Annotated in this window: 56 protein-coding genes (1 of these 56 running past the window's edge); 38 read left to right on the top strand and 18 right to left on the bottom strand. The window is 53.7% G+C overall.

The genetic code is table 11. The features are described from left to right. On the top strand, positions 1-544 hold the 3' portion of the coding sequence (locus ACTG3Z_RS14190; protein ID WP_439143715.1) for a LysR family transcriptional regulator. 353 nt of this gene lie to the left of the window's left edge; the window shows 544 of its 897 coding nt (coding positions 354-897); its start codon lies beyond the left edge, outside the window; the stop codon is at positions 542-544. A 60-nt stretch (positions 545-604) separates the two neighbouring features. Here ACTG3Z_RS14190 and ACTG3Z_RS14185 read toward each other — a convergent pair whose 3' ends face one another. Further along, positions 605-1,573 (bottom strand): NADPH:quinone oxidoreductase family protein, encoded by a 969-nt coding sequence (locus ACTG3Z_RS14185; RefSeq protein ID WP_439143714.1) that lies wholly within the window; start codon positions 1,571-1,573, stop codon positions 605-607. Positions 1,574-1,870: 297 nt separating this feature from the next. Here ACTG3Z_RS14185 and ACTG3Z_RS14180 point away from each other — a divergent pair, with 297 nt between their 5' ends. From ACTG3Z_RS14180 to ACTG3Z_RS14165, 4 genes are all read left to right on the top strand, one after another. Further along, entirely contained in the window at positions 1,871-2,254 is a 384-nt protein-coding gene (locus tag ACTG3Z_RS14180) for a helix-turn-helix domain-containing protein (RefSeq protein ID WP_439143713.1), read from the top strand. Positions 2,255-2,324: 70 nt separating this feature from the next. Beyond that, positions 2,325-3,137, top strand: a complete 813-nt coding sequence (gene hisN, locus ACTG3Z_RS14175; RefSeq protein ID WP_439143712.1) for a histidinol-phosphatase — start codon at positions 2,325-2,327, stop codon at positions 3,135-3,137. Between the two features lie 129 nt (positions 3,138-3,266). Continuing rightward, positions 3,267-4,613 (top strand): 8-oxoguanine deaminase, encoded by a 1,347-nt coding sequence (locus ACTG3Z_RS14170; RefSeq protein WP_439143711.1) that lies wholly within the window; start codon positions 3,267-3,269, stop codon positions 4,611-4,613. Between the two features lie 20 nt (positions 4,614-4,633). Next, a complete protein-coding gene (locus ACTG3Z_RS14165) occupies positions 4,634-5,116 on the top strand; it encodes a CAP domain-containing protein (protein ID WP_439143710.1) in 483 nt (160 codons plus the stop codon). Here ACTG3Z_RS14165 and guaD read toward each other — a convergent pair. Continuing rightward, a complete protein-coding gene (gene guaD, locus ACTG3Z_RS14160; RefSeq protein ID WP_439143709.1) occupies positions 5,113-6,420 on the bottom strand; it encodes a guanine deaminase in 1,308 nt (435 codons plus the stop codon). The genes ACTG3Z_RS14165 and guaD overlap by 4 nt on opposite strands. Positions 6,421-6,543: 123 nt before the next feature. On the opposite strand from guaD, the gene mgtE reads away from it, so the two are divergent. Together mgtE and ACTG3Z_RS14150 are read left to right on the top strand one after the other, a co-directional pair. Further along, a complete protein-coding gene (gene mgtE, locus ACTG3Z_RS14155) occupies positions 6,544-7,935 on the top strand; it encodes a magnesium transporter (protein WP_439143708.1) in 1,392 nt (463 codons plus the stop codon). Beyond that, the gene (locus ACTG3Z_RS14150) at positions 7,932-8,492 is read left to right on the top strand and encodes a 5-formyltetrahydrofolate cyclo-ligase (protein WP_439143707.1); all 561 of its coding nucleotides are present in this window, start codon (positions 7,932-7,934) and stop codon (positions 8,490-8,492) included. Before mgtE ends, ACTG3Z_RS14150 begins: the two co-directional genes overlap by 4 nt. 151 nt (positions 8,493-8,643) lie before the next feature. Here ACTG3Z_RS14150 and ACTG3Z_RS14145 read toward each other — a convergent pair whose 3' ends face one another. The 4 genes from ACTG3Z_RS14145 to glyA are packed head-to-tail and all read right to left on the bottom strand — an operon-like array spanning position 8,644 to position 13,511. Beyond that, a complete protein-coding gene (locus ACTG3Z_RS14145) occupies positions 8,644-10,422 on the bottom strand; it encodes an SLC13 family permease (protein WP_439143706.1) in 1,779 nt (592 codons plus the stop codon). Beyond that, a complete protein-coding gene (locus tag ACTG3Z_RS14140; RefSeq protein ID WP_439143705.1) occupies positions 10,419-11,327 on the bottom strand; it encodes a DMT family transporter in 909 nt (302 codons plus the stop codon). Before ACTG3Z_RS14140 ends, ACTG3Z_RS14145 begins: the two co-directional genes overlap by 4 nt. Beyond that, on the bottom strand, positions 11,324-12,136 hold the full coding sequence (locus ACTG3Z_RS14135) for a TIGR00282 family metallophosphoesterase (RefSeq protein WP_439143704.1): 813 nt from the start codon (positions 12,134-12,136) through the stop codon (positions 11,324-11,326). The genes ACTG3Z_RS14140 and ACTG3Z_RS14135 overlap by 4 nt, the downstream gene beginning before the upstream one ends. Positions 12,137-12,194: 58 nt before the next feature. Next, positions 12,195-13,511 (bottom strand): serine hydroxymethyltransferase, encoded by a 1,317-nt coding sequence (gene glyA, locus ACTG3Z_RS14130; protein WP_439143703.1) that lies wholly within the window; start codon positions 13,509-13,511, stop codon positions 12,195-12,197. Between the two features lie 100 nt (positions 13,512-13,611). On the opposite strand from glyA, the gene ACTG3Z_RS14125 reads away from it, so the two are divergent. Next, entirely contained in the window at positions 13,612-14,490 is an 879-nt protein-coding gene (locus ACTG3Z_RS14125; protein WP_439143702.1) for a LysR family transcriptional regulator, read from the top strand. Here ACTG3Z_RS14125 and ACTG3Z_RS14120 read toward each other — a convergent pair. Continuing rightward, positions 14,487-16,259: an SLC13 family permease gene (locus tag ACTG3Z_RS14120; protein ID WP_439143701.1), complete on the bottom strand. Its 1,773-nt coding sequence runs from the start codon at positions 16,257-16,259 to the stop codon at positions 14,487-14,489. The genes ACTG3Z_RS14125 and ACTG3Z_RS14120 overlap by 4 nt on opposite strands. A 135-nt stretch (positions 16,260-16,394) precedes the next feature. Here ACTG3Z_RS14120 and ACTG3Z_RS14115 point away from each other — a divergent pair, with 135 nt between their 5' ends. The 8 genes from ACTG3Z_RS14115 (at position 16,395) to ACTG3Z_RS14080 (ending at position 24,637) form a co-directional block, all read left to right on the top strand. Then, positions 16,395-17,135 carry a YebC/PmpR family DNA-binding transcriptional regulator gene (locus tag ACTG3Z_RS14115; protein ID WP_439143700.1) on the top strand — a complete coding sequence of 247 codons (741 nt, stop codon included), beginning with the start codon at positions 16,395-16,397 and terminating at the stop codon, positions 17,133-17,135. A gap of 192 nt (positions 17,136-17,327) precedes the next feature. Beyond that, on the top strand, positions 17,328-18,230 hold the full coding sequence (locus ACTG3Z_RS14110; protein ID WP_439143699.1) for a DMT family transporter: 903 nt from the start codon (positions 17,328-17,330) through the stop codon (positions 18,228-18,230). A 142-nt stretch (positions 18,231-18,372) separates the two neighbouring features. Continuing rightward, positions 18,373-18,957: a transcriptional regulator BetI gene (gene betI, locus ACTG3Z_RS14105; protein WP_439143698.1), complete on the top strand. Its 585-nt coding sequence runs from the start codon at positions 18,373-18,375 to the stop codon at positions 18,955-18,957. After that, complete coding sequence (gene betC, locus ACTG3Z_RS14100; protein ID WP_439143697.1) at positions 18,954-20,462, top strand: choline-sulfatase; 1,509 nt, start codon at positions 18,954-18,956, stop codon at positions 20,460-20,462. The genes betI and betC overlap by 4 nt, the downstream gene beginning before the upstream one ends. 48 nt (positions 20,463-20,510) lie before the next feature. Next, positions 20,511-21,968, top strand: coding sequence for a betaine-aldehyde dehydrogenase (gene betB / locus ACTG3Z_RS14095; RefSeq protein ID WP_439143696.1), 1,458 nt, complete (start codon positions 20,511-20,513; stop codon positions 21,966-21,968). Further along, on the top strand, positions 21,955-22,200 hold the full coding sequence (locus ACTG3Z_RS14090; RefSeq protein WP_439143695.1) for a DUF6552 family protein: 246 nt from the start codon (positions 21,955-21,957) through the stop codon (positions 22,198-22,200). The genes betB and ACTG3Z_RS14090 overlap by 14 nt, the downstream gene beginning before the upstream one ends. After that, positions 22,190-23,839, top strand: a complete 1,650-nt coding sequence (betA, locus tag ACTG3Z_RS14085; RefSeq protein WP_439143694.1) for a choline dehydrogenase — start codon at positions 22,190-22,192, stop codon at positions 23,837-23,839. The genes ACTG3Z_RS14090 and betA overlap by 11 nt, the downstream gene beginning before the upstream one ends. Before the next feature lie 147 nt (positions 23,840-23,986). Further along, positions 23,987-24,637, top strand: coding sequence for a thermonuclease family protein (locus ACTG3Z_RS14080; protein WP_439143693.1), 651 nt, complete (start codon positions 23,987-23,989; stop codon positions 24,635-24,637). A gap of 1 nt (position 24,638) precedes the next feature. Here ACTG3Z_RS14080 and ACTG3Z_RS14075 read toward each other — a convergent pair whose 3' ends face one another. The 3 genes from ACTG3Z_RS14075 to ACTG3Z_RS14065 all read right to left on the bottom strand — a co-directional run bounded on the left by ACTG3Z_RS14075 (position 24,639) and on the right by ACTG3Z_RS14065 (position 28,159). Further along, positions 24,639-25,361, bottom strand: a complete 723-nt coding sequence (locus tag ACTG3Z_RS14075; RefSeq protein WP_439143692.1) for an alpha/beta hydrolase — start codon at positions 25,359-25,361, stop codon at positions 24,639-24,641. 117 nt (positions 25,362-25,478) lie between these two features. Next, a complete protein-coding gene (locus ACTG3Z_RS14070) occupies positions 25,479-26,879 on the bottom strand; it encodes a helix-turn-helix domain-containing protein (RefSeq protein ID WP_439143691.1) in 1,401 nt (466 codons plus the stop codon). Between the two features lie 65 nt (positions 26,880-26,944). Continuing rightward, positions 26,945-28,159, bottom strand: coding sequence for a multidrug effflux MFS transporter (locus ACTG3Z_RS14065; protein WP_439143690.1), 1,215 nt, complete (start codon positions 28,157-28,159; stop codon positions 26,945-26,947). A gap of 253 nt (positions 28,160-28,412) precedes the next feature. Between ACTG3Z_RS14065 and ACTG3Z_RS14060 the strand changes: the two genes are divergently transcribed. The 8 genes from ACTG3Z_RS14060 (at position 28,413) to ACTG3Z_RS14025 (ending at position 35,144) form a co-directional block, all read left to right on the top strand. Then, entirely contained in the window at positions 28,413-29,945 is a 1,533-nt protein-coding gene (locus ACTG3Z_RS14060; RefSeq protein WP_439143689.1) for an acyl-CoA carboxylase subunit beta, read from the top strand. A gap of 35 nt (positions 29,946-29,980) precedes the next feature. Next, positions 29,981-30,328 (top strand): hypothetical protein, encoded by a 348-nt coding sequence (locus ACTG3Z_RS14055; RefSeq protein ID WP_439143688.1) that lies wholly within the window; start codon positions 29,981-29,983, stop codon positions 30,326-30,328. Next, a complete protein-coding gene (locus ACTG3Z_RS14050; protein WP_439143687.1) occupies positions 30,325-30,720 on the top strand; it encodes a DUF6497 family protein in 396 nt (131 codons plus the stop codon). Before ACTG3Z_RS14055 ends, ACTG3Z_RS14050 begins: the two co-directional genes overlap by 4 nt. A 214-nt stretch (positions 30,721-30,934) precedes the next feature. Further along, positions 30,935-31,081 carry a hypothetical protein gene (locus ACTG3Z_RS14045; RefSeq protein ID WP_375265268.1) on the top strand — a complete coding sequence of 49 codons (147 nt, stop codon included), beginning with the start codon at positions 30,935-30,937 and terminating at the stop codon, positions 31,079-31,081. 93 nt (positions 31,082-31,174) lie between these two features. Next, complete coding sequence (locus ACTG3Z_RS14040; RefSeq protein ID WP_439143720.1) at positions 31,175-31,528, top strand: hypothetical protein; 354 nt, start codon at positions 31,175-31,177, stop codon at positions 31,526-31,528. A gap of 253 nt (positions 31,529-31,781) precedes the next feature. Next, positions 31,782-31,985: a hypothetical protein gene (locus ACTG3Z_RS14035; RefSeq protein WP_439143686.1), complete on the top strand. Its 204-nt coding sequence runs from the start codon at positions 31,782-31,784 to the stop codon at positions 31,983-31,985. Between the two features lie 122 nt (positions 31,986-32,107). Continuing rightward, positions 32,108-34,141, top strand: a complete 2,034-nt coding sequence (locus ACTG3Z_RS14030) for an acetyl-CoA carboxylase biotin carboxylase subunit (RefSeq protein ID WP_439143685.1) — start codon at positions 32,108-32,110, stop codon at positions 34,139-34,141. Positions 34,142-34,244: 103 nt separating this feature from the next. Beyond that, positions 34,245-35,144, top strand: a complete 900-nt coding sequence (locus tag ACTG3Z_RS14025; RefSeq protein WP_439143684.1) for a DUF6492 family protein — start codon at positions 34,245-34,247, stop codon at positions 35,142-35,144. A gap of 17 nt (positions 35,145-35,161) precedes the next feature. On the opposite strand, the gene ACTG3Z_RS14020 is transcribed toward ACTG3Z_RS14025, so the two are convergent. Continuing rightward, positions 35,162-35,623: a DUF4174 domain-containing protein gene (locus tag ACTG3Z_RS14020; RefSeq protein ID WP_439143683.1), complete on the bottom strand. Its 462-nt coding sequence runs from the start codon at positions 35,621-35,623 to the stop codon at positions 35,162-35,164. A gap of 176 nt (positions 35,624-35,799) precedes the next feature. Between ACTG3Z_RS14020 and ACTG3Z_RS14015 the strand changes: the two genes are divergently transcribed. The 7 genes from ACTG3Z_RS14015 to ACTG3Z_RS13985 are packed head-to-tail and all read left to right on the top strand — an operon-like array spanning position 35,800 to position 42,099. Further along, the gene (locus ACTG3Z_RS14015) at positions 35,800-36,741 is read left to right on the top strand and encodes a hypothetical protein (RefSeq protein ID WP_439143682.1); all 942 of its coding nucleotides are present in this window, start codon (positions 35,800-35,802) and stop codon (positions 36,739-36,741) included. Then, positions 36,707-38,833 (top strand): methylmalonyl-CoA mutase, encoded by a 2,127-nt coding sequence (gene scpA / locus ACTG3Z_RS14010; RefSeq protein ID WP_439143681.1) that lies wholly within the window; start codon positions 36,707-36,709, stop codon positions 38,831-38,833. The genes ACTG3Z_RS14015 and scpA overlap by 35 nt, the downstream gene beginning before the upstream one ends. An 18-nt stretch (positions 38,834-38,851) precedes the next feature. After that, entirely contained in the window at positions 38,852-39,469 is a 618-nt protein-coding gene (locus tag ACTG3Z_RS14005) for a VOC family protein (RefSeq protein WP_439143680.1), read from the top strand. Then, positions 39,466-39,966, top strand: a complete 501-nt coding sequence (locus ACTG3Z_RS14000; RefSeq protein ID WP_439143679.1) for a GNAT family N-acetyltransferase — start codon at positions 39,466-39,468, stop codon at positions 39,964-39,966. The genes ACTG3Z_RS14005 and ACTG3Z_RS14000 overlap by 4 nt, the downstream gene beginning before the upstream one ends. Before the next feature lie 42 nt (positions 39,967-40,008). Beyond that, entirely contained in the window at positions 40,009-40,692 is a 684-nt protein-coding gene (locus ACTG3Z_RS13995; RefSeq protein ID WP_439143678.1) for a TerB family tellurite resistance protein, read from the top strand. After that, positions 40,692-41,702 carry an endonuclease/exonuclease/phosphatase family protein gene (locus tag ACTG3Z_RS13990; protein ID WP_439143677.1) on the top strand — a complete coding sequence of 337 codons (1,011 nt, stop codon included), beginning with the start codon at positions 40,692-40,694 and terminating at the stop codon, positions 41,700-41,702. Before ACTG3Z_RS13995 ends, ACTG3Z_RS13990 begins: the two co-directional genes overlap by 1 nt. Positions 41,703-41,739: 37 nt before the next feature. Then, positions 41,740-42,099, top strand: a complete 360-nt coding sequence (locus tag ACTG3Z_RS13985) for a hypothetical protein (protein ID WP_439143676.1) — start codon at positions 41,740-41,742, stop codon at positions 42,097-42,099. Here the strand turns inward: ACTG3Z_RS13985 and ACTG3Z_RS13980 are convergent. Genes ACTG3Z_RS13980 through ACTG3Z_RS13965 form a run of 4 tightly spaced genes read right to left on the bottom strand, consistent with a single transcriptional unit; the run spans position 42,096 to position 47,649 of the window. Continuing rightward, positions 42,096-43,661, bottom strand: coding sequence for a Ppx/GppA family phosphatase (locus tag ACTG3Z_RS13980; protein ID WP_439143675.1), 1,566 nt, complete (start codon positions 43,659-43,661; stop codon positions 42,096-42,098). The genes ACTG3Z_RS13985 and ACTG3Z_RS13980 overlap by 4 nt on opposite strands. A 16-nt stretch (positions 43,662-43,677) precedes the next feature. Then, positions 43,678-45,858 carry an RNA degradosome polyphosphate kinase gene (locus ACTG3Z_RS13975; protein ID WP_439143674.1) on the bottom strand — a complete coding sequence of 727 codons (2,181 nt, stop codon included), beginning with the start codon at positions 45,856-45,858 and terminating at the stop codon, positions 43,678-43,680. A gap of 9 nt (positions 45,859-45,867) precedes the next feature. Further along, positions 45,868-46,572 (bottom strand): AAA family ATPase, encoded by a 705-nt coding sequence (locus ACTG3Z_RS13970; protein WP_439143673.1) that lies wholly within the window; start codon positions 46,570-46,572, stop codon positions 45,868-45,870. Between the two features lie 3 nt (positions 46,573-46,575). Further along, positions 46,576-47,649 carry an AI-2E family transporter gene (locus ACTG3Z_RS13965; RefSeq protein ID WP_439143672.1) on the bottom strand — a complete coding sequence of 358 codons (1,074 nt, stop codon included), beginning with the start codon at positions 47,647-47,649 and terminating at the stop codon, positions 46,576-46,578. Positions 47,650-47,845: 196 nt separating this feature from the next. On the opposite strand from ACTG3Z_RS13965, the gene proS reads away from it, so the two are divergent. The 7 genes from proS to ACTG3Z_RS13930 all read left to right on the top strand — a co-directional run bounded on the left by proS (position 47,846) and on the right by ACTG3Z_RS13930 (position 54,380). Further along, entirely contained in the window at positions 47,846-49,183 is a 1,338-nt protein-coding gene (gene proS, locus ACTG3Z_RS13960; RefSeq protein WP_439143671.1) for a proline--tRNA ligase, read from the top strand. 3 nt (positions 49,184-49,186) lie between these two features. Beyond that, positions 49,187-49,693, top strand: a complete 507-nt coding sequence (locus ACTG3Z_RS13955) for a DUF2937 family protein (protein ID WP_439143670.1) — start codon at positions 49,187-49,189, stop codon at positions 49,691-49,693. Between the two features lie 58 nt (positions 49,694-49,751). Then, a complete protein-coding gene (locus ACTG3Z_RS13950) occupies positions 49,752-51,023 on the top strand; it encodes a lipoprotein-releasing ABC transporter permease subunit (protein ID WP_439143719.1) in 1,272 nt (423 codons plus the stop codon). Next, a complete protein-coding gene (locus tag ACTG3Z_RS13945) occupies positions 51,016-51,699 on the top strand; it encodes an ABC transporter ATP-binding protein (RefSeq protein ID WP_439143669.1) in 684 nt (227 codons plus the stop codon). The genes ACTG3Z_RS13950 and ACTG3Z_RS13945 overlap by 8 nt, the downstream gene beginning before the upstream one ends. Before the next feature lie 77 nt (positions 51,700-51,776). Then, a complete protein-coding gene (locus tag ACTG3Z_RS13940; protein ID WP_439143668.1) occupies positions 51,777-52,598 on the top strand; it encodes a calcium-binding protein in 822 nt (273 codons plus the stop codon). 88 nt (positions 52,599-52,686) lie between these two features. Continuing rightward, entirely contained in the window at positions 52,687-53,697 is a 1,011-nt protein-coding gene (locus ACTG3Z_RS13935; protein WP_439143667.1) for an Ldh family oxidoreductase, read from the top strand. 35 nt (positions 53,698-53,732) lie between these two features. Beyond that, positions 53,733-54,380 (top strand): DUF3047 domain-containing protein, encoded by a 648-nt coding sequence (locus ACTG3Z_RS13930; RefSeq protein ID WP_439143666.1) that lies wholly within the window; start codon positions 53,733-53,735, stop codon positions 54,378-54,380. Here the strand turns inward: ACTG3Z_RS13930 and ACTG3Z_RS13925 are convergent. The 3 genes from ACTG3Z_RS13925 to ACTG3Z_RS13915 form a co-directional block, all read right to left on the bottom strand. Next, positions 54,377-54,817, bottom strand: a complete 441-nt coding sequence (locus ACTG3Z_RS13925) for a DMT family transporter (protein ID WP_439143665.1) — start codon at positions 54,815-54,817, stop codon at positions 54,377-54,379. The two genes, ACTG3Z_RS13930 and ACTG3Z_RS13925, sit on opposite strands and share 4 nt — an antisense overlap. 6 nt (positions 54,818-54,823) lie before the next feature. Continuing rightward, complete coding sequence (locus ACTG3Z_RS13920; RefSeq protein ID WP_439143664.1) at positions 54,824-55,231, bottom strand: PaaI family thioesterase; 408 nt, start codon at positions 55,229-55,231, stop codon at positions 54,824-54,826. Positions 55,232-55,488: 257 nt separating this feature from the next. Next, positions 55,489-55,935 (bottom strand): hypothetical protein, encoded by a 447-nt coding sequence (locus tag ACTG3Z_RS13915; protein WP_439143663.1) that lies wholly within the window; start codon positions 55,933-55,935, stop codon positions 55,489-55,491. Positions 55,936-56,015: the final 80 nt, after the last annotated feature.

The following is a 56,015-nucleotide window of genomic DNA, read 5'->3' as shown; positions in this document are numbered from 1 at the left end:
TCCACGTGTTCATGTGAACCTGAACGCGTCTTTTTCGCGCCAGCTGCAAGAGGGGTTGGCACGCGGCGAATATGATCTGATCCTGACCACTGAGGAGGGTCTTTTGCCACAAGGCGAAACCCTTAGCAAAGCGCGCCTAAGCTGGACCGGAGCAGAGAACGGCAATGTCTGGCGTCAACGACCTTTGAAGCTGGGCTTTAGCCGTCATTGTATATTCCGACCCTTGGCGCAAAAGGCGCTGGATCGCGCTGGTATTGCTTGGGAAATGGCCACTGAAACCGATTCTGATCGCACGATCGAAGCTACAATTGGCGCAGACCTTGCTGTTTGCGTAGTGATTGAAGGAACCGAGCCGCCACATATGGTGCCGATCCAGCACGGTGCCACGCTTCCGGAGATGCCGGAATCGCTTATCAATATGTACGGTGCAGAGCAGGCGCAATCGCAAGTGGTCAGCGCCCTAGCAGAGCTTTTGCGTCAAGGGTATCGCGATTTGAAAAGCGGTGGGCGGGTCAATGCGAATGTGTTGCGCGAAGTCGGGTAGGGTCGTTGTACATCCGTGAAATGTCGGTTTGGCGCGAAGCGGTGTAAGGCTTTGTGTTTATTACTCTTTCGACACTTCAATCACCACTTTGCCCGTTGATTTGCGCGTGCGCAAAAGCTCCATGCCCTCAGCCACTTGTTCAAATGGAAGGACATGGCTGACATGGGGCTGTAATTTGCCTTGCTCATACCAATCAAAAAGCGTGCGCAGGCTGTCTGTGACGACCTCGGGTTTGAATTTCAGGTAACCGCCCCAGTAAAATCCCAAGACATCAATGTTCTTCACCAACAAATGGTTTGCAGGGATTTTGGGAACCTCACCGCTGGCAAACCCGATGGTTAAAATGCGGGCCTCTGGATTGCAGGCGCGAAAGGCGGCTTTGAAAAGATCACCGCCCACAGGGTCATAAACAACGTCGACGCCGCCAAGGGCTTTCAACTGATCGCGCAAATCCTCGGCATTTGCTTCGATGAGATGATCGGCACCGGCCTTGCGCGCAACTTCTAGCTTGTCCGCGCCGCGTGCGACGGCAATGACCGTTGCACCCATGAGTTTGCCAATCTCAACTGCAGTCAGGCCGACGCCACCCGCGGCTCCTAGAACCAACAGGGTTTCACCCGCTTTGAGATGCGCGCGATAGCCAAGCGCGAGATGGCTTGTGCCATATGCAATTTGAAACGCGGCTGCCTCCGCCATGCTCATCGCGTCCGGAATTGGCAATACGGTGCGCGCGTCATAGCAACCATACTCTGCAAGACCACCTTGGCCGCCAAAAACCGCGACTCGGGTTCCGATTTTAAGGCCTGAATCACCTGCGCCTTGCGCGTCAATTGTGCCTGCGATTTCCATGCCCAACGTGAATGGGGTCGCGGGCGTGTCCTGATACTGGCCCTTTTGCATCAACAGGTCGGCGAAGTTCAGCCCGCAACACGCAATTTTCACGCGGGTTTCCCCGACGTCCGGTTCGGGCTTGTCCCGCTCTGCAAACGCGGCTGGAATATCGAACTGTGTGACCTGATACGCGCGCATGAAAACTTCCCTTTTGTTCAAAGAATGCAAGTGTTTATCAACCTTGACGATAGTAGTTTATACAAAGAAGCCAATGCCTTTGATTGCGTTAAAGTGCTGATAGGTTGGCCAAAATTGATCCAGAATGTCAAAAATTCCCCTCACTTGGGCACGATTCCAGACTTGCCTATTAGAGGTATCATCGTAAGATTGCGCTACTTTACGTTGAATTATCACGCGTAAATGTTGAGTAAATTTGCACGGTTCAATTATTTTGCCACTCAGAATATGTCGTGCTGGAGTATGAAAGGAAGCACCATGCCACATCCAGTGGACGTGCACGTCGGTAAGCGCATTCGACATCGTCGATGGCTTGTAGGGGTCACTCAACAGCAATTAGCTGAAAAGGTTGGAATCAAATTCCAACAAATCCAGAAATATGAGACCGGTGCAAACCGCGTCAGCGCGTCTCGCCTGTGGGATATCGCGGAATCGCTAGATGTCGATGTCAGCTTTTTCTTTGCTGGCATGGAAGGCGCGGTCGCTACCGCAGACCCCAGCAGCGCAGAACAAAGCCCTGTGCCGTCTGATTTGTTGAATGACAAAGAAGCCCTTGATTTGGTGCGCTCTTATTATTCGATCCCCGAAGAACAGCGCCGTCGTCTGTTCGATCTCGCACGCGTTCTGAGCGACGTTGCTTGAAGGGTTGGCCGACCTGCTTTAAGTGAGAGTGGCGCGTGATCTGACGCGCTGCTAAGCAAAGCAGGGTCGTATGCAAGACATTGAAAGCGTGACGTTACAGGCCGAACTTTGGTCTGTGGCCGAGGAATTAGCCGATGCAGCGCGCGCTTCCATACTCCCCCATTTCCGTCAGGGACATCTAAAGGCGGACAATAAAGAACAAGATGGTTTCGACCCAGTCACTGTTGCTGACAAAGCGTCAGAGCAGGCGATGCGCGACATCTTGAGCAAACGTCGTCCGCAAGACGCCATATTGGGCGAAGAGTTTGGCAATAGCGCGGGGACGAGCGGTCTGACGTGGGTTCTTGATCCGATCGACGGCACCCGTGGGTTTATCAGTGGCACGCCGACTTGGGGGGTTTTAATTTCGCTCAATGATGCGGATGGGCCGCGGCTGGGCATAATAGATCAACCCTATATTGGTGAACGCTTTTGTGGCGGTTTTGGCCGTTCAGAGGTTATTGGCCCGCATGGCACCGCCAAAATGAAGGTGCGCGGCACAACTGATTTGCAAGATGCAGTGCTGTTCAGCACCTTCCCCGAAGTCGGTTCGCCGCAAGAGCGCGTTGCGTTCGAGGGTGTCTCAGAACGTGTGAAGCTTACGCGTTTTGGATGTGATTGCTATGCCTATGGGCTGCTTGCTGCAGGACATATTGATCTTGTGATCGAGGCAAGTTTGAACGCCTATGATATCGCGGCACCGATTGCAGTTATACAGGCGGCAGGTGGTATCGTCACGGATTGGAAGGGTGATCCCGCCCATGAAGGTGGCCGCGCTTTGGCGGCGGCAACGCCTGAGCTGCATTCTGAAGCGCTTAAAATTTTACTGCATCGCTTGAGTTGAGCACCAGACTTCGCTTTACTAGAACCCAATCGCTGTGAGTCCTTCGCTTTTTTCTGTCGCAGCACCTTGGGTTTTGACCCTTGGCTTAATCCCGAAAAAAGCGTGGTAACACGTGAAGGGCAAAGCCTTATGAACACTTCCAATGAAACGCTTATTCGCAACGCAGGCCTTGTTCTGACGATGGATGATGCCGGCTCTGAGATGTCTGATTGTGATATTCGAATACGCGATGGCGTGATTGCCGAGGTGGGGCAGGGACTTAGCACTGATGGCCAAGTGTTAGACGCAGCGGAGTGTCTGGTTACACCCGGTCTCGTGAATACGCACCACCATCTGTATCAATCCCTAACGCGCGCGGTGCCGGGCGGGCAGGACGCGTTGTTGTTTGGCTGGCTTCAAACGCTTTACCCGATTTGGTCGCGCTTTGGCCCGGAGGAGATGTATGTCTCCGCGCAGGTTGGTCTTGCTGAATTGATGCTGTCTGGCTGTACGCTGACCTCTGATCATCTCTATCTTTATCCCAATGGTGCGCGCCTTGATGATACGATTGCTGCGGCTGCTGATATCGGGATGCGCTTTCATCCGACCCGTGGATCCATGTCGATTGGTGAAAGCGATGGCGGCCTGCCACCGGATTCGCTGGTTGAGAAGGAAGCCGCAATTCTTGACGATTGTATTCGCGTGATTGATGCCCATCATGACGCATCAGAAGGCTCCATGTGTCGTGTTGGCGTGGCCCCTTGTTCGCCGTTCTCAGTAAGCCGTGAACTGATGCGTGATGCTGCAGTGTTGGCGCGCGATAAAGGGGTGATGTTGCACACGCATTTAGCAGAGAATGACGAAGATATTGCCTATTCCTTAGAGAAATTCGGCTGCCGGCCTGGCCAATACGCTGAAGATCTGGGTTGGACGGGCGATGATGTGTGGCATGCGCATTGTGTTAAGCTTGACGATCAAGAGATTGATCTTTTTGCGCGCTCGGGTACCGGTGTTGCGCATTGTCCGTGTTCAAACTGCCGTCTTGGATCAGGCATCGCCCCTGTGCGCCAGATGCGCGATGCAGGTGTGAAAGTTGGGCTTGGTGTGGATGGCTCGGCCTCCAATGACGCAGGTAATCTTGTGCTGGAAGCGCGTCAATCCATGCTGTTGCAAAGGGTGGCAAACGGTGCCGACGCGATGAGCGCACGCGAAGCGCTGCGCATTGCTACGCGCGGGGGCGCTGAGGTCTTGGGCCGTGATGATTGTGGGCAAATTGCGGTCGGGAAACGCGCTGATTTGGCGATTTGGGATATGAGCGGAATTGAAGCGGCTGGAAACTGGGACCGCGCGGCACTTTTGCTCGCGGGGCCAACACAAGTACGCGACTTGTTCATTGAAGGCCGTCGCGTTGTGGCATCCGGCCAGATCACGTCTATTGACCTGCCCAAGACAATCGCGCGACAAAATGCTATGGCGCTTACATTGGCGGAACACTGATTTTGAGAGGAGCGTTTCAGATGCGTTTGGTTTTATTAGGACTTTGCGTGCTGGCCGTGAGTGCCGCTTGCGTGCGCTCTGGCGCGACCGTGACGCCGCGTGGCAAAGCTGCGGTTGCGCAGCCCGTCGGGGGGCTGAGCGCGAGTATCGCACCTGAAGTCAACGCCTTTCGCCTTGCCAACGGTCAAACGGCTTTGGCGGCGGATGCACGCCTTGCACGCGCCGCGCAGGCCCACGCTGACGATATGAGTGCGAATGCTTTCTTCAGTCACACGGGGCAAAATGGCTCGAGCGTGGGAGACCGAGTGAAGCTTCAGGGCTACGGTTTCTGCTTCGTCGCAGAGAACATCGCGCAAGGGCAAAAGGGTGCGTTGGAAGCGCTTGAAGGCTGGCAAAAGTCCGCAGGTCACCGCAGGAATTTGTTAAGCGGGAATGCGACCCAATTTGCGATGGCACAATCCGCTGACTACTGGGTCATGGTTTTGGGCAAGCCCGGCTGCTAATTCAGGGTGGTGGGCGTCACACGCGCACCGCCAATCCAAACATCTGCGATGGCACGGTCATCGCCCATCATGATGGTGGGAAAAATACGATCCCAAACATGTGCGGCATTCTCATAGCGCTGCGAAATCCCAGGGGTGGAGGCAAGATCAAGCACCACGATATCCGCTTCCATACCGACGCCCAAGGCTCCGATTTTATCGCTCAGGTGTAGGGCTTTGGCTGACCCTTGTGTCGCCAACCACAAAAGCTGACCCGCGTGCAAAACCGATCCTGAAAGCTGGGCAATTTCGTAGGCGGCAGCCATCGTGCGCAACATTGAAAAACTTGATCCGCCGCCCGTATCGGTCGCCAACCCAACGCTGATGTTGCGCGCTTTCAAAGCGGCCATTTGAAACAGACCCGACCCGATAAAGGCGTTTGAGGTCGGGCAGTGCACCAGAGCTGCGCCATGTTCTTCGAGCTGATCAATTTCGCGCGGCTCAAGATGGATCGCATGGCCGTATACACCGCGCGCGCCTAGTAAACCAAAGCGCTCATAAGTGTCCAAATAATCCCGAGCATCGGGGAAAAGGTCCCGCATCCACACGATTTCATCCAGTTGTTCGCTCAGATGAGTTTGCATCAAACACTCTGGGTTTTCCGCCCATAGGGCACCCATTGCTTCTAACTGCCCAGGCGTAGATGTCGGGGAAAATCGCGGGGTAATCGCATAAGACAACCGCCCAACGCCGTGCCATGTTTCCAACAACGCTTTGCTGTCATCATAAGCGCTTTGTGCTGTATCTTGCAGCCCTTCTGGTGCGTTGCGATCCATGCAGGTTTTGCCAGCGACAACCCTTTGGCCGCGGCTATGCGCTTCTGAAAACAAAGCTTCAACCGATGCGGTGTGGATCGTACAAAAGCTCGCCATCGAGGTGGTGCCATGCGCCGTTGTCAGATCGAGATAGCTTGCAGAAATTTTGCGCGCATAGTCGGGATCTTCAAAGCGCATCTCTTCGGGAAACGTGTAGGTGTTAAGCCAATCAATCAGCCGTTTGCCCCATGACGCTATCATCGCCGTTTGGGGATAATGCACATGCGCATCAATAAAGCCGGGGCAGATCAGCTTGCCTATATGCGCATGGTGATCTGCGCTTGGATGTGCGGCGAGTAGGGCGTCGCGCGCACCAATCGCAGTTATCAAACCGTCCTCGATCACAAGGGCGCTGTCGCTCAGGATTTTCACACATTGTTCAGGCTCATCCAAGAATGGATCGCCCTCAAAGATCAAAAGATCACCGGAAAGTATTTGCTGTCTACTCATACTGCCTTGGTAGCAGAAGTTTGCCACCGCATGACAGGATTTTTAAGCGACTCACTGTTGCTTCCTGATGCATTTGCTTAAACTTGCGAACAACGACGCTGCGATGCTCAGAAAGGTCCCAACATGAACGATACCAATCTGACACAGGAACCACGAAGCGAAGCATCAGAGGGCAGTTATCAGCTCGAACGTTCAGATGTTGCCGCTGTTTTAAATGCGGTGGAGCGGGGCGATCAAGCATCGCTCAGCGTTTTGATGGATCCGATGCACCCTGCCGATATCGCGGATTTGCTTGAGCAAATTAGCATAGGCGAGCGGCGCAAGCTCATTCATCTCTATGATCGTGAGTTTGACGGTGAGATTCTGTCCGAACTGGACGAAAGCATTCGCGATGAAGTTATCGCATTCTTGCGCCCGGAGGTCCTTGCAGACGCTGTGCGAGATCTGGAAAGCGATGATGTCGTTGATCTGATCGAGGACATGAATGTCTCGCAGCAAGATATCATTCTTGATGTCTTGGAAGACAGCGACCGCGTCGCGGTAGAGCAGTCTTTAACCTATCCAGAGAACTCAGCGGGCCGTTTGATGCAGCGCGAAGTCGTCATGGCACCCGAGCATTGGACCGTTGGCCAAGCCATTGATTACTTGCGCGAACAAGAGACTTTACCGGAGCAATTCTACCACGTTACCCTCGTTGATCCGCGGTTTAAACCTGTCGGCAATGTCACGCTTGGCAAGCTCATGGGCTCCAAGCGCGATGTGCTTTTGTGGGAAATCACAGAGAGCGTTTTTCAGGTTATTCCGGCAATGCAGAATGAAGGCGACGTCGCCTATGCATTTAATCAATACCACCTGATTTCCGCGCCGGTTGTGGACGATGATGAACGTCTTGTTGGTGTGATCACGATTGATGATGCGATGATCGTTCTGGATGAAGAGCACGAAGAAGACATTTTGCGCCTCGCGGGTGTCGGCGAAGGTTCGCTCTCGGATCGTGTGATCAACACAACCAAGCAACGCCTGCCTTGGCTTGCGGTCAATCTTGTCACCGCGATTGCCGCCAGCCTCGTGATTGCGCAGTTCGAAGCAGCGATCACTCAAATCGTCGCGCTCGCGGTCTTAATGCCCATTGTTGCTTCGATGGGGGGCAACGCAGGCACCCAATCGCTCACAGTCGCTGTGCGCGCAATCGCCACCAAAGATTTGACAGGTTCGAATATGTGGCGCGTGATCCGCCGGGAAGTCCTTGTGGGGTTAATCAATGGTGTCGTCTTTGCGGTGATTATGGGCCTCGTCGGGCTTGTCTGGTTCGGTTCGCCCGCGCTTGGATATGTGATTGCGGCCGCGATGGTAATCAACATGGTCGTCGCGGGTCTTGCCGGAACAGCCATTCCTGTGCTGCTTGAAAAGTTCGGCGTTGACCCAGCGCTTGCCTCTGGCGCGTTCGTGACGACGGTCACAGATGTCGTCGGCTTTTTCGCTTTCCTTGGTCTCGCAGCAATGGTGCTATTATGACAGATCTCACAGCGATCAAAACCGCCGCGCGCAAAGCGGCCTTTCTTGCGCGCAAAGAAGCATTTGATGGTTCACGCGGCGCACAATCAAGCTATCTTAGCGAAGTCCTCGCAGGGTATCGTGGCGTACCACTTGCGGGCTACGCGCCGATGCGCACAGAGATCAATCCAATACCCGCATTGGCCGAAGCCGCTGCATACGGCCCTGTTGGAATGCCCGTAATCAAAGCTGCATCCACACCGCTTGATTTTCGTGAGTGGAGCCCTGAATGCGCGATGATCGAAGGGACGTTTGGCGCGCAAATCCCGCAAAGTGGTGACTGGGTCGAACCTGAAATTCTGATCGTACCGCTTGTCGCGTTTGATCGCAAAGGTGGTCGGCTTGGATATGGCGGGGGGTTTTACGACCGCACGCTAGAGCGTTTGCGCGCGCGCCGTGCGACACTTGCCATCGGCTTTGCTTTTGCCGCGCAAGAACAAGCCACACTTCCACTGGAATCCACCGATCAACCGCTCGACCTCATCGTGACCGAAGCAGGGATCATAACGCCAGGCTAGAGCGCCCCGCCATAAACATGAATCACTTGTTCGCTGCCTTCGCCTAACGCTCAACGCGAAAAGTGATATTTGATGCCTCAGGTTAAAGGCGGGACGCTTTAGCGCTTCATTTTTCCAAATAAACTCCCCCCGGAGGGCCGCTCTCAAATCACTACAACGGCCATATAAAGGGGATCAAAGCCGATGCCAAAAGCCCGATGCTCAGGTTCAATGGGATCCCGACTTTCATAAAATCGGTGAACTTATATCCGCCAGGACCATAGACCAACATATTGGTTTGATACCCGATTGGCGTGGCAAAACTCGCAGAGGCCGCGACCATCACCGCAACAATCAAAGGGCGCGCATCAATGCCAAGCGCGTCGGCCAATCCGATTGCGATTGGCGTTACGACGACCGCAACGGCGTTGTTGGACACCAGTTCTGTCAGCACAGACGTGAGCAAATAGATCGCCCAAACCAACAAGAACGGTGGCAGTGATCCAAGGTAGGGCGCGATGCTTTGAGCAATGAGCTTCACGGCGCCAGAGCTCTCTAACGCCGCACCGATCGCCAGCATCGCAAAAATAAGCGTCAGCAAGCGCCCGTCCACAAAGGAAAATGCCTCATCGGCATCAATGCAGCGGGCAATCAAAACAAGCGCAACAGCAATGATCGCAAGGTAAAAGATCGGCGCAATGCCAAAGCCTGCAAGTGCCACAAGACCGATGATCGCGAGCAGTGCGATGGGCGCGTGCGAGCGGCGATAAGCGCGCTCGGACGGTGTGGCAACATCTACCAAATCCATTTCAGTCGCGAGGCGTTGAATATCTGCGGGCGCACCTTCAAGCAGTAGCGTGTCACCAATGCGCACTTGCACCGCATCAAGCTGCCCGCTGATATTTTGGTTCCGCCGATGCACCGCCAGAGGGTAGACGCCGAAACGACGCCGCAAGCGCAATGCGCCCAGCGTGCGACCTACCATTTTACAGCCGGGTGTAATCAAAACTTCAACGGTATGCGTTTCCACTGCAGAAACCTGATCGATCCGTTTCAGCTCTTTCGTGGCTTGCAAGCTTAACAATTCAGAAATGCGGCTGCGCAGAACGATACGGTCGCCCACTTGCAACGTGACCTCTTTCAAATTGCGTCGCAAAGACAGATCACCACGTACAACGTCGATCAAGCGTACGCCTTCGCGCTTAAACAGTTGAACGCCCATAACTTCGCGACCAATAAGGTTGCTTTCGGGGGGAATGACCGCTTCTGCAAAGAACTTCATTTGGCTTTTGTCACTCAAAAGGCTGGCCATACTGTCGCGGTCTGGCAGCAGAAATGGCCCAATATAGCGCAGATAGAGCATCCCCCAAGCGACGAGCACAATGCCCAAGGGCGTGACTTCAAAAATCGAAAACGCCTCCATATCATTGGCGCGTGCAACACCATCCACTAACAGGTTTGTGGACGTCCCAATCAACGTTAATGTCCCGCCTAATATTGCGGCGTAACTTAATGGTATCAAAAGTTTTGACGCCTTAGTGTCGAGCGTTCGAGCAAGTTGAACGAAGACAGGGATCATCACGACGACGACTGGCGTGTTGGACACAAACGCTGACGCAATGATGACAAAGGCCAAAAGCATCGCAATCGCCACTTTCGGCCGCGTTTTGGCTTGCTTGTCCGCAAGCTTGGTAAAGGCTTCTAACGCGCCTGTACGGACCAAGGCACCCATCACGATGAACATGGCAGCGATGGTCCAAGGGGCGGGGTTAGACAGAACGCTCAGCGCGTTTTCGTATGGTAGAACGCCAAGGATCAATAAAAACGCAACGCCCGCGATTGCGACAACTTCAGTCGGATAGCTTTCGCGCACGAACAAGATGAACATACCCAGCACTGTTAGTAATGCTGCGATTGCAGATTGCGTCTCTGTCAGCTCGAAAAATGTCATGCCTCAACCTTTTCAGGCTCTTCATCGCTGTGTCGGGGTTGTACCAAGAATAAACCGCACATCATCAGAACAAGCGCAAGCCAGATGCCGCTTGCATAGCTTTCGCTCAGCAAAATGATCGCCCAGCCGATGCCAAAAATCGTGACCAAATAGCTGACTTGCGCGGCAAATACGGGTCCTGCTCGCGCGACCAACCAAACGTAGCCTGCATATACAATCGCATGGGCCACCGAAATAATCATGAAAGCATATTCCGGCGTGCTCCAATTTGTTGGCACGGGAATGAATTGTCCCGACCCATAAGCGAGTGCGAATGCCGGCAAGATGCCAACCGCAGATGACCAAAACAAGGTTTGAACCGGATCAAACCCATATGTGCCCCATTTGGCGACGACATTGCCCTCAATCGCATAAAAGCTTGGCGCAATAAGTGCGATTGCAATCCACCACAGCGAAATATCACCTGCAAAACTTGATCCATTGATTGTGATCAGCGCGACCGCCGCGAAACCAAGCGTGAGACCGATGAGTTTGCGCGTTGAAAAACCGTCATTGCCAAGAACCAGTGCGACCGGAAAGGCCAGCATAGGGATGAGTGACAAAAGGATCGATATGACGCCACTAGGGAGGTGCACCGCCGCTTGATAGCTGGCGGAATTAGGGAGCAGTGTGCCGATCAGCGCAATCATGCAGGCAAAGCGAAGCTGCGCGCCGTTTGGTCGCGAAAGCTTGCCGCGCAGCAAAAGAATACCACCCATCAAGACCGCGCCGACCACGAATTGCCAAAAGATCAGGCCAAAATGCTGATACCCCGCGCCAACCGTGATCTTAGTGAGCGGCATCGTCACGCCCCAGCCTGCGCCCAACAGCAACAAGATACCAAACAGAGGCGCGTTTTGTCTCACTGACCGCTTTGCTCTAAGCGTCCACCGTGGCGGATCATTTGCACAGATGTGGCTTTGCCCGTGCGATCATCGCTGACCACAAAAAGCCCTGACAACGTTGCTTCGCCATTGGCAGGGGTGAAGCGCGACTTGCTCATACCTGTCACAAAGCGGCGCATGGGTTCTTCTTTCTCCATGCCAATCACAGAGTTGTAATCGCCGCACATGCCCGCATCGCTTTGAAAGGCCGTACCACCGGGCAAAATTTGTGCATCTGCGGTTGGGACATGGGTGTGTGTTCCCACAACGATTGTCGCGCGACCATCGCAGTAGTGTCCCATGCCCATCTTTTCGGATGTCGCTTCACAGTGAACATCCACCAAGATCATTTGTGCCAATCCGCCCAAAGGATGCGCGCGCAGCACGGAATCAACCGCAGAAAACGGATCATCAAAGGCGCGTTTCATAAAGACTTGGCCAAGCACTTGAAGCACCAGTACCTTTTGACCACCACGCGCTGTGAACAGCTTATGACCGCGGCCTGGCGCAGTCTTGGCAAAGTTCAAGGGCCGCAAGATGCGTTGATCTTTTTCGATATGTTGCATCATGTCACGCTGATCAAAGGCGTGATCCCCAAGGGTGACGCAATCCGCTCCAGCGGTAAAAATATCATTCGCGTGTTCGCCGTTAAGCCCCATGCCGTTGGACGCATTTTCACCGTTCACAACAACGAAATCAGCGCGCAAGTCTTCGCGCAATTTGGGGAGCTGTTCCGTGATAGCGCGGCGCCCGGCGCGGCCCATCACATCGCCTAGAAAAAGTGTTCTCATAACGATGGAGTACCACGCCGCGCGAAGGGCGCAAGCGCTGCTTGAGTAAAGACGCGATTTACAGCGTCATATAGTGCAGCTTATCAAAACTTTCGCGTAGTTCCCGCAGCTCTTGTGCCATGTCTTGCGGGGCGTTCGCGCGCAAGGCTTTGGCGATCAAAGCTGCGAGTTGATCGGCATGTTCAGGTGTCACCCCCCAGCGCACCAATTCAGGTGTGCCGATACGCAACCCATTCATGTCACCTGCGACGTTTTCGATGGGCAGACCAATGCCGCATGCCAGAAATCCGGCTTGTCGCAGCGTTTTCGAAGCGGCTTGACCACCACCAAAATTTGCGGCCTCTATTGCGAATTGATGTGATTGGGTGTGGCCCTGCGTGGTCTTGAAAACTGGCAGTCCTTGCGTTGCGATAGCGCTTGCAAGGGCTTGTGCTGTGGCAATCATCTGCGTGCTGTAGGCGACGCCATGATCTAGCCAATCTAGCATTGTGACTGCCAATGCCGCTGACTTTGCCGCATCAAAATTTGCCGTCATACCAGGGAAAGCGATGGCATCTATGCGCTGCATCAATTCGGCATCGTTGCTGACGATCAAACCGGATGCGGGGCCACCAAGGCTTTTATAGGTGCTCATGGTCATCAGATGCGCGCCCTCATTTAGCGGGTTTTTCCAGGATTTGCCTGCAATGATTCCGCATTGATGTGCCGCATCAAAAAGCACTTTTGCGCCGACCTCATCCGCGATCGCGCGTACTTCTGCGACGGGGTGTTCTTGTAGATTAAGCGAACTTCCAACCGTGATGAGCTTTGGTTTCACCTCATGCGCCAAAGCGCGCAGCCCATCAACATCAAGTGTGTAGCCATCTGCGTTCACAGGGGCTGGGACGGTCTTCAGCCCGAATAGTCCCGCACACCCATCCAAGTGGTGCGTCACGTGTCCACCGATGGACGCGGGCGGTGCGATGATCGTATCACCTGCCTTGCAGGTCGCCATAAAGCCGTAAAGATTTGCGATCGCGCCTGACGGCACACGAATTTCAGCATATTTCGCGTCAAACACTTGTGCGCAAAGCTCTGCGGCGATGACTTCGATTTCCTCTATCGCCTCAAGTCCCATTTCGTATTTGTCACCTGGGTAGCCGAGCGAGGGTCGTGAGCCGAGACCAGAGGCCAACATCGCTTCCGCACGCGGGTTCATTACATTGGTGGCGGGATTAAGGTTGAAGCATTCGCGCTTGTGTATATCGCGATTCTTTTCGATCAATGTAGTAAGACGCGCCGCGTTCTGCGCTGTGCTTCGTGTGATAGTTTGCTGCGTGATCTCAGTGACGCGTGTCTCACAGGCCGCGGGGACCCAGTGGCGGTGTTCAAGCATATGTTGTCTCCAGAAAACGTTTCCTTGTTAAGGCCAGACTTGCGCGTGCGACGCAAATCAGTTTTTCTAAATATAGGCATAGAAAAACTAGGGCTTTTAAATGGCTGTCAAACCTCCTCGTCCACGTGGACCGCATTTGAATTCAATGCGATGTTTCGAAACGGCTGCACGTCTAGGTGGGTTTGCGGCTGCTGCGGAAGAGTTATCAGTCACATCCGGCGCGGTCTCTCAACAGGTACGCGCACTGGAAGATTGGATTGGTGCCCCCTTGTTTGAGCGGCGTTCGCAAGGTGTGGCATTGACTGCTTTGGGTGCGCAAGTTGCTGCTGAGTTCACCCACGCGTTCGATGCTCTGGGTGGCGCGTTGCACTCGCTGAGAGCCGCCGCGCCTGAGGCACCGGTCTATATTGCTGCTTTGCCTGCTGTTGCACAGCTTTGGCTTTCGCCGCGGATGCCCAAAGTACGCGCCGCAAATCCCGACCTATCCATTTCGATTATGGCCCAAGAAAATCCGCCCAATCTTGCGCGCGAAGTTTACGATTTAAGTCTGTTTTTTGGCCCACCGAGTCGTGCCCCGACACAGCAGGTTATTGAAGAAGATGTCATTTTCCCCGTGTGTGCACCTCATCTTGCCAGCGCGCTCACTGGGCCAGAAGCCCTTGCACAGATGCCAATCATTCTTGATGCAACCTGGGCAGACGATTGGAATATTTGGCGTGCGGGTGCACATTTGCCTGATCAACCGCTCAACAAAAGCGCTAGCTTTTCGCTCTATTCGCTCGCGCTTGCCGAAGCTCGCAGCGGTGCGGGCGTGCTTATGGGGCATTCAAGTCTTGTTGCAGATGATCTTGCCAAAGGGACTTTGGTTGCGCCTCTGGGGATAGAAATCGCGACTGGCGATGCGCTTGTTGCGGAGACGCCGGACCCTCTTGCTCAAGGAAGCAGCCTTAGCAACCTGATCAACGCTTTGATCCACTAAAGTGGCCAGAACACCAAGATCGCGGGGATAGAAACAGCAACGATAATGATCTCCAAGGGCAAGCCGATTTTCCAATAATCACCGAACTGATATCCGCCGGGTCCAAGGATCAACGTATTGTTCTTGTGCCCAATCGGCGTAAGGAAAGCAGAGGACGCCGCAATCGCTACGGCCATCAAGAAGGGATCAGGTGAGACATTTAGCGATTGCGCCATTTGAATGCCCACAGGGGCAGCCACAATGGTTGTCGCGGTGTTGTTTAACACGTCCGAGAGCGTCATGGTAACCACCATCAGCACCGTCAAGATTGCCCAAGCTGGCATGCCTTCGGTTAGCCCGACAAGCGCGCCTGCGATAAGTTCTGTGCCACCTGCGTCCTGCAAAGCGGCGCCTAGTGGGATCATAGAACCGAGCAAAACGACGACGGGCCACTCGATATGTGTGTAGAGTTCGGAGAGTGGGACAATTTTGGCCAAAACATAGGCAACCACCACACAGCCTAAAGCGACTGGCAGATAGACAAGGCCAAAACTTGCCGCAAAGACCGCACCCGCGAACATCGCAATCGCCAGCCAGACTTTGCTGTCTTGTGTGACGGCCAAGCCGCGCTCTGCCAACGGCAAACAGCCAAGCCATTCCGTCACATCAGGGCCGCGGTCCTTGGGAACCAGAAGCAAAAGAATATCACCTGCACGCACCTCGGTCTTGCGGACGTGATCGCGGATTGCTTTACCCTGGCGTGAAATACCCATCAGAACAGTGCGCTGACGCCAAGCGAGACCAATTGCTTGCGCGGTGCGACCTGCGAGACGCGAAGTTTCAGTGACCACAACTTCAATGACATCGACGCCTTCTCCTGCCGCGTTCAACTGTTCTTCGCGCTTTTTATCGGCGAAGGCCAAGGAAAGGGCCGCGCGAAACTCATCCAAAGCATCGGGGGAGGCTTCAAGAACGAGGGTGTCGCCAGCTTTCAATTCAGAGCTGCGCGCGCGTCCATAGCGGCGCTTGCCATCGCGAATAAGGCCGATCAGTGCGACGTCAGCTTTCTCCGCGTCGTCTTCGATTTCTGACAAGCGCTTGCCAATAATCTTGCTCTCTGCGGGGACGGTCAGCTCTGCGATATAGTCAGACATGTCATCACCGGATGCGCCGTTATCATCACGCGCGGGAATAAAGCGCCACCCGATCAGCGCCACAAAGGCAAGGCCCGCGATTGCCGCGACGCCACCGACAGGGGCGAAATCAAACATTTTGAACGGCGCTCCGAGCTGTTCTTCGCGGATCGCTGCGATGATGATGTTAGGAGGCGTGCCAATCAGCGTGACCATGCCACCAAGGATCGTGGCAAAGCTGAGTGGCATCAGCGACAAACCCGGTGCGCGCCCAGCCTTGCGAGCGGTTTGGATATCGACAGGCATGAGCAGTGCGAGGGCTGCGACGTTGTTCATAAAGGCTGACAAAACGCCACCAATACCCCCCATCAAAGCAATGTGACCGCCTAGGTTGCGCGAACTGTCCACCAAAGTGCGTGTGATCAAAAACACTGCGCCCGAACGCACCAAGCCGGCAGAGACCACCAAAACAAGTGCAACGACCAATGTTGCGGGGTGGCCAAATCCAGCAAAGGCGTCTTTCCCTTCAACGACCCCTAACAGGACGCCGATCATAAGCGCCGAAAAGGCGACGATGTCATAGCGAAATCGCCCCCAAAGCAGCAAAGCGAAAACAGAACCGAATAGGGCAAAAATAATGATTTGATCTTGGGTCATGGAAGGCCTTTCAAATTACGCTCAGCTTCACCTGAATTCACCAAGATGTGCAAGCGCACATGCAACTGACTTGCGGGCAAGCCCTTGGCTGACCTATACCACTCAAGATTTAAGAATTCTCACGTGGAGAGAGACATGGCCGGCCACTCAAAATGGGCAAATATTCAGCACCGTAAAGGGCGTCAGGATAAACTGCGCTCAAAACTGTTTTCCAAGTTCTCAAAAGAGATCACCGTCGCCGCGAAGATGGGTGACCCCGATCCCGAAAAGAACCCGCGCTTGCGGCTTGCTGTGAAAGAAGCCAAGTCGCAATCTATGCCCAAAGACAACATCGATCGCGCGATCAAAAAGGCGATTGGCGGCGAGGGCGATGATTATGAGGAAATTCGCTATGAAGGCTACGGCCCGAATGGTGTTGCTGTGATCGTTGAAACAATGACCGACAATCGCAATCGTACGGCCTCAACAGTGCGCTCTACCTTTACCAAAAATGGCGGTAATCTGGGCGAAACAGGGTCCGTCGGGTTCATGTTTGATCGCAAAGGTCAGATCACCTACGGCGCAGATGCGGGCGATGCAGACACTGTGATGGAAGCTGCAATTGAAGCGGGTGCCGAGGATTGTGAAAGCTCTGAAGAGGGCCACATCATTACGTGCGAGGACACGGATCTCAACGAAGTGTCCACCGCTTTGGAAGCGGCGCTGGGCGAAAGCGAGAGCGCGAAATTGATTTGGCAGCCGAACATTTCCACCGAAATGGATCTGGAGGGCATGACGAAGTTAATGAAGCTGATCGACGCCCTTGAGGATGACGATGACATCCAACGCGTGACCGCGAATTTTGAAGCTTCTGATGAGGTTATGGAGCAACTTTAAAGTTTTGCTTGAGAATTAACAAATGGCCTGTGCTTTATGCGCAGGCCATTTTATTTTATGTATATACGCGTAATTTCAAAGGCTTATAGATCACTTGTAATCCATTACATTAGCACCTTTTGTTATTTGGGTATGACCGGCATTCATACGATACCCCTTGCGCAATGTTATTGGCTTTGATCAGGTCAAAGCATGGAAAAGCAACAACAACGCCCTTTGGTTGGCGTCATATGGATGGTCCTCGCTGGATTGTGCTTTGTCGCAGTCACGGCGCTGGTGAAGCTGAACGGCCCACGTATTCCAGCCGCCGAAGCTGCGTTTCTGCGCTACGGTTTGGGGTTGGTGTTTTTACTCCCTTTGCTGAAGGTTCTCAGGGACACCACGTTCACACCCCGCCTGATACGCTTGATTGCGGTGCGCGGAGTTTTCCACACATTTGGTGTAACGCTTTGGTTCTTTGCGATGACCCAAATTTCAATCGCGGAAGTAACTGCGATGAATTATCTCACACCTGTATTCGTTACGATCGCTGCCGCGATTTTCCTCAAAGAACGCTTGGCGTTTCGCCGGATTCTTGCGGTTTGTTTCGCGCTTTTAGGAGCGATGATTATCCTGAGGCCGGGCTTTCGAGAGGTGAGTATCGGGCATCTTGCGATGCTTGCCGTCGCTTGCGTGTTTTGTGTGTCCTACCTGACCGCGAAGATGCTTGCTGACGCTTTGCCCGCATCTGTTGTTGTGTCGATGCTCTCGATTGCGGTGACGATTGGGCTTGCTCCGCTGGCTTATGTTGTTTGGATACCGCCAACGGCAGGCGAGGTTGGGCTGTTGTTTTTGGTGGCTTGTTTTGCCACTGCGGGACATTTCGCGATGACGGTTGCCTTTGCAAATGCGCCTTTGACCGTGACGCAGCCGGTTACTTTTGTGCAACTCATATGGGCGGTCTCACTTGGATATTTCGCTTTTGGCGAACCTGTAGATCTTTGGGTGGTTTTTGGTGGGTTCGTCATTTTGAGCTCGATCACCTTTATCACATGGCGTGAGGCTGTCTTGAAGCGCGGTGAGATCACACCGAGTGCGCACGCACCCAAGGTCTAAACTGTCCGAGGGGCACTGAGCGTCGCATGAGTTTATTGGAAAAATGAAGCAGGGCGTTGCGCAGATTTGCAAGGTTTTTATTGATTGACTGGTCAATAAAAAACAAGATATCTGTTCCTACAAACGTGTTTTGGAGTCAGTGATGCCAAAAGTTGGTATGGAACCTATTCGTCGCACAGCGCTGGTCGAGGCGACAATCCATGAGATCGGTGCGCACGGATCATTGGATGTCACGGTCGGTGCGATTGCAAAGCGGGCAGGAATGTCGAGCGCGTTGGCGCATCACTATTTCGGTGGCAAGGAACAGATTTTTCTGGCGGCAATGCGCCATACGCTAAAGCTATACGGTGCAGAGGTCAGCACGGCTTTAAAGGAAACGCATACCTGCGCGCAAAGAGCAGAGGCGATTGTGAACGCGTCCTTCGCAAGTTCAAACTTTCGACCTGAGGTTATCGCTGCTTGGCTCAATTTTTACGTGCTTGCGCAGACGGTGCCGGATGCGAAGCGGTTGCTTACGATTTATCAGGCGCGACTGCGTTCGAACCTCGTTCATGCATTGCGCCCACTTTTGCACGCGCGGGCGGTGGATGTGGCGTCACGTACTGCAGCTTTGATCGACGGTGTTTATTTGCACCAAAGTCTTGTGAAGTCGAAGGCACAGCATTCGCAAGCGGCAGAAGATGTCCTCGCCTATCTCGAGCTTGAATTGAAAGGAACACCCCAATGAGCAAACCAAATATTCTGATTTTCATGGTTGATCAGCTCAACGGTACTTTCTTTCCAGACGGTCCCGCTGAATGGCTTCATGCGCCCAACATCAAAAAGCTTGCTGCGCGCTCAACACGGTTCAAAAATGCCTACACAGCTAGTCCGCTGTGCGCGCCGGGGCGCGCGAGTTATATGTCGGGTCAGTTGCCAAGCGTGACAGGCGTTTACGACAATGCGGCTGAATTTCCGTCATCCATTCCGACTTATGCGCATCATCTGCGTCGTGCGGGATATCAAACTTGTCTAAGTGGGAAGATGCATTTTGTTGGTCCAGATCAGCTTCACGGTTTTGAAGAGCGCATGACGACGGATATATACCCGCCTGATTTTGGCTGGACACCGGATTACCGCAAGCCCGGTGAGCGGATCGAGTGGTGGTATCACAACATGGGCAGTGTAACGGGTGCAGGTGTTGCTGAAATCACCAATCAAATGGAATATGACGACGAGGTTGCCTATCACGCGACCCGCAAAATATACGATTATGCGCGTGGCAAGGATACGCGCCCTTGGTGCATGACAGTCAGCTTTACACACCCTCACGACCCATATGTCGCGCGTCGCAAGTACTGGGATTTGTATGAGGATTGTGAGCACCTTATGCCAGAGGTCGGGCCTATCCCTTATGAGGAGCAAGACGCCCATTCCCAGCGCATACTAGACGCCAACGACCGCGATAATTTCAACATCTCGGACGATCATATTCGCCGTGCGCGTCGAGCCTATTTCGCCAATATTTCCTACCTTGATGACAAGGTTGGCGAAGTCATGGAAGCGCTCGAAAGTACGCGCCAAGAGGCGATCATCCTGTTTGTTGCTGATCACGGCGATATGCTGGGGGAGCGGGGCTTGTGGTTCAAGATGTCGTTCTTTGAAGGCTCCGCGCGCGTGCCATTGATGATTTCATCGCCGGATATGACCCCAGGGTTGGTGACCGAAGCCGTTAGCAATATCGACGTCTGCCCAACCCTGTGTGATCTTGCGGGCGTGTCAATGGAAGAGGTCATGCCGTGGACTGCGGGCATGTCACTTGTTCCTATGGGGCAAGGGGTCGAGCGCACAGAGCCAGTCGCAATGGAATATGCCGCCGAGGCGAGCTATGCGCCGCTTGTGTGTCTGCGTTATGGCAAATGGAAATATGTGCGGTGCGCGCTTGATCCAGATCAGCTGTTTGATTTGGAGGCAGATCCGGCAGAGCTGATGAACCTAGCAGACGCACCAGAGCATCAAGGCACGCGTGAGAGCCTGCGCGCGAAATCAGAACAGCGCTGGGATCTTGAGCGCTTTGACGAAGAAGTGCGCCGGTCTCAAGCGCGCCGCTGGGTTGTTTATGAAGCTTTGCGCAATGGCGATTATTTCCCATGGGATTATCAGCCGCTTCAAAAAGCATCGGAGCGCTACATGCGCAATCACATGGATCTTAACATTCTGGAAGAAAGCCAGCGTTTCCCAAGGGGGGAATAAACGTCTGCTTTCTCTTTCCAAGTCACTCAAAACGAGCAGGAGCCACTTATGCCCTATCCAACTCAGCCAACAGCAAGCCATTTTATCAATGGCGCTTACGTCGAAGACACAGCTGGTGCAGAAATACCGGTGATTTACCCCGCAACCGGCGAACAGATCGCGCAGGTGCATGAGGCGACACCTGCCATCATCGAACAAGCATTGAACTCAGCGAAAGCAGCGCAAAAAGCTTGGGCGGCTTTGTCGGGAACCGAACGCGGCCGCATTTTGCGCCGCGCGGCGGACATGATCCGCGAACGCAATCATGATCTGTCGGTGCTTGAAACCTATGACACCGGCAAGCCTATGTCTGAAACGCTGTATGTGGATGCCACGTCTGGCGCGGATGCGCTGGAATATTTCGGTGGCCTTGCGGGGTCTCTTACGGGGGAGCACATTCAGCTGGGGGATGATTGGGTCTACACCCGTCGTGAGGCTTTAGGGGTTTGTGTTGGGATTGGTGCGTGGAACTATCCAACACAAATCGCCTGCTGGAAGGGTGCGCCAGCGCTCGCTTGTGGCAATGCGATGGTCTTTAAACCCTCTGAGACGACACCGCTGTGCGCCCTAAAGGTGGCTGAAATTCTGCACGAAGCAGGGCTGCCCGCGGGACTTTATAACGTCATCCAAGGAACAGGCGTTGTTGGCGCGCCGCTGGTAAGCGACCCGCGCGTGGATAAGGTGTCGCTGACAGGTTCTGTGCCAACGGGGCGCAAAGTCTATGCGGCTGCTGCGGCAGGGATCAAGAATGTCACGATGGAACTCGGGGGCAAGTCGCCTTTGATCATCTTTGATGATGCAAGTCTGGAAGATGCAGTTGGCGGGGCCATTTTGGCGAACTTCTATTCTTCTGGTCAGGTCTGCTCAAACGGGACGCGGGTCTTTGTCCAAAAGGGCATCAAGGAAGCATTTCTCGCGCGCTTGCACGAACGTTTGTCTGAAGCGGTCATCGGCGATCCAATGGATGAGGCGACTAATTTTGGACCGATGGTATCGGAAAACCAGATGAAGATCGTTCAAAGCTATATCGAGAAGGGCAAAGCAGAAGGGGCACGCCTTGTTTGTGGTGGTACGCGCTTGGAGCGAGAGGGCTACTATCTTGAGCCAACTGTTTTCGCAGACGTGCACGACGATATGATCATTGCACGTGAAGAGATTTTTGGCCCTGTCATGGCCGTCCTCGATTTTGAAGAAGAAGAAGATGCAATCGCGCGCGCCAACGCGACGGAGTTTGGTTTGTCTGCGGGTGTGTTTACCTCTGATTTGACGCGTGGGCACCGTGTGATTGCGCAGCTCGAAGCCGGATCGTGCTTTATCAATTCGTACAACGATGCACCGGTCGAAGCGCCCTTTGGCGGATCGAAACAATCGGGTGTAGGGCGTGAAAATTCCAAATCTGCGATAGAGCACTATAGCCAGATGAAATCCGTCTACGTGCGCATGGGGGCTGTCGATGCTCCCTTCTAGCGCCGTGCCACGTCTTGAAATGGTTGATATTGTTAAATGGGTTGCCACTGCCATTCAACTTGTTGGCTATGGGCTCACTGGTCTCAACATCGTACCTTGGAACATTTTCGCATTCTTCATTGGGATTTTTCTCTGGTTCGCGGTTGGTGTGATGTGGAAGGACCGTGCGATTATGGTCGTTCATGTTGGTGCATTTCTTTCGTTGTTGTTTGGGTATCTCAATGCAAGCTGACTATGTTATTATCGGCGCTGGCTCTGCCGGTTGCGCAATCGCTTTTCGTTTGAGCGAAGCGGGCCATTCTGTGATTGTCATTGAGTACGGCGGTACTGACATCGGGCCGCTCATTCAGATGCCTGCGGCGCTCAGTTATCCGATGAACATGAAGCTTTATGATTGGGGCTATCGCTCTGAACCGGAGCCACATCTCAACAATCGCAGGCTGGCGTGTCCGCGCGGTAAGGTGGTTGGTGGGTCATCTTCAATCAACGGAATGGTCTATGTACGTGGTCACGCAAAGGATTTTGACCATTGGGCCGAGAGCGGTGCAGCGGGATGGTCTTATGCGGATGTGCTCCCGTATTACAAACGCATGGAGAGCTGGAGCAGCGCAGGGCATGGGGGTGATCCTGAATGGCGCGGTAAAAAGGGACCGCTGCATGTGACGCGCGGCCCACGCAAGAACCCTTTGTTCAAAGCTTTCGTGAACGCAGGGCGCCAAGCCGGCTATGAAACGACGGATGACTATAATGGCGAGAAGCAAGAGGGCTTTGGCCCGATGGAGCAAACGGTGCACAACGGTCGGCGTTGGTCTGCGGCCAATGCGTATCTCAGACCTGCGCAAAAAAACGGGAATTGCACCGTTGTAAGTGGTCTTGCTGAACGGATCGTCATCGAGAATGGTCGCGCGATTGGTGTCGCGTTAGTGGGCGGCGATGTGATCAAGGCGCGCTGTGAAGTGATTGTCTCGGCGAGCTCGATCAACTCTCCGAAATTGCTTATGCTCTCTGGCATTGGTCCGGCTCAACATTTGGCTGAACATGGGATTGAGGTTGTCGCGGATCGCCGGGGTGTCGGGCAGAACCTGCAAGATCACCTAGAGCTTTATATTCAGATGGCCGCGTCTAAACCGATCACGTTGTTTAAACATTGGAACCTGCTTTCAAAAGCATGGATCGGGGCGCAGTGGCTGTTGACCAAGACCGGTCTTGGGGCGTCTAACCAGTTTGAAAGCGCGGCCTTCGTGCGCTCTAACGCGGGTGTGGACTATCCCGATATTCAGTATCATTTCCTGCCGATTGCAGTGCGATACGATGGGCAAGCCGCAGCTGAAGGCCATGGATTTCAAGCACATGTAGGCCCAATGCGCAGCCCATCTCGCGGTGCAGTGACGCTGCGCAGTGCGGACCCCAAGGATGATCCGGTCATCAGGTTCAACTACATGAGTACGCCGCAAGATTGGGAAGATTTTCGCACCTGTATTCGCCTCACCCGCGAGGTGTTTGCCCAAGAGGCGTTCAAGCCATTTGTAAAACATGAAATCCAACCGGGCGTTGATGTGCAAAGTGATGCAGAGCTAGATGCCTTCATCGCAGAGCACGCTGAGAGCGCCTATCATCCTTGCGGTACATGTAAGATGGGCGCGGCGCATGATCCCATGGCTGTTGTGGATCCAGAATGCCGTGTAATTGGTGTTGAGGGCTTGCGCGTTGCGGATAGTTCGATTTTTCCGCGCATCACAAATGGCAACCTTAATGGGCCATCGATCATGGTCGGTGAAAAAGCTGCGGATCATATCTTGGGTGTGGATATGTTGCCCAAGAGCAATGATCGCCCTTGGATGCATCCAGATTGGGACACGAAGCAACGTTAACTTTTTCTGAGATTGCGGGAACGAGGGGCCAGCCCCTCGCGCTCCCCGGGATATTTCTGGAAAGAGGAAGCGGTACGTTTACGCTTTGTTAACTCAGGTTAACGTTTTGGATTGATGTTCGCAGGGTGCTGCGGGCATATCTGAAGAATGTTAAGATTTTTTTATATTTTAGCGGTTCTCCTTGGGGCAGCACCGGTTGCTGCGGATGTAACGGGGACTGTACGTGTGATTGATGGCGACACGTTCGATGTTGCGGAAAACCGCGTGCGCATCTTTGGCATAGATGCGCCAGAGAGCAAACAAACATGCGAAACAGAGCAGGGCACGACATGGGCGTGTGGCGCTTGGGTGAGCGCAGAGGTGTTTGCCCTTTATGATGGCAAGCGCGCGATATGTCGTGAAGAAGATCGTGATCGCTATGACCGTATCGTTGCGCGTTGTGAGATTGCAGGGCGTGATGTTGGACAAGAGCTGGTGTCGCAGGGGCTCGCCTTTGCTTATCGTAAATATTCGATGCGCTATGATCTCGATGAAAAAGGGGCGGCGGTGAATGACCGTGGCCTGCACAGTTCACGTGTTCAAAGACCCGCGCAGTACCGTGCCACACAGGCAAAAGGGCGCATCCCGCCAGATCGAAACTGCGCGATAAAGGGCAACATCACAAAGAGTGGACACATTTATCACATGCCCGGCCAACGTGACTATGAGCGCACGGGTATCAATGAGGCCAAAGGCGAGCGTTGGTTTTGCTCACAGCTTCAAGCACGGCTCGCAGGTTGGCGAAAAGCGCGGCGCTGATTTAGGGTGCACCATATGTGGTTATAAAGCGCCATAGGTTCGGCATTGTGTCCCTGCGCCAAGTGCCGCTGTGGGACGCTCCCTTGACCGCGATGAAATTCTTATCGTTGTGCGGAGCCGCGCTAAAGATTGCGCGGCCCATGCGCAGCGGTGTAACTTCATCCGCAGTTCCGTGGACAACAAGTGTGGGGATTGTCAAAGCGTCGCTGCGAGAAAGGCTGTCCCAGCGATCGGAAATCCGCGAAATTAGGTTATCCGAAACATCTGTGACCGCACGCGCCATATCTGGAATAGAAGTGAACGGCGCTTCCAGGATTACGCCAGATGGGCGCTGGTCTTTGGGCAACTGCGCCAAGAGAGAAATTGCGACAGCGGTGCCAAGGCTTTCTCCGTATAGGATAAGATCTTGTGGGCTGTTCACCGTGACATAACTGGCAGCATTTTGATAAAGCTGTAGCGCGTCTTTCGTTATTGCAGGTTCTGATGGGACGCCATCGCTGCCAGACGAGCCGCGATATGACATTGCAAGAACGTTAAAGCCTTGAGTTTGCAACATTTGAAATCGCTGCGCGCGCATCGCTAAATTTCCGCCATTGCCATGAAAATAGAGCAGTGTTGCGCGTGCTTTGCCTTTTGCGGGAACGCTCCAGACAATTATTGAGGCGCGCGCGCTCCATTTTATACTCACGGGTGTTTGGCAGACCAACTTGCGCGGGCGTTTCATAATCCGTCGACAGCGGATAGATCATTTTACGCTCAATCATTTTGAGCGGAAGCAAATCAAGCAAACCGGCGTGTGCTGACATTGGCAAAAATAACAGAAGCGTTAGCAAAATTTTCATCAACCGACCTCATAAGGAAGGATATCGCGGCGATTGCTGTCAACGCGCAAGCGACGTTCCAGCGGGGGAACGGAGCGTTGATGACAGTTGACCCGTTCGCATATTCTACAGGAGATCCCTATGGGTTCATACGCACTGGCATTTGAAATATCGAGACTGTCTGCATAAACGAGTTGTCCGGCATGGGTCACTTCGCAACCAAGAGCGATGGCAAAACGACGAGAAGGCGCGCCGAAGGAGCCGCCTGGCTTTAGAACATCGTGCGCCAGCGAAATGTAGCGCACACCATCGGGGGTTTCAGCAAGCTGGCGTATGAAACGACCGGGTGTCTCAAAGGCGCGGTGCACGTTCCATAACGGGCAAGCCCCGCCAAAACGTGCGAACTGCAAACGCGTGGCGCTATGGCGCTTGGTGATTGTGCCTGCTTGATCGACGCGAACAAAGAAGAAGGGCACACCTTTTGCGCCAGGTCGTTGAAGTGTAGAAAGGCGATGGGCGACTTGTTCGATGGATGCCCCAAAAAGCATTGCAAGACGTTCAAGATCATGGCGTGTTTCGCGTGCGGCATCCAGAAAAGGACCGTAGGGCATCATTGCAGCGCCAGCGTAATAATTCGCAAGACCGATTTTTGCGATGGCGCGCGCTTCGACAGTTTGAAAGCGTGCAAGATCAAGCGTGGCTTCGAGCAATTTTTCTTGAGTAATGAGCGCAAGTTGAATGAGAATTTGAAAGCTTTGTGTCGCTGGCGCTGCGTGCTGGGAAATGGTTAAAACACGCGTTTCAGGATCAAAGTGGCGCACAGCATCTACGGGGGCAAAGTTCAGAGTTATGTTGTGCTGACGGAATGCGGCGGCGGCGCGTTCGCGGATGGTTGCCTCTTTCGGGCCTGTTGCGCTGAAATGTTCGGCCGCGCGGTCCATCGCATCAATGTAGTTGTCGCAATAATGAAAGAAGTCGCGCACATCTTCCCAAGGGCTGGGTTGCAATTGACCATCATCGCGCCCCAGTGCTTCATCAAGTGAGGCGAGACGTTCGTGGGTTTGCCGGTACGCGCGGTGAAGCTCCAAAAACGCACGCGCAAGGGCAGGGGCGTTGGAGGCTGTGAGCCGCAAATCAGCAAGCGGTGGTTCAACGGTGTCAAGCACCGGATCTGCCAGCGCCTCGCGCATGTCCGTGACAAGCCGCTCTGCATCGCCTGAACTCAACTCGGTAACGTCAAAGCCAAATTCTTGCGCAAGTGCGAGCACAACAGTCGTCGAAAGCGGACGTTTGTTGTTTTCCATTTGATTAAGATAGGGCAGCGACACCCCTAGCTTTGCCGCAAAGTCCTTTTGGGTCAGCGCAACTTGCCCGCGCAACTCGCGCAACTTCGAGCCAGCGTAAATTTTTTGAAGGGCCATAGCACGTCTCTTAGCAAATTTGCATTGCGCCATTGTAAGCTTTGCAAAGCCTTCACCGCAAGTCGTCAAGCACCGATTGCTTTGGCGCGGCGTATCACAAAGGCCGCCGCGAGCAATCCGCCTGTGGTGCTTGCGACCATGAGCCAAAGGACCGGCATTGCTGTGTCTTTGCCTGTTAAAATGATCCCAGCAACCGCTGATAAAATTGCGCCGAACCCGATCATGATGGCACCACCCAAACCTGAAGCCGTTCCCGCCAAGTGAGGGCGAACCGAAAGCATCCCAGATGTTGCATTCGGAATCGTCATACCATTTCCGAGTCCGACAATGGTCATAAATCCGAAGAACGTAGCAGGGGTTCCTAAGCCAGCCCTAAAGACCAGTAGTGACGCAACGGTTGCAAAGGTCGCTACTATTGTTCCGTAAAACACCATGTTGTTGATACCAACGCGTGTTGAGTAACGGCCGGAAGCGAAATTACCCAAGAAATAGCCAAGCGCCGGGGAGCCGAAATAAAATCCAAGCACAGAAGGTGAAAGCATGAAGATTTCAGTTCCCACATAAGGCGCGCCGCCGAGGTAGGCGAAAAAGGCGCCAGAGGTCAGGCCGGACGCGATTGAGTACCCCCAAAACCGCGGTGAGGATAACAGTTCAGGGTAGTGCCCAAACTGCTGGCGCAGGGTCTCACCGGTCGCACGTTTGGTTTCGCCTTGATCGAAGTAACACATTGCGAACATGCCCACACCAGAGACCGCCATCAGCCAGAAACTGGCCTGCCATCCGAAGGTTTCATCAAGCACACCGCCAAGCATGGGCCCCAACATGGGCACAACTGCCATGCCCATAGTGACGTATCCAATCAAAGATGCGGCTTTGTCAGCGGTAACGACGTCACGGATGATTGCACGGCTGAGCACCATTGCGGTGACGATAACGGCTTGGGCCATGCGAAATAACAAAAACACAGTCGCGTTTGGTGCATAAATGCAGCCGACAGATGCAATGGTGAATAGCGCCAAGCCCCATAAAATAACGGGTCTGCGTCCGAGATTGTCTGAAATCGGGCCAATAATTATTTGAAGCACCGCGTTCATCGCGAAATAGGCAGCAACCGACATTTGCAAAACCCAATATTCGGTTTTGAAATGCAGCGCCATGTTGGGCAATGAGGGCAAAAACACATTCATCGCGAGCGCCGAGGCGCCCGCAAGAAGGATAAGCGTAATGATATGGGGCGGTGTCGCGCGATCAAACAGGCGCGCTGAATAAGAGTCGTTCATTATCGCTTTCTAACGCGAAGCGCCTATCGGCAACAGGGACAAATGGTATATTTGAAAAAGACGTCGCGGCGCGTTGGGTTAGCAGTTTTGCTATTTGCAGTACATTGCTTAGCATGGATTTGCAAATTTGCGACAATTCGCTTTTTTTCTGCACCTGCAAAGGGTACCCACATTCGCTAACGACCTGTTGTACAAGAGCCGATCAGACAAGGCTCAGAATACGCGCCACAGCGGCGCACAGAAGGGACATGCGATGAAAGATATTCTGCAAGAACTCTCCGAGCGCCGTGGTGCCGCGCGACTTGGCGGCGGTCAAAAGCGTCTCGACAGCCAGCAAGCCAAAGGTAAGCTCAGTGCGCGCGAGCGGATCGAGCTGTTGCTTGATGAGGAGAGTTTTGAAGAATACGACATGTTCGTCACGCATCGTTGCACCGATTTTGGGATGGAAAACCAAAAGCCAGCAGGTGACGGCGTGGTGACCGGCTGGGGCACAATTAATGGCCGCATGGTTTATGTGTACTCGCAGGACTTCACCGTTCTTGGTGGGTCTGTTTCTGCAACGCATGCGAAAAAGATTTGCAAGATCATGGATATGGCGATGCAAAATGGCGCGCCAATCATCGGGATGAACGATTCCGGGGGCGCGCGCATCCAAGAAGGCGTTGATAGCCTTGGTGGGTATGGCGAGATTTTCCAGCGCAACATCATGGCGTCTGGCGTGGTGCCGCAAATTTCGATGATTATGGGGCCATGTGCAGGCGGCGCGGTCTATTCACCCGCGATGACCGACTTCATCTTTATGGTGAAGGATACGTCCTACATGTTCGTGACTGGGCCTGACGTTGTGAAAACAGTGACCAATGAGCAAGTCACTGCTGAAGAGCTTGGCGGTGCAAGCACGCATACCAAAAAGTCATCCGTCGCAGATGCCGCGTTTGAAAACGACGTTGAAGCGATTGCTGAAGTACGCCGTTTGATCGATCTATTGCCGCTCAACAATCGCGAAAAGCCACCTGTGCGCCCCTTCTTCGACGATGTTGCGCGTGTTGAACTGTCGCTTGATACGTTGGTGCCTGACAATCCAAACCAGCCCTATGACATGAAAGAGCTGATCACGAAGATCGCAGATGAAGGCGATTTTTATGAGATTCAGAAGGATTTTGCGGGCAATATTCTAACGGGGTTTATTCGGCTTGAGGGACAAACCGTTGGCGTTGTTGCGAACCAGCCTTTAGTGCTTGCTGGTGTTCTGGATATCGACAGTTCGCGCAAAGCTGCGCGTTTTGTGCGCTTTTGTGATGCGTTCGAAATTCCGATCCTTTCGTTGGTTGATGTCCCTGGCTTCTTGCCGGGCACAACGCAAGAGTATCGCGGGGTGATCAAACATGGTGCGAAGTTGCTCTTTGCTTATGGCGAGGCAACAGTGCCAAAGGTCACGCTTATCACGCGTAAGGCTTACGGTGGCGCGTATGTTGTTATGGCGTCCAAGCATTTGCAAGCGGATGTGAATTACGCTTGGCCGACAGCAGAAATCGCGGTAATGGGTGCAAAAGGTGCGACAGAAATTATTCACCGCTCTGATATGGGCGACGCAGATAAGATTGCGCAGCACGAGGCGGATTATAACGAACGGTTCGCGAATCCCTTTGTGGCCGCAGAGCGTGGTTTTGTGGATGAGGTGATCCAGCCGCGCAGCACGCGCAAGCGGATCAGTCGCGCATTTGCAGCATTGCGTAGCAAAAAGCAGACCATGCCGTGGAAAAAACACGACAACATTCCGCTTTGATCTGACCCTATCCCTTTGCAAGGACTGCAAAAAATATGACGCAAGGCATGTGGCATACTCAAAAAGATGGCGACGTCGTGACGTTGGCCCGTGCGCTTCCTGCACGCTTTGATGTGAGCGCAACTGCGTCGTTTCCAATGCTCGCACGCACACGTTTGGCACATCAAATCCGTCAGGATATGTGGCGCGCTTTGCGCAATATTCGCGGGTTTTCGCCGGTGGTTCGGGTGGAGCGGTGCGACACCGGTTTGCGTGTGACCGCAGGCGGGCGGGTGCCGCAGCCCATCAGCAGGCACATCGCTGAACGGGTAGAGGGCTTACTGTGCGATGAAGACTTGCGCGCGCGTTGGATCAAATGTGCAAGGGTACGGGTGAGCGGATGAAGTTGACATGTCTCAGAATCGCGGCACTCGTGTGCTTTTTTACCACTCCGCTTTTGGCAGAGCAGACCGTCGCTGTGCCCTCTGGTCAGAACGTGCGCTTTTTTGAACAACTGGATGAGCCTGAAAATGGCATCATCCGTTTACGGTTCATCGCGCCTGATCTGGCCAGCCCGCTCAAGCGGCCAAGCTTTGAGGATTTGACCCTTGATCTTGAGGCGCTGTGCACGGAATTCGGGTTGAACAACCTGCTTCAAAACGAGGAGCAACCGAAGCAGATCATTGTGTCACTTTCGGCGGAACCCGTCGAATTTGGTATTGCAAACTCAGACGTAGAGCAGGTTTTCGAGGCTTTCAGTGTCGAAAAAGAGACCTGCATGTTGGAGATGTTTTGATGGAACCACAATATGTTGCGCGCCGAAGCTCATCCACCCTTCGAAATGATGCGTTAGAGTCACAAAACCAGTCGATAGCTGCTTGTGGATATCTTTTTGTAACGGGCTGGCGTAGTTTAGCGAACAGGTCCACCCAAGTGACCTATACCTCGAAAGGGACAGGGCGACGGGATTCTCTCGTTGATCTGGTTCGTAAATTTGACAGGAGACTAAGATGTCCAAGAGCATCAAACTGCTGGCAGTACTCGGTGTTGCACTCGCAGCGTCCGCTTGCGCACGCCAAGCACCGGTTGAAGAGTTCGTTGTGGTTGATCCCGCGCCGATCTCCGTTGAGCCAACATACACAGGCAAGTACAAGTAATTTGCCTTTGGAGCAGGCGTTCGCGCCTGCTCCGAGCCTTCCGCCTATCATTGCCACGCACCAGATCGGGGGTGCGTCATGGCACTAGACTATATGCTCAAGCATCGCGGCTTTCCTGGCCGACTTCCCGGTACTGATTTCCAATTTACATTGCGACGCGCCAATCCCAAAGGGGCCACGCCAATTGAACGCCGTGAGCGCCGCTCTGATCGCAAACCAGCGGATCGACGCGCGGACGCTGGATTTGTGGCAGCGCTTTGGGAGCAGTTTGGCGATCAACCGTTTGAGCGGGGCAATCTAGATGCGGGCCGTCTAAGCTGGCTCTTTGGTCGTGAAGTACTGCCCTATGATGATCCGTTTGATCCTGCCAACTATGAGGCGATGTTGATCCTTGATCCACGTGCCGCCGCGATGGCCTTTCCTGATGCAGCGGATTGGGGGCAATAGGCATGTTTCAGCCGAAAGATGCCGCTCATCGGCAGTTTAAAGCCTGTTTGACCTTTGCAAACGTAAGCCGCTTTGCACGAGTGCGTGTTGCAATCATCAATGTTCACACGAAGTTGCGTCAGATCCTCGTTCGAATTGACGGCGCAACTCTCCGTAACCCTTCCCCTTGGCGGCGGTCTGGTGCTAGCTTGCACCCACTGCCGCCTTTTTTCTTGAGCGCGGTTGCGAAACCTAACTTCGAAAGAGTTTTATTATGTCAAAATCAACAAAGATCCTCGCAGCACTGGTCCTTTCCGGATCTCTCGCAGGATGCGTTTCTCCTGATCCACAAGTTCAAAACGTTGCCGGTGGCGCAGCACTTGGCGCAGCAGCAAGCGCGATTGCTGGCGGCAACCAAGGCCAAGTCATCGCAGGCGGCATCGTCGGTGCCACAGCAGGCGCACTTATCCCGAACTAAGCACAACTTTCGCTTTTTCCCTTTTCTTGCGGAAAAGCGACAAACCACATGCAAGCGTCGCTTTGCCCGGATCGGGCAGGGCGGCGTTTTTGCGTTTCAAATATCACGAAAAGGACTGCCACATGTTCAATAAGATCCTGATTGCCAACCGAGGTGAAATTGCCTGCCGCGTCATCAAGACGTCTAAGAAGATGGGTATCACCACGGTTGCTATCTATTCAGACGCTGACAAAAATGCGTTGCATGTGGAGATGGCGGATGAGGCGGTCCACATTGGCCCGCCCCCAGCGAACCAGTCTTATATTGTGATCGACAAGGTTATGGCCGCAATCAAGGAAAGTGGCGCGCAAGCGGTGCATCCAGGCTATGGCTTTCTGTCCGAAAACTCCAAATTCGCAGAAGCGCTCGAGGCCGCAGGTGTTGCCTTTGTCGGCCCTCCTGTCGGCGCGATTGAGAGCATGGGCGACAAGATCACGTCCAAGAAGATCGCTCAGGACGCCAATGTTTCTACTGTCCCGGGCTATATGGGCTTGATTGAGGACGCGGAAGAGGCGGTCAAGATTTCCAATGAAGTTGGCTATCCCGTGATGATCAAAGCTTCCGCGGGCGGCGGCGGCAAAGGCATGCGCATTGCATGGAACGACGATGAAGCACGCGAGGGTTTTCAAAGTTCCAAGAACGAAGCCGCGAACTCCTTTGGCGATGATCGTATCTTTATCGAGAAATTCATCACGCAGCCACGCCACATCGAAATTCAAGTGCTCTGCGACAGTCATGGCAACGGCATTTATCTAGGCGAACGCGAATGCTCCATTCAGCGCCGTCAGCAAAAGGTTGTTGAAGAAGCTCCAAGCCCTTTCTTGGATGAAGCCACACGTAAAGCCATGGGCGAACAGGCGGTGGCCTTGGCGCAAGCGGTTGGCTATGCCTCTGCTGGTACTGTTGAGTTTATTGTGGATGGGGACAAGAACTTCTACTTCCTTGAGATGAACACACGTCTACAGGTCGAACATCCTGTAACGGAGCTGATCACAGGTATTGATCTGGTCGAGCAGATGATCCGCGTGGCCAATGGTGAGAAATTAAGCATCACGCAAGACGATGTGACGCTCACGGGATGGGCCATAGAGAACCGGCTTTATGCGGAAGATCCCTATCGCGGGTTCTTGCCCTCCATCGGTCGTCTCACGCGCTATCGCCCCCCTGCGGAAACCGCGGCCTATACGCCCGGCGTCGCGGCGGGTGACGCTGGTGATGTGGTCGTGCGCAACGATACGGGCGTCTATGAGGGCGGCGAAATCTCCATGTATTACGACCCGATGATTGCAAAGCTTTGTACATGGGCCCCAACCCGCGAGGCCGCGATCGAGGCGATGCGCGTCGCACTTGATAGCTTTGAAGTTGAGGGCATCGGTCACAACCTACCGTTCCTGAGTGCGGTCATGGATCATCCGATCTTCATCAAGGGCGATATGACGACAGCCTTTATCGAAGAGCAATATCCAGACGGTTTTGTGGGCGTTGACTTGCCTGAAGGCGATTTGCGCCGGATTGCAGCGGCAAGTGCAGCGATGAACCGTGTCGCAGAAATTCGTCGCGCGCGCGTTTCTGGACGCCTTGATAATCACGAGCGCAAAGTCGGTGATGCCTGGAATGTCTCGCTACAAGACATCAGTTTTGATGTCACAATTGCCGCTGATAAAGTAGGGGCGACGGTCACGTTTGATGACGGCACGGCCATGCGCGTCAGCGGAAATTGGACGCCGGGTGACCAACTTGCGAACATGATGGTGGATGACACGCCACTTGTGATGAAAGTGGGTAAAGTTTCTGGTGGTTTCCGCATTCGCTCGCGCGGTGCGGACCTAACGGTGCATGTACGCACGCCGCGTCAGGCAGAACTTGCCCGCAAAATGCCGGTGAAGGTCGCCCCAGATACATCGAAATTGCTGCTTTGTCCGATGCCGGGTCTGATCGTAAAGGTCGATGTGGAAGAGGGGCAAGAAGTGCAAGAAGGCCAAGCGCTATGTACCGTTGAAGCCATGAAAATGGAAAACATCTTGCGCGCCGAGCGCAAAGGCGTCGTCAGCAAAATCAACGCTACTGCTGGTGATAGTCTCGCGGTAGATGATGTGATCATGGAGTTTGAAGGATAATTGCTCGATGCAAAGGAGTCCTAACCCAAAAGCGCCATCGATAAGTTGGGTCACAGTTGTATACCGCGCGGAGCTTGGCTTGCTCCAACTCCAAGCGCGGTCTATGGCGAAGTTTCTTCCTGCGGATGCTGCTCTGGAAATCATCGTTATTCTAAATGATCCCAACCCAAAGCGCTTGGCTACTGAAGTCCTTAAAATTGCGCAAGACTTTGGGCCGCACCAGCCAAAGCTGCGGCTTGTTGACCCTACAGAAATTTTTCTAGGACCTCAGGGCCTACGTGATGCGAAGAATGCAATTCTTGCACTTGCCCGTCGTGTACTGCGCCCTGTGCGCATTGGAAGAGGCTCCAGTTGGCGTGGCTATGCGGGTTGGCATATCCAACAAGCGATGAAGCTTGCCGTGTCGCGAAACGTAAAAGGCGATGCCATTGTCTTTTTGGACGCTAAAAATCATTTTATCGCGCCTGTTTCACTAAATGATTTTGTGACGCGAACAGGACAACCCCGCGCACGATTGGAGCGCGTCCAAGATAATTATTTCGACTGGCATCGAACAGCGCGTGCCTATTTGGGCTTAGATCAGGTCGAGCGTGATCATCCATTGCCCCCTTCGATAACGCCGTTTGTGAGCAAAACAGAAACCGTGCGCGACACGCTGGCTTGGATCGAAAAAGAAGACGGTCCGATGGAGTACTTCTTTGGCAATGGCACGCCACGCGGCACTGAGTTCACGCTCATAGCTGCAATGACGGAAAAGCGAGACGAAACGCTAACGTCGGATATTGTTCGATTTGGGAGCTTCTTTCGCGATGCCACCGATGAGGAAGTGAGCGAACTGATTGAAAAAGCCCGCAGTGGGTCATTGCAAATGCTGGGCACACACAGCGGGCGTTTGACGAAAATGACACCAGAACAGTGCACCCCACTTTTTGATCTATGGATTGATATCGGACTTACCGTCGACCGTGATGAAGCGGCTCTCTTGCTAAAAGGAGGGCGGTGAATGAGCCAACACGCGCCTTATTCTTCTGCGGTGCGCCGCTCGCGCACTTCGCGTTGCCGCATGGGCATTTTGTCGATCACGCGTGAGACTTCGCGGACGTCCCAAGGCGAGGCTTTGCGCAACTTGATGCCGCCGTCTTTGCCGATCAACACCATCATGAACCCCCTTGGGCGCAATTTCTTGCGCAGATCAGAGGTTACCGATGGATCTGTATCAGTCAGAATGACAACATCGCGCTCAGCCAAGGCATCCGCCTGTTCTTGCAACAACGCGAGTTGTTGCTCAAAACGAGGATCGTTTTCACTGTCAGCAAAAACGACAATCGGGCGAGACTGCCAAAGAAAATCACTCAAATTGTCACTATCTGGCATCGAAATAACCTCCCATACCGATGGCTCTTCGCTTGTTTCACTCTCTTGTGAAAAAGCAGGGCCAGCGATGAAAAGTGTTGCAATAACAAATGATAAGAGCGGTTTCATAGGGTCTCCTTCTAAGCCCAATATAGGGGACGCTGAAACGATTGCGATGCCTGATCGGCCTGCTTTCCATCGATTTGAGCATTTTAAGGGAAAAATCATCACTTTGACCCATTGCTATCGCTCGAATGCGCACGCCTTTGGGCACCTGCGCGGTGAGATAGCAAAAGGTAACGCGCGTGGACGTGATTTTTCAGATTGGCGCACATCGCACCGCGAGCACGAGTTTTCAGACTTATTTACGTCAGAACGGACCAGCGTTGGCTCAGATGGATATCGGGTCATGGGGGCCTTATCGACTGCGCAAAGGGCTATTTCACGGCATTGTGCCAAATCCCAAACTTGGGATCGGCCCGAAACATTTCGCGCGCGCGCGGGGCAAGATCGCTATGCATTTGGATCGTTCTGCGCAAAAGGGTGTGAAACATCTTTTGGTGTCGGAAGAGAATATGTTGGGCAAAATGCGCCACAATTTCTCCGAACACGCACTCTATCCGGCCGTGGGCGAGCGTTTGGCGCGCTATGTGGCGGCCTTCGAGGGGTCGGTAAAAGCGCTCCACATCAGTCTTCGGTGTCCCAGCACCTATTGGACGTCCGCTCTCAGTTTTTGCATTCCGCGCGGCGTGCGTGTTCCAGACGAGAAACGTATTTCGGCACTCGCGCGCTCACCAAGAACCTGGCGCGACGTGATCACGGATATCGCCGCTGCTGCGCCAAACACGTCGATTTTTGTCAGTACATACGAACAACACGCCTCTGCGCCGCAAACTCTGCTCACGTATCTGCTTGGACAGACCGCGCCGCGCCCAACAACGCCGATCTGGCGCAACAGGCGACCTTCTGTACAAGAGATGATCGCCTTGCCGCTCGGTCTGCGCGAGCGGATGCGGCTCGAAGCGCAGATACACGACAACCGTTGGGAACCATTCACACAAAGCCAACGCGCCGTATTTCAAGAAAGCTATGCGGACGATTTGTTTTGGCTGCGCGCAGGCGCGGACGGGTTGGCACATTTATTGGAAGATCCGAAACCACAAGAGACGGGATATCCCGCGAAGTTGGATTTCGCTCACAAAGGACACGAACATGACGCAAGATACCGATTGGCGAGCCCTCGCTGAAAAAGAACTTCGCGGACGCCCGCTGGACGATCTGACTTGGAAAACGCTTGAGGGTATCGATGTGAAGCCGCTGTATACCGAGGCGGATACAACTGATTTGCCGCATATAGGTGGCATCCCTGGCCAAGGGCCGTTTACGCGTGGTGTTAAAGCGACGATGTATGCGGGCCGTCCTTGGACCATTCGCCAATACGCTGGTTTTTCCACAGCTGAAGAAAGCAACGCGTTTTATCGCAAAGCTTTGGCAGCGGGTCAGCAGGGTGTTTCAGTGGCCTTCGATCTGGCAACCCACCGCGGATATGACAGTGATCATGAACGTGTCGAGGGCGATGTTGGCAAGGCGGGGGTCGCGATTGACAGCGTTGAGGATATGAAAATACTCTTTGATCAGATCCCGCTTGATAAAGTGTCCGTCTCCATGACGATGAATGGCGCTGTGATCCCGATCCTCGCGAATTTCATCGTTGCAGGTGAGGAACAAGGTCATGATCGATCTGTCTTATCTGGCACGATCCAGAACGACATTCTTAAAGAGTTCATGGTGCGCAACACCTACGTTTACCCGCCTGAACCGTCCATGCGGATCATCGCGGATATCATCGAATATACCTCAGCAGAAATGCCGAAGTTCAACTCCATCTCGATCTCTGGCTATCACATGCAGGAGGCGGGCGCGAACCTTGTTCAAGAGCTTGCCTATACCCTTGCCGATGGCCGTGAATATGTACGCGCTGCGATGGAACGTGGGATGGACGTTGATAAGTTTGCGCCGCGTCTCTCTTTCTTTTTCGCGATTGGTATGAATTTCTTCATGGAAGCGGCGAAACTGCGGGCCGCGCGTTTGCTCTGGCACAAGATCATGACAGACCTTGGCGCGCAGACCGAAAAGTCGAAAATGCTGCGCACACATTGCCAAACATCAGGCGTAAGTTTGCAAGCGCAAGACCCGTATAACAATGTTATTCGCACCGCTTATGAGGCGATGGCAGCAGCCCTTGGCGGCACGCAGTCGTTGCACACAAACGCGCTCGATGAAGCGATTGCACTGCCGACTGAATTCAGCGCACGCATCGCGCGCAACACGCAGTTGATCTTGCAAGAGGAAACGGGCGTTACAAATGTCGTCGATCCGCTCGCAGGCTCCTATTATGTGGAAAGCCTGACGGATCAGTTGGCGACAGAAGCTTGGAAGCTTATTGAAGAAGTCGAAGAGATGGGCGGGATGACCAAAGCAGTTGCCTCTGGCATGCCGAAACTGCGCATTGAAGAAGCTGCAGCCAAGCGCCAAGCGATGATTGATCGTGGTGATGAGGTCATCGTGGGTGTCAATAAATACCGCCTCAACGAAGAAGAGCCGATCGACATTCTCGACATCGACAATGACGCGGTACGCACTTCACAAATTGCGCGTTTGCAAAGCATCAAAGCAAGCAGAGATGAGGCTACGTGCAGTGCAGCACTTGCTGAAGTCTCGCGACGCGCCAGTGAGGGCGGCAACTTGTTGGAGGCGGCGGTCGAAGCGTCGCGGGCACGCGCGAGCGTAGGGGAAATCAGCATGGCAATGGAAAAAGTATTCGGGCGCCATCGCGCCGAAGTCAAAACGCTCGCAGGTGTCTATGGCGCCGCATATGAGGGTGATGAAGGCTTTGCGGCAATCCAGAAATCCGTTGAAGATTTTGCCGAAGAAGAGGGGCGCCGCCCGCGTATGCTGGTGGTTAAGATGGGCCAAGATGGTCATGACCGTGGCGCAAAGGTGATTGCGACAGCCTTCGCTGACATCGGTTTCGATGTGGACGTTGGCCCACTGTTCCAAACGCCTGAAGAAGCAGCGCAGGATGCGGTGGATAATGACGTGCATGTCATTGGTATTTCCAGCCAAGCCGCAGGTCACAAGACCCTTGCGCCAAAGTTGGTCCAAGCGTTGAAGGATGCCAGTGCAGACGACATCATTGTTATTTGTGGTGGTGTTATTCCTCAGCAAGACTACGATTTCTTGTATAACTCTGGGGTTAAAGCGATCTTTGGGCCGGGCACGAACATCCCTAAAGCTGCGCAGGATATTCTCGCGATCATTCGCGAGACGCGCAGCTGACATGAAAGGGTTTGATTTATGAGCGCTCTTATTCTTGATCACTTGGCAGTAAGCGGCGAAACCCGTGATGCTGCGCGCGCACACATAGAAGAAGCTTTGGGCGTTGAGATGCAGACGGGGGGCGAACATGAAAAATTCGCTACGCACAACCATCTGATGGGGCTTGAAGACGGGCTTTACCTTGAAGCGATATCGATTGATCCGAACGTACCAAATCCAGATCGCGCGCGCTGGTTCAACCTTGATAATTTTGCAGGCCCTCCGCGTTTGACGAACTGGATTTGCGCAGTGCCTGACATATCTGCAGCTTTAGCGCAGTGGGATGGTGTCGGTGACGCCGTATCGCTGGAGCGGGGAGAGCTGCGTTGGCAAATGGCGGTACCACAAAGCGGGTTGTTACCGTTTGGTGGATTTTTTCCGCCGCTTATTCAATGGCATGGCACTTTGCATCCCAAGACAATGCTCAACGCTACTGGTGTCTCTCTTAAGCAATTAACGGTTGCGCATCCACAAGCCGACGCTTTGGCTGATACACTTGGCAAAGTTGCGGGTGCGACTGTTCGTTTCGAGCAGGCTGAAACTGCGATGCTCAGCGCGGAATTTGAAACACCGCATGGTGTGCGCACATTGACATGATTGTTCGAGCGGCACGTCCCACAGACGCGCAGGCGATTTGCGATATATGGAACCCCATTATCCGCGATACGACAGTAACGTTCACGGATGAGGCCAAAACAGCACCAGAGATCAGCGAGCTTATCAAGCTTCGCGCGGGCGCATTTTTGGTTGCTGAACACGGTGGCAAGGTAGGCGGCTTTGCCACCTACTTCGCGTTTCGCGGCGGCTCTGGCTATCTACGCTCGAAAGAATTCTCGATCAATCTTGCGCCTGAAATGCGCGGCCAAGGCATGGGGCGTGCGTTGATCAACGCGCTTGAGGCGCATGCACGTGAACAAGGGGTTCACAGTTTGATTGGGGCTGTGAGCGGCGAAAATCCAGCGGGCCAAAAGTTTCATCATCAACTTGGCTATCGTCACATCGCGACTTTACCAGAGGTCGGTTTTAAATTCGGGCGTTATATCGACCTGATCTTGATGCAGAAAATACTCACTTCGACAGACGATATTTCCTAAACGTGCATGGGCTTTCGTGGCGCGAGGGCGTAGGTTGCACCCATGTCACTTTGGACTCGCATATCCGAAGCGCTGGCCGCGCTCTCTAATGGCGAAAGCCTTGCTCAGGTGTTCGAGCGTTTGCGGACGCCGCGTGAGCGTTCGGTTGGTTTTACGATTGCAGTTATTGCACTGGGCGCGAAAATGGCCAAAGCCGATGGCCAAGTGACGCGTGATGAGGTGACGGCATTTCGCGAAGTTTTCAACATTGCTGCTGCGGATGAAGAAAATGCCGCCAAAGTTTTCAATCTTGCGCGACTTGATGTGGCCGGATTTGAAGAATACGCGCGCCGCATCGCTGACATGTTTGCGGATGAACAAAGTACGCTGTGCGATTTGATGGAAGGCCTGTTTCACATTGCGATGGCCGATGGGTTTTATCACCCTAACGAGAATGAGTTTCTTAAACAGGTTGCCCATATTTTTGGCCTGCCAGAGACGGAGTTTCGTGCTTTGCGGGCACGCTTTGTGCCGGATGCGATCCCTGATCCGTATACCGTTTTAGGTGTTTCACCGGATGCTGCCCTAGAAGATATTCGCAAGGTTTGGCGCAAGATGGTGCGCGAAACGCATCCTGATCGCATGATCGCACGCGGCGTTCCTGAAGAGGCGATCAGAATGGCAGAAAAGCGCATGGTTGATATCAATCGCGCATGGGAAGAGATCACAAAAGTTAGGGCCGCGTAATGCGCATTGCGTGCTATAATGTTGAATGGTTCGATCGGTTGTTTGATGACGATGGACAGCTTCAACGCGACAATCGCTGGTCGGGACGACGGGATGTAAAGCGCGGCGAGCAGGCCGAAGCATTGGGGTATGTGTTCAATAAGATTGACGCAGATGCAATCATGGTTGTCGAAGCGCCGGATGATCATGCGCAGCGTTCGGGCACAAAAGCGCTTGAGAATTTTGCGCAAACCTACAATTTGCGCGCAAATCAGGCCTTGATTGGGTTCACAAACACCACACAGCAAGAAATTGCGCTGCTTTATGATCCAAGCAAGCTTAGCGCAGAGCACGACCCGATTGGCACACTTGGCGACGTGGTCCCACCCTTTGATGGCACGTATGAAATCGATTTGGACATCGACAATCGTGCCGACAGTGTCACGTTTTCAAAACCGCCTTTGGAGTTGGCGATTAAGACGGCGCGTGGCACAAAGTTGCGCATGATCGGCGCGCATTTGAAAAGCAAAGCGCCCCATGGTGCGCATAACGCAGCTGAAGTTCTGCGGTTTTCCATAGCGAATCGACGCAAGCAGCTCGCTCAGGCGGTTTGGCTGCGTGGGCGGATCGAAACACATCTGACCGCAGGCGAGCATCTTATGCTGCTGGGTGATCTTAATGACGGGCCGGGTCTAGATGAATATGAAAATTTGTTTGGGCGGTCTTCAGTTGAGATCATTTTGGGCGAAGCAGGCTGTCCCTGTCTCTATGATCCGCATGCGGCGCGCGCTTTAGCGCGAAAAATAGGGGGCGCGCCAACGACTGCGCGTTTCTTCCTGAAAAACGACAATCGCTTCTTACAGGCATTGCTCGACTACATCATGGTGAGCGAAGACTTACGCGATAAAGTAAAGGCTTGGCGCATTTGGCATCCGTTCGATGACCCTGAATGCTGGCGCGACGAGACGTTGCGAAATGCACTGCTTACCGGCTCTGATCACTTCCCTGTGACACTGGATATTGATATTTAGACTAAAAATCAGCACCAAGTATGCCTACATTTACTCTATGAAACAGATTGCACTCACCGCGACACTGGCCTTCGCATTGGCTTTGCCTGCGCAGGCGGACAGTTCTAAAGCCGAAGAAGGCTTTGGCCTGATGGAAAAGGGCGCACGCCTCCTGTTTGAAGGATTGTTGCAAGAAATGCAGCCCGCGCTACGCGATATGGAAGGACTTTCAGAGCAACTTGAACCAGCTTTGCGTGGCTTTGTAGAAAACATGGGCCCCGCTTTGGGCGGACTGTTGGAGCAGGTTGAAGACTTCTCAAAATACCATCCGCCAGAGGTTTTACCCAACGGTGATATAATTCTACGTCGTAAAAGCGAAGCAGAGATCGTTGTACCTGAAGGCGAAGTTGAGCTTTAATCCGCTAGAACGTCTGTAGAAGGTTTTGTAAATTTTACAGCGACTTCTGCACCCAACGTACTTGCGAGCGAGGAAAGCCGCGATTCAGCGACTTCTGAAAACAAGGGTTTGGCTGAACTATGTAAGCGCAGCTCCAACCGCTTTTTCTTGGGAAACCAACGGATTTCGCAAAGCTGCGCGTCTTTCTCCATCCAAAGCATTGCGCCGAAACGCATCGCCTTGCCCAAGATCTCTGCTTGGTGACGCTGCTCTGGTGTCAGGAGGCCCAGCAAATCATCAAAGCGGGTGCCATCAGGTTTGTTGCGGTAGCGATACATCAAGGCAAGACCAAGAAACACGCGTTCTGAATGACTTAGCCCTCCAAGATTGGCCCGTGTGGAGTTGTCAAAGCACACCTCCGCGCGAAAATCTGGATGGGCGCGCCAGCTCACATCGTGCAAAAGGCTCGCGGCCTTAACCAACCGTTTCGTTGCGGTGGGGGCCGATTTAAACAAAGGCATGATAAAATCGTAAAGTGTCTTGCCAAAACCGGGCATGCGCGCATCTTTGCTTTCTGAAAAGCGTGCAGATTCAATAAGTGGATCACGGTCGCGCAGCTTTTGCGGCATTTGCTCATAGAGCATTCCTTCGCGGATACCGTAGCTCGAAACCGCGATATCTTTGGGTTTGACGCGGCTGACCAAGGCTTTCAGAACTTCGGACGCAATCGGAACCAGCGCCATACGCGCCGCAGATATGCCACAGGCTGCGCGCAGCTCTTCAATGTCTGACTTGGCGATGAATTTTACAGTTTCGCGCACCGATTTGGGTGTCATGCGGTACTCATGCAAAACATGTAAAGGGTAGCCAAGGCGGTGCATATCAATGCGCGCAATCGCACGCCACGAGCCACCAACAAGGAACAAACGATCTTTTTGCTCGCCCATTTGCTGATGCAAGTCAGCGATCACCTCTTTGGCGTATTTTTTGCGTGCTTTTGCGCCGCCCTTCATGCTTTGCAGCTTTAATGGGCCTAGCGAGGAGGTCACGCATTTGCCCACATGACCATCACGAATTTCAGCCAGCTCCATCGAAGCACCGCCGATGTCACAGATCAAGCCATACGAGCCGGGCCAGCCAAGCAGCACCCCTTGCGCAGACAGACGTGCTTCTTCGGGACCATCAATCACATGAACGGTTAAGCCGGTTTCGCGCAGCACATCGGCGCAAAAATCAGGCCCATCAGTGGCATCGCGCACGGCGGCCGTGGCAACCGCGGTAAGCGGTGAAATGCCAAGACTTTGCGCAATCGCTTCAAACCGCGCGACAGCCGCCAAAGCCCGGACACGTCCTTCGGGGTTCAAACGCCCTGTATCAGATATGCCAGCCCCCAAAGCGCACATGACTTTTTCATTGTAAAAATAGGCAGGACTACGCGCAGCACCATCGAATATCACCATCCGCACGGAGTTAGATCCGATATCAACCACACCCACGCGTGCCAATTTGCGCACGGAGGGATCGTTGAACAAAGGACGTCCAAACGGATTGGTGGTGGCGAGAGGCGTGAAATCGACGGTCATGTCAGCACTCATTGTTTCAGGCACTTTCATCATCTGTATGGGTAAGTTTCGGCACATCTGCCGCCCCTGCAGAGCCGCGCCCAGACAGGGACGGGTTCTCCATAAAGAATCGGTGACAGTTGAATGCAAACTGACCTTCGGGCACGCTATCGCGCGCGAATGATCCGTCGGGCCGCATGATCCAACTTTGGGCCACGTCTGCAAGGTTTGCCGCCATAATCTGAGAGACGATTTGGGCTTTGACTGTGCCGTTGTTGATCTCGATCAGCGTTTCGACACGACGGTTCAAATTGCGCCCCATCCAATCAGCAGAGCTGATAAACACGCGCGCCTTTTTGTGAGGCAAGCCATAGCCATTGCCGAAACAAACGATGCGTGAATGTTCCAGAAAACGCCCGACGATTGATTTCACACGGATGGTTTCGCTCAACCCTTTTATACCGGGTCGCAACCCGCAAATTCCGCGAATGACCAGATCAATTTTCACCCCTGCTTGGGACGCCTGATAAAGCGCGTCAATCACTTCTGGATCAATAAGCGAATTCATCTTAGCCCAAATGACCGCAGGCTTTCCGGCCTTTGCATGTTCGGCTTCGCGCGCGATCAATTCGATTAAACGTGGTTTTAGAGTCAGGGGCGAAATCGAGAGATTATCAAGCTCGTCAGGAGGCGCATATCCCGAGAGATAATTGAACACTTTGGTTGCATCGCGCCCAAGCTTCTTGTCGCAGGTAAAGAAGGAAAGATCAGTATAAATGCGCGCGGTGATCGGGTGGTAATTGCCTGTACCATAGTGGGTGTAGGTGACCAACTGATCCCCCTCGCGCCGCACAACGATTGAAATCTTGGCGTGGGTTTTGAGATCAAGAAAGCCATACACCACATGCGCGCCCGCGCGTTCCAAGCGGCGCGACTGGCGAATGTTGGCGGCCTCATCAAAGCGCGCTTTCAACTCGACCAAGGCGGTGACGGATTTGCCGTCTTCTGCGGCCTCGCACAGTGCAGAGACAATGGGTGAGCGTTTTGAGGTGCGATAAAGCGTCTGTTTGATTGCAACCACGTCAGGGTCGCGCGCAGCTTGGGTCAAAAAGCGCACGACCATATCAAACGTTTCATAGGGATGGTGCAGCAACATGTCTTTCTGGCGGATCGCGGCGAACATATCACCCTCATGGTCCTGCACGCGTTCGGGTATGCGGGGCATAAAGGGCGGCCAGAGTAGGTCAGGGCGTGCGTCGGTCACCAATTCAGACAGATCCGACATGCCAATCATACCAGGCAGTTCAACGGTTTCAGCCTCTGTCACACCCAGCTCTCGCATGACCATTGTCTTAAGCTTATTGGGCGCGTCACCTGTGTAGGTCATCCGCACGACTTCACCGCGCTTACGGCGCTTTAGGGCTACCTCAAATTCGCGTACGAGATCTTCTGCTTCGTCTTCGACTTCAAGGTCGCTGTCGCGCAGCACGCGAAACTCGAAATGACCTTTGAGTTTGTAGCCGGGAAACAAGCGGCCCAAGTTTTCCAGCAAGACATCTTCAAGTGGTAGATAGCGCAGCTGACCTTCAGGGGCAGGGAGTGCGATAAAGCGGTCAATTTGCGCGGGAATCGGCAAAAGCGCGAACAGCTCGCGTTTGTCTGATTGGCGCTCAAACTGTAGCGCAAGCGAGTAGCCAGTGTTCGGAATGAACGGAAAAGGATGCGCCGGATCAATCGCAAGCGGTGACAAAACAGGAAAAACGTTGTGCAAGAATAGGTCTGCAACGACTTCTTTGTCTGCATCTTCTAAATCTGCGCGCGCAACAATCGCAATCCCTGCTTCAAGCATTTGAGCGCGCAGGTTCTCTAGAACACTTTGCTGCGTTTGCAGCAAGTTGCGTGCGTCTTCGTTGATCAACACAAGTTGCTCTGCAGGGCTCAAACCGTCTGCAGCGGCGGTGGAATTTCCGGCTTGTGCCAATTCACGCAGACCGGCAACGCGCACGGTGTAGAACTCATCAAGGTTGGTCGCGGAGATCGACAGAAACCGCAGCCGCTCAAGCAGGGGCACACGTGGGTTTTCGGCTTCTTCCAGCACGCGCCAATTAAAGTTCAACCAGCTGAGCTCGCGATTCACAAAGCGAGCAGGGCCGTCTAGATCCACATCCGGCAGATCGAGCGGTTCAGGACAACGCGCTTTGAGAAAGTCAGCTTGCATCGTGTTGTATCACTCCTTTTGCACATCAGAGTGTGCGCCAGCTTGGCTGATTTTGTCCAGCGCCGCTGATGCAAAAGCGCGGGTTATCGCGCGCCTTGCGTCAAGCGCGGCTTTATCAAGTGCCGCCACAACTTGCTGCGCGGCCGCAAAAGAACGATCAATGCGCAGTGCAAGAAACGGAATGACATCGGGTGCGGGGTTCAACTGTCGATCTGCGAAGAGCTTCATCAAAACAGCTGTGAGCAATGTGTCGTCGGGGGCCTCTAGCGTCGCGGTTTGGATCGCCTGTAAACGGCTGGCCAGGTCTGGCAAGGTCAGGTCCCAATGGTGGGGCTGTGAGTTTGCGGTGAACAACAGTGCGCGACCCTCTGCTTGAGCAAGGTTATGCAAGTGAAAAAGCGCGGTTTCCAACGCCTGATCCCCTGCGATCTGTTCAACATCTTCGATCACGAGGGGTGTTTGAAGAAGGGTTGGGACATCGTCCTCTTGCAATGTGGAGGCCGAAATTATTTGGGCACCGCTTTGCGCCGCCCAAACATGTGCGAGATGGGTTTTGCCGGACCCTTTCGGTCCGATGAGCATCAGTTTGTTATTGCTCCATGTGTCTGGCGTGTCGATCAGTGCCACAGCGAGCGCGTTAGAAGGAGAGATGAAAAAGTCATCGCGCCCCAGCGCCGCTCGGGCCGGGAGATCAAAGCTGAGTTGCGTGCTCATTTCTTATGGCTCGCTTTGCTTATCGGTTTCTAAACCAGCATATAGCCTGCTGCCCATATACTGACCGACCAAAAAGCGAATGATCACGCCAAGCGCCGCAGCGACGGGCACGCCAACAAGCAATCCAACAAAACCGAATACGGAGCCGAAGACTGACAGCGACAACAGTAACCAAACAGGATGCAAGCCCACGGAATTCCCAACAAGCTTGGGGGTTAACACATTGCCCTCCAGCACTTGGCCGATGACAAAAATACCCGCGACAAGCCCAAGGGAGACCCAATCACCCCAAAACTGGAACAATCCAAGCCCAATGGCCAAGGCACCACCGATAAGGGCTCCCACATAAGGGATAAAGGTGATCAATCCCGCAATAAAGCCAACGACGAGGCCGAATTGCAGGCCTACAAGCATCAGTGCAATGGCGTAGTAGGTGCCCAGCACCAGACAGACAGTGCCCATACCGCGAATGAAGGCGGCGAGCGTTTCATCGACTTGTTTGGCCAAATAACGAACTGTCGGTGCATGATCGCGTGGCAACAACGTATCAAGGCGCGCAGTCATGTTGTCCCAATCCAAAAGCAGGTAAAAGGCCACAACAGGGACGATTAAGAAAAGTACCACAATATTGATGATCGAGGAGGCCGAGGACAGCACCGTGCTGAGCAATTCACCGCCTTTGGATTGGATCGTCTCTCCAACCGCAGTGAGAGATTGGCGCAGCGTAGAGCCTTCATCCATAAGGTCGGGGAAGCGATCCGACAAGAAAGCTTGCAAGTCTCTGAAAAGTTGCGGGGCGATATCAAACAGCGCAATGGCTTGGTTGATCAGTGTTGGAACCACCAGCAGGACCATCAAGACGAATATGATCACACCGACGAGTGTGATAAGGGTGGTTGCCAGAACGCGACTGCATCCAAGTCGCTCAAGTCGATCTGCGACAGGGTCAAGGAAATAGGCGATTGCCCCACCCAGAATGAATGGCAAGACAACATCGCCCAGATACCAAAGCACGACCATGAAGATCGCAGTGCTGATGCCCCAGTATTTCATCTGATCTTTGACAGGAAGTGCCATCTGCGCCTCTGTTTGCTTGCTTTGCTTAGACATCGCCCATGTGTGGTTGGGTTTCAAGGGCGGAAGGGGGCCAGCCCCCATCTCAGTAAACTGAGAATCCCCCGGAGTTTATTTAGAAACGTGAAGGGATGGCTTGCTGGAGAGGGCATGAGCGCCTAAACGTGAGGAAATAAGAGCTAATCCCGAGAGATATCCCATGCGCCTGAGCCGTTACTTCTTGCCGATCCTGAAAGAAAACCCTGCGGATGCGCAGATTGTCAGCCACCGTTTGATGCTGCGCGCAGGGATGATCAAGCAATCCTCTGCGGGCATTTATTCATGGTTGCCAATGGGGTTCAAAGTGTTGCGCAAGATTGAAAATATCGTGCACGAAGAGCAACAGCGCGCAGGCCACATTCCGATGTTGATGCCGACGCTGCAATCCGCTGATCTTTGGCGCAAGTCTGGCCGCTACGATGCGTATGGCCCTGAAATGCTGCGCATTAAAGACCGCCACGATCGCGAGATGCTTTATGGTCCCACGAACGAAGAGTTGATCACAGATATGGTCGCGAATTTCGTGGGCAGCTATAAGTCGCTTCCGTTGACGCTGTATCATGTGCAGTGGAAATTCCGCGATGAAGTACGGCCACGCTTTGGCGTAATGCGCGGGCGCGAGTTTTTGATGAAAGACGGTTACAACTTCGATTTGACCAAAGAAGATGCGTTACACGCTTATAACCGTCATTTGGTAACTTATCTTCGCACGTATGAGCGCATGGGTTTGCGAGCGATCCCAATGCGTGCAGACAGCGGCCCGATTGGTGGCGATTATACGCATGAGTTCCTTGTGCTCGCCGAAACGGGTGAGAGCGAAGTGTTCTATGACAGTGAAATCACTGATCTGAGCTTTGGTGATCGCGCGATTGATTTCGACGACAAGGCAGCGTGCCAATCTGTGATGGAGGAGTTTACCTCTCGTTATGCGCGCACCGATGAAACCCATGACGAGGCTGCGTTTAACGAGGTGCCCGAGGAGCGCCGCCGCGTGGCGCGTGGTATTGAAGTGGGACAAATTTTCTACTTCGGCACGGAGTATTCCGAAAAGATGGGCGCGATGGTGCAGAACGAAGAGGGCCAGCGCGTGCCGCTTCATATGGGCAGCCATGGTATTGGTGTTTCGCGTCTGCTCGGCGCGATTATTGAAGCATCTCACGATGACAACGGGATTATCTGGCCCGAAGGTGTGACACCGTTCCACTGTGGAATTGTGAACCTTAAGCAGGGCGATGACGAGGCGGATGCCGCATGTGACGCGCTTTACGACAGCCTAACAGCGCTGGGCCTTGATCCGCTTTATGATGATCGCAAAGAGCGCGCGGGCGGTAAGTTCGCGACGATGGATCTTATCGGCCTGCCGTGGCGCATTACGGTTGGTCCGCGGGGGTTGAAGAACGGTGTTGTCGAAGTCACATCGCGCCGTACAGGCGAGAGCGAAGAGATGAGCCCCGAGCTTGCCATCGCCAAAATCGCAGCGATCTACGAAGGTCTGTAGAGCATGTTGACGCGCGCGCTTGCTTTAAGCGCTGGGTTGACCGGCGCGGCTGGCGTGTCGCAATTTCCAGAGTATTCGCAGCAATATATACAACGCCTTGGCGGTGCTGTGGATGAGTTGTCGCGTTTCATGGAGGAGTTCGACGCAGATGCTGCGCGCTTGGACATGAGCCGCTCTGCCGCGCTGGTCGATCTTGCGCAGGGCGGGCAGATGGGTGCTGCGCGCGCCGATACGATGGTGCGCACGATTGAGCGGCACGAACGCTTCTCGCGTGATCTGGAGCAGATGCAGGACTTAGGGCCGTTTAGTCGCGCACGTTATGCCACGCGCTTCACCGATGGAGAGTTGGCAGGGCGGGTTTGGGAGAATTACAAACCCGCTATGCCCGTTACTTTTGAGGGTGTGATCTTTGCTGTGATAGGCTTTCTGAGCGGTCTGGCGCTGTTTTCTGCGTTGATTTACCTGCTGCGCTTGCCTTTTACGCTGTTCCGGCGCACCTCTGACGCATAAACAATCCCACTAAAGGGAGGCTCGAGCCGTGAGTACACCAAGCAAGACCAAAACACCTATGCCATTCGCACGTTTTGAGTGGATGATCGCATGGCGCTATCTACGCGCAAAACGCGCAGAGGGCGGCGTGAGTGTGATGACTTGGATCAGTTTGATCGGGATCACTCTGGCTGTGTTTGCCTTGATCGCAACGCTGTCTGTTCGTTCGGGGTTTCGCACGGATTTTGTGCAAACGATCCTTGGGACCAATGCGCATGTTACGGTTTATAAATCCGCTGAGGTCGATGAATTTGGTCGTTTGGATCGCAAAATCTATGACTATAACGAGATGGCCGAACGCTTGCGCGGCGTTGAGGGGGTGACACGTGCCGCGCCTTTGGTGCGTGGTCAGGTGATGGGCAACAAAGGTGGGCGCAACGCGGGTGTTGAGATTTACGGCATCACAGGCGAGAACCTCAAAACCATCCCAAATGTCGCCAACCCTGAAGAAGCGTTTGGCGACATCAATCGTTTCGGAGAAGGGATCGCCATTGGCTCTGGCGTCGCGCGCGAACTTGGCGTGTCTAGTGGGGATCGGATCAAGCTTATTTCACCCAATGGTGTGAAAACAGCCTTTGGCACCAGCCCGCGGATCAAAGCATTTGAGGTGATGTACATCTTCAAAGCAGGACGTGCAGATATTGATCGCACTCGAGTCTATATGCCGCTTGCCGAAGCGCAGAGCTTTTTTAATCGCGAGGGGGCGGCGGACGAAATCGAAGTGATGGTTCAAGAACCCGAAGCGATTGATGAATTGCAACTCGCCATCCTACGGGCTGGTGGGGATCGCACACAGCTATGGACATGGACGGATGCTTCGGGAGGTTTCCTGCGCGCGCTCGAAATCGAGGATAATGTGATGTTCATCATCCTGTCGATCCTTGTTCTTGTGGCGGCAATGAACATTGTGTCTGGCCTGATTATGCTGGTGAAAAACAAAGGGCGCGATATTGGGATTTTGCGCACAATGGGGTTGAGCGAAGGCTCGATATTGCGCGTCTTCTTCATCTGCGGTGCCTTCACAGGACTAATTGGCACGGCGCTGGGCGTAATTTTGGGGTGTCTTTTCGCGCTTTATATTGACCCGATTTTCTCGTTTGTGAACGCTTTTGCAGGGGGGGGCGTCTGGGATCCGGAAATTCGCGGATTGTATCGCTTGCCTGCTGAACTCAGGTTTGAGGATGTGATGACAGCTGTGGTTCTCTCGCTCGGTTTGTCTTTCATAGTTACCATTTTTCCTGCCCGTCGTGCGGCGCGCATGAACCCTGTCGAGGCGCTGCGCTATGAGTGATCTGACCTTAGAGCTGAGCAAAATCGCCAAGAATTATAACGTTGGTCAGGAAAACGAAGTCAACGTTTTGCGCAGTGTTGATCTGAGCGTCAAAGCAGGCGAAATCGTTGCGCTTGTTGCGCCCTCTGGCGCGGGAAAGTCGACGCTTTTGCATATTGCTGGTTTGCTCGATACACCTGATTCAGGCCAAGTTAAGATCGCAGGGCAGGATGTGACGGGATTGAGTGATCGAAAGCGCACGGCCATTCGGCGCGAAGATGTTGGTTTCGTTTACCAGTTTCACCATCTGCTCCCTGAGTTTACAGCGCTTGAGAACATCGTGCTGCCCCAACTTGCCAACGGTGTTGCGGCTGCAAAGGCCGAAACGCATGCACGCGATTTGCTCACTCGTGTTGGCGTTGCGCATCGCGTAGATCATCGACCAGCTGCGCTCTCTGGTGGTGAACAGCAGCGTGTTGCCTTTTGCCGCGCCTTAGCCAACAGCCCGCGTTTATTGCTTGCTGATGAACCGACAGGAAACCTTGATCCGGCAACATCAGACCAAGTGTTTGCGGCTTTGATGGACTTGGTACGTGGAACCGGTCTTTCTGCCGTCATTGCGACCCATAACCTTGATCTTGCAGCGCGAATGGATCGCCAACTGCGTCTGGAAGATGGGGCACTTGTCACGCTTTAGGGCGTGAAACGGTCCAAATTTTGCCAAATTAAGCGCGTATCCGGTTTCAACGCATTTATGCAAAAGAGAGATCTGCCATGTCCGCGATGATGATTATCTTATTGAGTTCGTTGACTTTGTTTGGTGCGATTCTGATTGATCCGGTCGGTGAGGAACCCGAAGAAGAGCCCGAGGTTCCCGAAACAGATCCTGTTGAACCCGGAGTAGATGCAAACAACCCGCTAGATGAAGCTATCCCGGACGCAACAAGCGACGACACCGATACTGATACTGATACTGACACGGATACGACAACACCGGATACAGATACTGTGGACGACAGTTCTTCAGATTCGGAAGATGCCGCCGAGGGTGATGATGGGGGCATAGAAGTGGTTGAAGATGCTGATACCGGCAACCAAAGCATTTTTAGGTCACTCCAAGCAGACACGATTGATGGCGAAGCGGGTGATGATACGATTGATGGGCGCTTGGGGGATGATACCCTTGAGGGCGGATTAGGCGCAGATCAAGTTTCCGGTAGTGAAGGGGCCGACGTGCTCTTTGGCGGCAATATTGGTGCGCTAGACGATGGTGCAACAGATACGCTTCTTGGCGGAGACGGCGATGATCGTTTGAATCTCGGCAACACGGATGTTGCGACGGGCGGCAGCGGCGCGGATACATTCGTGCGCGAAGCGTCCATGAATGATCGTGCTTTGGTCACTGATTTTGACGCGAGTGAAGATGTGGTGGTGGTCGAACATGAAAGCGCTGAACCGCCGACACTAGACCTTCAGCGAATTGCTTCTGATGGTGTCATACTCGAGTTTTCTGATGGTAGCAGAATTGAACTTGCTGGTTTGACAGAAGCAATCGATACGTCGCTCATTAGTTTTGTGGCGACACGCACGCCTTAATGCGTTCTTAATGCTGCAGGAAAGCGCTTGACGCGCATCAAAGCTTTGCGCACCGTCCGGCCAAACCAGCCGAAGGATGCGCGCGCTTATGCCAGAAATTTTTGTAAACGAGATTGAAGAAATCACACGCCAAGCGCTCAGCGCGCATGGGGCGGATGACTGGATCGCCGCAGAAATGGCGCAGGCGGTGGCTTGGGCCGAAACGCGTAGCAATCGCATCTGTGGTCTCTATTACGTTGAAAGCTATTGCCAACAACTGCAAAGCGGTCGCGTCAGTGGGATAGTTGCACCTGTTGTGACGCGTCCTTTGGCGTCCCGTATCGAAGTCGATGCAGGCAACGGTTTTGCACAACCCGCGTTTGAGCGTGCTCTCCCTGAAGCGATCGCCGCTGCGCAAGAAACAGGTATGGTTTCTGTTGCAATCAGTCGCGCGCACACGTGCACAGCGCTTGGATATTTCACCGAAAAAGCGGCGCGTCAGGGCATGATCTGCATCGGCATGACCAACGCGTCGCCCATCGTCGCGCCCCCCGGTGGCAAAACCCGCGTGATCGGCACCAACCCGATGGCCTGCGCCGTGCCCGACGCGGAGGGCGGTATTGCGATGTCATTTGATCAATCCACAACAACCGTTGCCCTGGGCCGTATCACAATGGCCAAAGCCGCGGGTGAGCCCATTCCGCAAGGCTGGGCGGTTGATGCGGATGGCAACCCGACCACCAACCCAGATGAGGCCTTGAAAGGCTCGCTCACATCCCTGGGCGGGCTTGAGCAAGGCTACAAAGGCTGGGGATTTGGCTTGATGGTTGAACTGCTCGCTGCAGGCATGACAGGCGGTGTGGCCAGCCGCGATGTCAAACCGTTGAAAGCACCACAAGGTGATCCACATGGGCTTGGCCAATTCTTCATGCTGATTGATCCCGCAGCAAGCCCTGCATTCTTTGACCGTCTCGCCCAAGTGAGCGAGGCCACCGCCGAAAATGCGGATGCGCGGATGCCTGGGCAAAACAAGCTGCTCAAAGACCCGGTCGACGTTCCGGCGGCGCTTTGGGATCAAATGATAGCACTCTCTAACGGACCCACTCACGCAGACGTGTGATGAAAGTGAAGGCGATCTGCATCAGGTAGAGACGTATGAAACAACTTTTCTCATTAGCGCTGGTCGCTTCGCTCCTCTCTGCTCCCGCCGTTATGGCCAAGCAAGTGTCCTTCGATAATTCTTGGAAAGAACAGAAATTTTCGCTCTTTTCCAAGAATAAATACAGCTTCAAAGGGAGTACCCTTGGCGTCGCTTCTGATGGGGCTGTGTCCATGGCGTATCGCGCTGTGCCAGAAAGCCTTTGGGGGGTCAGCAAAGCCAGCTGGAAATGGAGCGTGGATCAATCCGTGCCAGCGACCGACCTGCGCAAAAAGGGCGGTGATGATCGGAACCTTGCGATGTATGTGGTGTTCCTGCCAGAGGCTGAGGCACAAAACCTCAAAGGGGCAGGGATCCGCAAGCTGCTGCGCTCTAACGCCGCGCGCGTTCTGGTCTATGTTTGGGGCGGCAATCATGGGCGGGGCCAAGTCTTGGCAAGCCCGTATCTCGGCAATCGCGGCAAAACGGTTGTGCTGCGCAATGCCGGCACGGGCAATCACTCGGAAAACGTCAATTTAGCGAGCGATTACAAGCGCGCATTCGGCGGCAGCAAGGGCGCTGTTGTGGGCATCGCGATCTCTGCGGATAGTGATGACACAAAAACCAAAGTGCGCGGCGCAATTTCAGGGTTTGCGCTGAATTAAGCCTGTTGGGTGAGATAAACCCCAGCTGCCATTAAGACTATGCCACCCGCTCTTGTGATCGAGAGCGGGTTTATTTGTGCGCCAAACAAGCCGAAATGATCGATCATTGCAGCGCTGATAAGCTGGCCCAAAAGCACAAAGAATACCGCATTTCCAACGCCGAAACGCGGTGCAATGAAAGTGATGGAGAGCACGTAGAAAGCGATCAAAACCCCCGCGAGGAAAAGATGTTTGGGCGCGGCCAACACACTGCCCGTGGGTTTGAACATGCCCGTGGCGTAGACCGCTGCCGCGCTCAAAAAAACAATGGAAAACAAGATCACAGATGCCAACACAGGTGAGCCGATCCGCCCCCCAAGCGCTGCGTTCAAGGCGGCGAGTATCGGGATGCCAATGCCGGCAAAGAGCATCGTGATCGCATAGGTGGATGTGGGCATGGCGCGTTATCCTGCGAGGTAGAAGGTTGCTGTGGCCGTCGCGACGGCTTTGCCAGAGGGTTCCGCGAACATGGTGGCTTTGGTGAACAAAAGCGCCTTGCCCGCGCGCACGACTTCGGCTTCGCATCTGATATGCGTGCCCACACCGGGGCGTAGAAATTGCGTGTCGAGGTTTGTTGTGGCGACTGGCTTGGGCGCGCCGTAATGCGCGAAACAGGCGAACACCATGATCGTATCCGCCATCGCGGCGAGCGCTTGGCCCGAAAGGATATCGCCCATGCGGGTGAGATCAGCGGTGATGGGCATGGTAGCCGTTGCCTTGCCGTTTGCTACTTCGGTGAACGAGAGGTCCAACGCCCGCACCCAAGGCGCGAAGTTCTCATCTAGGAAGGCTTGGGCGTCTTGTGGGGTCATGAGCGGAAGTCCGAGTAAGGTGCGTGATACCACGCACCTTACGTTTAGGGCGGTGCGGTTTGCAATGCTGCGCCTCAATGGTCGGAATAGCAGCGAAGCTGCCCGGCCAGCGCGAGACCAGCCGGTAGGGCTGGCGCTTTTGCGACGTTTGTAATTCCCTTGGATAGGATGTTCGGGTTTTTCAGGGATAAAGTGAGTGGTTCTTTCTGTAGAGCGCCTGCCCACTGGTCTGGCGCGGGCCGGTTGGATGAATCCAATTATTTAGAAAGTAATTTGTCCAGTTCTTCTGGGTCGCTTAGCATCATCTTAATAAAAAAGTTATTCCCTAGTCCCTTGTTTGACAAACCTAGATCTTTTCGCATCTCAGTTTGTAATTTTTCAAGCACAAGCATTCCTTTGGCAGGGTTCGCTTCATCAAGTTTAGTAAAATCACTAAGTGCTTCTAGAACGCCGGGTGATCCCCAAAGGACCGCTTTTGTTCGAACTTTAAACAAAGTCAAAGTTAACTCTTTTTGCGATTGTGGCGAGACATCAAGTTCGTCTTTTGAGGCTATCCATATTCCCTCGAGCGCTTGGAGGAATTCTAAATAAATTAGTATCTTTCGCTCTCTAAATGCGGCTTCAATTTCTCTCCGCCGATTTCGGCTATTAGTGTACAAAGTCGCAATCAAGCCAGCTGAAGCTGTCAAAACAGTTACAACCAAGGGTGGCTTTGTTGCACAAATCGGTCTGAGGCCGATCTCCCCCTTACCCCAGACGGATTTAGCCTACAGCCACGGTACTT

Origin of the sequence: Planktotalea sp., from assembly GCF_965659345.1 — a bacterium.
GTDB lineage: Bacteria > Pseudomonadota > Alphaproteobacteria > Rhodobacterales > Rhodobacteraceae > Planktotalea.
This window is presented reverse-complemented; position numbering and strand designations above follow the sequence as displayed.

Coding starts and splice junctions, on each gene's coding strand:
- ACTG3Z_RS14185 (WP_439143714.1), bottom strand. CDS start 1,573: ATGCGCGCGTATCAGGTCACACAGTTCGATATTCCAGCCGCGTTTGCA.
- ACTG3Z_RS14180 (WP_439143713.1), top strand. CDS start 1,871: ATGCCACATCCAGTGGACGTGCACGTCGGTAAGCGCATTCGACATCGT.
- hisN (WP_439143712.1), top strand. CDS start 2,325: ATGCAAGACATTGAAAGCGTGACGTTACAGGCCGAACTTTGGTCTGTG.
- ACTG3Z_RS14170 (WP_439143711.1), top strand. CDS start 3,267: ATGAACACTTCCAATGAAACGCTTATTCGCAACGCAGGCCTTGTTCTG.
- ACTG3Z_RS14165 (WP_439143710.1), top strand. CDS start 4,634: ATGCGTTTGGTTTTATTAGGACTTTGCGTGCTGGCCGTGAGTGCCGCT.
- guaD (WP_439143709.1), bottom strand. CDS start 6,420: ATGAGTAGACAGCAAATACTTTCCGGTGATCTTTTGATCTTTGAGGGC.
- mgtE (WP_439143708.1), top strand. CDS start 6,544: ATGAACGATACCAATCTGACACAGGAACCACGAAGCGAAGCATCAGAG.
- ACTG3Z_RS14150 (WP_439143707.1), top strand. CDS start 7,932: ATGACAGATCTCACAGCGATCAAAACCGCCGCGCGCAAAGCGGCCTTT.
- ACTG3Z_RS14145 (WP_439143706.1), bottom strand. CDS start 10,422: ATGACATTTTTCGAGCTGACAGAGACGCAATCTGCAATCGCAGCATTA.
- ACTG3Z_RS14135 (WP_439143704.1), bottom strand. CDS start 12,136: ATGAGAACACTTTTTCTAGGCGATGTGATGGGCCGCGCCGGGCGCCGC.
- glyA (WP_439143703.1), bottom strand. CDS start 13,511: ATGCTTGAACACCGCCACTGGGTCCCCGCGGCCTGTGAGACACGCGTC.
- ACTG3Z_RS14125 (WP_439143702.1), top strand. CDS start 13,612: ATGGCTGTCAAACCTCCTCGTCCACGTGGACCGCATTTGAATTCAATG.
- ACTG3Z_RS14120 (WP_439143701.1), bottom strand. CDS start 16,259: ATGACCCAAGATCAAATCATTATTTTTGCCCTATTCGGTTCTGTTTTC.
- ACTG3Z_RS14115 (WP_439143700.1), top strand. CDS start 16,395: ATGGCCGGCCACTCAAAATGGGCAAATATTCAGCACCGTAAAGGGCGT.
- ACTG3Z_RS14110 (WP_439143699.1), top strand. CDS start 17,328: ATGGAAAAGCAACAACAACGCCCTTTGGTTGGCGTCATATGGATGGTC.
- betI (WP_439143698.1), top strand. CDS start 18,373: ATGCCAAAAGTTGGTATGGAACCTATTCGTCGCACAGCGCTGGTCGAG.
- betC (WP_439143697.1), top strand. CDS start 18,954: ATGAGCAAACCAAATATTCTGATTTTCATGGTTGATCAGCTCAACGGT.
- betB (WP_439143696.1), top strand. CDS start 20,511: ATGCCCTATCCAACTCAGCCAACAGCAAGCCATTTTATCAATGGCGCT.
- ACTG3Z_RS14090 (WP_439143695.1), top strand. CDS start 21,955: ATGCTCCCTTCTAGCGCCGTGCCACGTCTTGAAATGGTTGATATTGTT.
- betA (WP_439143694.1), top strand. CDS start 22,190: ATGCAAGCTGACTATGTTATTATCGGCGCTGGCTCTGCCGGTTGCGCA.
- ACTG3Z_RS14080 (WP_439143693.1), top strand. CDS start 23,987: ATGTTAAGATTTTTTTATATTTTAGCGGTTCTCCTTGGGGCAGCACCG.
- ACTG3Z_RS14075 (WP_439143692.1), bottom strand. CDS start 25,361: ATGAAACGCCCGCGCAAGTTGGTCTGCCAAACACCCGTGAGTATAAAA.
- ACTG3Z_RS14070 (WP_439143691.1), bottom strand. CDS start 26,879: ATGGCCCTTCAAAAAATTTACGCTGGCTCGAAGTTGCGCGAGTTGCGC.
- ACTG3Z_RS14065 (WP_439143690.1), bottom strand. CDS start 28,159: ATGAACGACTCTTATTCAGCGCGCCTGTTTGATCGCGCGACACCGCCC.
- ACTG3Z_RS14060 (WP_439143689.1), top strand. CDS start 28,413: ATGAAAGATATTCTGCAAGAACTCTCCGAGCGCCGTGGTGCCGCGCGA.
- ACTG3Z_RS14055 (WP_439143688.1), top strand. CDS start 29,981: ATGACGCAAGGCATGTGGCATACTCAAAAAGATGGCGACGTCGTGACG.
- ACTG3Z_RS14050 (WP_439143687.1), top strand. CDS start 30,325: ATGAAGTTGACATGTCTCAGAATCGCGGCACTCGTGTGCTTTTTTACC.
- ACTG3Z_RS14045 (WP_375265268.1), top strand. CDS start 30,935: ATGTCCAAGAGCATCAAACTGCTGGCAGTACTCGGTGTTGCACTCGCA.
- ACTG3Z_RS14040 (WP_439143720.1), top strand. CDS start 31,175: ATGCTCAAGCATCGCGGCTTTCCTGGCCGACTTCCCGGTACTGATTTC.
- ACTG3Z_RS14035 (WP_439143686.1), top strand. CDS start 31,782: ATGTCAAAATCAACAAAGATCCTCGCAGCACTGGTCCTTTCCGGATCT.
- ACTG3Z_RS14030 (WP_439143685.1), top strand. CDS start 32,108: ATGTTCAATAAGATCCTGATTGCCAACCGAGGTGAAATTGCCTGCCGC.
- ACTG3Z_RS14025 (WP_439143684.1), top strand. CDS start 34,245: ATGGCGAAGTTTCTTCCTGCGGATGCTGCTCTGGAAATCATCGTTATT.
- ACTG3Z_RS14020 (WP_439143683.1), bottom strand. CDS start 35,623: ATGAAACCGCTCTTATCATTTGTTATTGCAACACTTTTCATCGCTGGC.
- scpA (WP_439143681.1), top strand. CDS start 36,707: ATGACGCAAGATACCGATTGGCGAGCCCTCGCTGAAAAAGAACTTCGC.
- ACTG3Z_RS14005 (WP_439143680.1), top strand. CDS start 38,852: ATGAGCGCTCTTATTCTTGATCACTTGGCAGTAAGCGGCGAAACCCGT.
- ACTG3Z_RS14000 (WP_439143679.1), top strand. CDS start 39,466: ATGATTGTTCGAGCGGCACGTCCCACAGACGCGCAGGCGATTTGCGAT.
- ACTG3Z_RS13995 (WP_439143678.1), top strand. CDS start 40,009: ATGTCACTTTGGACTCGCATATCCGAAGCGCTGGCCGCGCTCTCTAAT.
- ACTG3Z_RS13990 (WP_439143677.1), top strand. CDS start 40,692: ATGCGCATTGCGTGCTATAATGTTGAATGGTTCGATCGGTTGTTTGAT.
- ACTG3Z_RS13985 (WP_439143676.1), top strand. CDS start 41,740: ATGAAACAGATTGCACTCACCGCGACACTGGCCTTCGCATTGGCTTTG.
- ACTG3Z_RS13980 (WP_439143675.1), bottom strand. CDS start 43,661: ATGACCGTCGATTTCACGCCTCTCGCCACCACCAATCCGTTTGGACGT.
- ACTG3Z_RS13975 (WP_439143674.1), bottom strand. CDS start 45,858: ATGCAAGCTGACTTTCTCAAAGCGCGTTGTCCTGAACCGCTCGATCTG.
- ACTG3Z_RS13970 (WP_439143673.1), bottom strand. CDS start 46,572: ATGAGCACGCAACTCAGCTTTGATCTCCCGGCCCGAGCGGCGCTGGGG.
- ACTG3Z_RS13965 (WP_439143672.1), bottom strand. CDS start 47,649: ATGGCACTTCCTGTCAAAGATCAGATGAAATACTGGGGCATCAGCACT.
- proS (WP_439143671.1), top strand. CDS start 47,846: ATGCGCCTGAGCCGTTACTTCTTGCCGATCCTGAAAGAAAACCCTGCG.
- ACTG3Z_RS13955 (WP_439143670.1), top strand. CDS start 49,187: ATGTTGACGCGCGCGCTTGCTTTAAGCGCTGGGTTGACCGGCGCGGCT.
- ACTG3Z_RS13950 (WP_439143719.1), top strand. CDS start 49,752: ATGCCATTCGCACGTTTTGAGTGGATGATCGCATGGCGCTATCTACGC.
- ACTG3Z_RS13945 (WP_439143669.1), top strand. CDS start 51,016: ATGAGTGATCTGACCTTAGAGCTGAGCAAAATCGCCAAGAATTATAAC.
- ACTG3Z_RS13940 (WP_439143668.1), top strand. CDS start 51,777: ATGTCCGCGATGATGATTATCTTATTGAGTTCGTTGACTTTGTTTGGT.
- ACTG3Z_RS13935 (WP_439143667.1), top strand. CDS start 52,687: ATGCCAGAAATTTTTGTAAACGAGATTGAAGAAATCACACGCCAAGCG.
- ACTG3Z_RS13930 (WP_439143666.1), top strand. CDS start 53,733: ATGAAACAACTTTTCTCATTAGCGCTGGTCGCTTCGCTCCTCTCTGCT.
- ACTG3Z_RS13925 (WP_439143665.1), bottom strand. CDS start 54,817: ATGCCCACATCCACCTATGCGATCACGATGCTCTTTGCCGGCATTGGC.
- ACTG3Z_RS13920 (WP_439143664.1), bottom strand. CDS start 55,231: ATGACCCCACAAGACGCCCAAGCCTTCCTAGATGAGAACTTCGCGCCT.